The sequence below is a fragment of the Hymenobacter yonginensis genome (assembly GCF_027625995.1).
In the GTDB taxonomy this organism is placed as follows: Bacteria; Bacteroidota; Bacteroidia; order Cytophagales; family Hymenobacteraceae; genus Hymenobacter; species Hymenobacter yonginensis.
Window position 1 is genome coordinate 3,710,562 of sequence record NZ_CP115396.1, and the last position, 57,671, is coordinate 3,768,232.

A 57,671-nucleotide genomic window follows, 5' to 3' on the forward strand; every position below is an offset into this window, starting at 1 on the left:
GCACGAAGTCACCTACCTGCACAACTACCTGGCGCTGCACCGGCTGCGGTTCGAGGACCGGTTTTTCGTGGAGATGGACGTGCAGGGCCCGCTCGACGGGCAGCGCATTGCGGCGTTGCTGCTGATTCCGTTCGTGGAAAACGCCCTCAAGCACGGCGTCACGAGCCGGCCCGAGTGCCCGGTGCGCATCAGTCTGCGCCTGCCCACGCCCCGGCAGCTGCAGTTTGAGGTCTGCAACCACATCAATCAGCACCAGAAAGACCACACGACGGGCATCGGGCTGGCCAATATCCGGCGGCGGCTGGAGCTGCTCTACCCCGGCCGCCACCGGCTGCAGGTGCACTCCGACGGGACCGTGCACCGCACGCTGCTGGAGCTGGAGTTGGGGTGAAGTCCTGACGACGGTGCCCGCAGAGGGTGCAGAGGGCGCAGAGTTGTTCTGGCGGCTATATTGCGGCGTCCACTTCCTGCTGCCCGCCGCTATGCTCCGCTGTATTGCCGTTGATGACGAAGCCTACGCCAGCCGGCTGCTGGCCGCCTACATCCAGAAGATTCCGGGGTTGGAGCTGGCCGGCACCACCACCAATCCCATTGAGGCGCTGCAGTGGGTGCAGGAAGGCCGCGCCGACCTCGTGTTTCTCGACATTCAGATGCCCGAGCTGACGGGCCTGCAGTTTCTGAAGCTCTGCGGCAACCGGTGCAAAGTCATCCTCACCACCGCCTACCCCGAGTACGCGCTGGAAGGCTACGAGCACGACGTGGTGGATTACCTGCTCAAGCCCATTGCCTTCGACCGGTTTCTGCGGGCCGTGCAGAAAGCCCAGGCTCTGCTGGCCCCCGCCCCGCCCGTTGCGCCCCCGCCGCTGCCCGCGGCTGCGGCACCAGCGGCTTCGGTTCCGATGGCCAATGGCTACCTGTTCGTGAAGGGCGAAAGCAAGAACAAGTTCCTGCGCGTCAGCCACGCCGATATTCTCTACGCCGAGGCGCTGGGCAACTACGTGACGCTCTTCGTGGCGGGCCAGCGCCTCATCACCTACCAGACGCTGAAAGAGCTGGCCGCGCAGCTGCCGCAGCCCCCATTTCTGCGGGTGCACAAGTCGTTTCTGGTGTCCGTGGACAAGATCAGCATGATAGACGGCAACACCGTCTACATCGGCGAGCAGGCCATTCCGGTGGGCGAAACCTACCGCGACAGTCTGTACCGGCTGGTGCGGGAGCGGGACTGAGGCTGGCCGCTACGGCCCGCAGTTGCCGGGCTCAGGAACTCCGTGTATCTTCCTCGCCACCTCTGACTTCTGCTGCTTATGCCCCGTCTTCTACTGCTGCTTGGTTTTCTGCTGCTGCTGCCGCAACAGCCGCAGGCGTGGGGGTTTTTCGGGCACCGGCTGCTCAACCGGCTGGCTGTGTTTACGCTGCCGCCCGAGATGATGGGCTTCTACAAAACCAACATCGAGTACCTGACCACCAATGCCACCCGGCCCGACTCGCGGCGCTCGGTGGTGCCCGGCGAGGCCGCCCGCCACTTCCTCGACGTGGACGTGTACGGCGACTCGGCCCTTACCCGCCTGCCCCGCTCCTACGCCGACGCCGTGGCCAAGTACGGCGAGGATTCGCTGATGCGCCACGGCATTGTGCCCTGGCAGGTGGTGCGCATGAAGGGCCAGCTCACCGAAGCCTTCCGCCAGCGCGACGCCGACCGGATTCTGAGCCTTTCGGCCGACATGGGCCACTACATTGCCGATGCCTGCGTGCCGCTGCACACCACCCACAACTACAATGGCCAGCTCACGGGGCAGCGCGGCATTCACGGGCTGTGGGAATCCCGGCTGCCCGAAATCCTGGCCGCCAATTACGACTTCTTCACCGGCCCGGCTCCGTACCTGGAGCGGCCCTCCGAAACCATCTGGACGGCCGTGGCCCGCTCCAACGCCGCCGTCGACTCGGTGCTCCGCTTTGAGCGCGACCTGACGGCCAAAATGCCCGACGACAAAAAGTACGGCTTCGAGGAGCGCGGCAACGCCGGGGCCGTGCGCGTGTACTCGCGCGAGTTCAGCCGCGAGTATCACCAGCGCCTCGCCGGCCAGGTGGAGCGCCAGATGCGCCTGGCCCAGCGCCTCATCGGAGCATTCTGGTACACCTGCTGGGTGGATGCCGGCCAGCCCGACCTCGACGCCCTGCCCAAACAGCCCTCCGAGAAAGAGCAGCTGCGCCTGGCCCGCGAGGCCAAAGACCTGCAGCAGGCGCCCCAGGCCGCCGTGCCGGGCCACGAGGACTAAACGGCCGGCTGAAGCACAGCCAGCAGAGCCACTTCTGTCGTATGCAGGCTATTTTCCTTCTAGCCTCGTCCCATGAAAGCGCTGTCTACCGTTGTGCTGCTCACCATCTCCAACCTGTTTATGACCTTCGCCTGGTACGGGCATCTGGAGTTCAAGAAGATTTCGTGGCTGCAGGGCCTGGGGCTGGTGGGCGTGATTCTGGTGAGCTGGGGACTGGCCTTTTTCGAGTACGTGTTTCAGGTGCCGGCCAACCGCATCGGGTTTGAGGAAAACGGCGGGCCGTTCAACCTGTTTCAGCTGAAAGTGATTCAGGAGTTCATTTCGCTGTCAGTGTTCACGCTGTGCGCCGTGTACGTGTTCAAGACCGATAAGCTGGGCTGGAACCACTTCGTCGGGTTTGGGCTGCTGATTGCGGCCGTGTACGTCATCTTTAAGAAATGGTGAGTTGCGGCGCGGAGTTGGGGATTGGAACGGGAATCTTTAGCTTTCCGCCATCTATCACTCTACTCCCTTTTTCCTACATGGAACAATCCTACACTTCGCCTTCGGGCATGTCGCCGCTGCCTCCCGGCCCACCCCCGAAAAACTGGCTTGTTGAATCGATTCTGGTGACGATTTTCTGCTGCTTGCCCTTCGGCATCGTGGCCATCATTAATGCCGCCAACGTGAATTCGCGCTTGGCCCTCGGCGACTACAACGGCGCGCTGGAGGCCTCGCAGAAAGCCGGCAAATGGGTGAAATACTCGCTGATCGGCTGGGCCGTATTTGCCGTGCTGTATGTGGTGTTTGTGGTGGTGATGGGTGTAGGCGCCGGCATGCTGGGTGCCCTCAACAACCAATAGTCGCGCTTTGCCCACTACTATTGCTAAGCGGAGGGCCGCTGGCGCCGTGGTCCTGCTGGCAGGGCTGGCGCTGGCGGCCCTCTACTTTCGCCTGAACCCGGCGCACTATCCGTTTCCGCGCTGCCCCGTAAACTGGCTCACGGGCCTGCATTGCCCCGGCTGCGGCACCCAGCGCGCCCTGCACGCGCTGCTGCATGGCCGGCTGACTGAGGCCGTCGGCTTCAACCTGCTGGCGGCCACGCTGGCGCCACTGGTGGCCCTGGGGCTGCTACACGAAGCCCGCCTGCAACTGAGCGGCCAGCCCCGCCGCCGCACGCTGCTTTACCGGCCGTGGCTGGCCTGGGGCATCGTGGGCCTGACGGTGATGTTTACGGTGCTGCGCAACCTGCCCGGCCCGCTGGGAACGTGGCTGGCGCCCTGAGCGGTGCCAAATCGGGCCTGAAAGCCACCTGAAGAAAAATTAACGTGGCCTTCAGCCCGGCCTCAGGTGCGGCGGACACCTTTGTATCGTTGGCTGGGAACAAGCCCGGCAACGCTACCCACTTTCCCATGTTTTTCTCACCCAAATCAATGAGCACCCTGGCGCTGGCCGCCCTGCTGGCTAGCCCGGCCTTTGCCCAGCAAACCACCACCAAAACCAAGACCAAAGGCAAAGCCAGCCGCACCGCCGCGGCCACGCCCGCGCCACCCGTAGCCGGCCCCGAGGGCACGCCGCCCCCGCCTCCCGGTGGCCCCCACGGCAAAGGTCCGCATGGCAAAGGCCCCCACGGCAAAGGCGGCCCCGAGGCCACCCGGCCGCTGCGGCAGGTGCAGACGCTGACCGGCACGCTCACGCGCTACACCACCAACCCCGAAGGGTTCTATGATGGCTTCGTGCTGCCACTCAATGGCACCGAAACCACCGTGCATTTCCCGCTGCACATGGCCAAGGCCCTGATGGCCGCCGCCAAGCCCGGCCAGAGCATCACGTTCGGGGCCGTGAGCGGGCATCCGCGGCCTGACCGGCCAGCTGGCACTGCCGGCACCGCCACTACGGCAACCGCCGCTACCACGGCAGCAGCCAAATCGGCGCCGCTGGAGCTGGTGAGCGTGCAGAGCGGCGGCAGCACGCTGCTGGTGCAGCCCCCCGCCCGCCCTGCCACCACCGAGGCCGCACCGGCCACCACCAGCGTATCAGGCCGCATCCTGGAGCGCCGCACCGACGACCGGGGCCAGCTGCGCGGGCTGGTGCTGGCCGATAACACCCTGCTGCTGGTGCCGCCGCACGTAGGCGAGCAGCTCGGCGACAAGCTGAAAGTAGGCGAAACCGTGCAGGCCACTGGCGCCGTGCTGCCCCTGCGCGACGGCATGGTAGCTGCCACCGATGTTCGCCGCTTTCATGCCCAGACCCTCACGGTGGGCGGTGTGCAGTTTCTGATGCGCTAGCCGCCCTTTGCGGCCACACGCTTCGGCACCACAACAGGCACGGTCCGGCTGATCCCAGCCGGACCGTGCTGGTTTGCGGCCGCCCTTTCCCCACTGTTTTTCGTAGCTTCCCTGGTATGCGTATTCTGTTGATTGAAGATGAGGTGCGGCTGGCCAGCTTTGTGCAGCAGGGCCTGCGCCAGGCCGGCCACGTCGCCGACGTGGCGCACAGCGGCCCCGAGGGGCTGGAGCGCGCCGCTACCACCGCCTACGACGTCATTCTGCTGGACATGATGCTGCCCGGCCAGAACGGGCTGGACGTGCTGCGCAATCTGCGCGAGTTCGGCCTGGAAGCCGTGCCGGTCATCATCCTCAGCGCGTTGTCTGATACCACGCACGTTATCCGGGGGCTCGATGCCGGGGCCGTGGACTACCTGCGCAAGCCGTTTGAGCTGGAGGAGCTACTGGCCCGGCTGCGCGCCGTAGACCGGCAGCGGGCCACGCCCGGCGCCGCCCCGCTCCGCCTCGCCGACCTGGAAGTGGACCCGCTACACCGCGCCGTGCGCCGCGCCGGCCAGCCCCTGAGCCTCACCAACCGCGAGTTTGCCCTGCTGGAGCTGCTGTTGCGTAACGCGGGCCGCGTGGTCACGAAAACGCGCATCGCCGAGAAGGTATGGGAAGTGGACTTCGACATGGGGTCCAACGTCATTGAGGTGCACATCTCGCAGCTTCGGCGCAAGCTGGATAAGGCCTTTCCGGAGCTCCCGCCTTTGCTTGAAACCGTGGTCGGCCACGGCTACCGCCTCACAGATTCTGTTGCCTGATGCGCTGGCGGCCCCGCTTTTCGTCGCTGCGGACGCACCTGCTGCTGGCTTTCACGGCGGTGGTGCTGCTCACTACCCTGCTGGGCGTGGGCTGGCAGTACCGCCGCCTGCGCGCCCTGCTCACGGCCGCCGACGACACCCGCCTGACCACCCGCGCCGAGCTGCTGCTGGCCCGCACCGACGTCAGCGGCCGCTTTCCGCTCATCGCCCTGCCCGACCAAGCCCACGACTACATCCGGATAGTATACGGGGTGCCGGGGCAGCGGCCGCAGGAGCTGTTTCGGTCGGCGCGCTGGCCGCGGGGGCCGGTGCGCGGCTGGCGGCAGGTGCGGGTGAGCCGCAGCCCCGGGTTGTTTCCGGATGACCGCCTGACCTTGTGGCTCGCCCACCCGGCCACTTCTCTGGCTGCCGACCTGGCGCAGGTGCGGCAAGGGCTAGCGGTGGCCGCCGTGGGCAGCCTGCTGCTGGCCTGGCTGCTGGCGCCGCTGCTGAGCCGGGCGGCCTTGCGGCCGCTGCGCCGCATGAGCCGGCAGGCCCGCCGCATGCACCACACCCCCGACCTCACCGACCTGCCCGTGCCCGCCACCGGCGACGAGGTGCAGGAGCTGGCCGAAACCCTCAACCAACTGCTGGCCCGCTTGCGCGAAAGCGCCCGCCTCCAAGACAATTTCCTGGCCGCCGCCGCCCACGAGCTGCGCACCCCGCTGGCCACCCTGCAAACCGGCCTCAGCGTAGCGCGCCACAACCCCGATATGCCCGCGGCCGCCAGCGCCCAGCTGGCCGGACACCAGGAAGAAATCCGGCGGCTGAGCGGGCTGGTGGATGACTTTCTGCTGGTGAGCCGCCTGCGGGCCGGCGCTCTGCCGCTGCATCTGGCCCCCGTCGCCCTCGACGACCTGGTGCTGCGGGCCGTGGACCAAGTGCTGCCCCGCTACCAGGCCGCCGGCCGCCCCCTGCACCTGCACCTCGACGACACTGTGGCCGACTACACCGTGCCAGCCGATGCCGGCAAGCTGCTGAGCGTGCTGCTCAACCTGCTCGAAAACGCCCTGCGCCACGCTCCGCCGGCCGCCGCCGTGCAGGTAACACTGGGGCCGGCGCCTGCCGGCTCAGGCTGGCAGGTCAGCATCCGCAACCCCGTAGCCCGCAGCCTCGGCGACCTGTCGCGGCTGACGGCCGCGTACTACCAGGCCGATGTGCTGAGCGAGGGCGCCGGGCTGGGTTTGTGGCTCAGCAGCCGCATTCTGGAGCTGCATGGCAGCGCCCTGCAACTCACAGAGCACGAAGGGGTTTTCAGCGCTGAATTCACACTCGCCGACAACAAATAATAGGCATTACTAATTTTCTATTCAGCAGCTTTGTGCGTAACTCCGCCGAAGCAGCAACCTGCCTGCTCACTTTGCGTACGAAACGCGCCGCCGAGGCGGGGATCTTAGTCTTCTTTTTATGCGCAAAACCTACCGTTTTCTACATGTTTTACTGCTCTGCCTGTTGGCAGGCACCACGGCTCAGGCTCAGAAAGTGGGCCTTGTACTTTCAGGCGGGGGGGCCAAGGGCCTCGCGCACGTGGGAGTGCTGAAAGTGCTGGAGAAAAACCGGATTCCCATCGACTACATCGTGGGCACGAGCATGGGCGCCATTGTGGGGGCCATGTACGCTGCCGGCTACTCGCCGGCCGAAATTGAGGAAATCGTGCTCAAGCCGGAGTTCCAGAACTGGGTTTCGGGCGAGCCGCTGGCCGGCAAGGTCTACAACTACTACGACGGCGACTACGACCCCGCCGCCCTGCATCTGCGTCTGGCGCTCGACTCGACGCTAAAGGCCCGCGTGACGCCTAAGCTCGTAGACGACGTGACGCTCAACTACGTGCTGGCCACCATGCTGGCCCCGGCCGGCGCCATTTCCGGCTACGATTTCAACAAGCTGATGGTGCCCTACCGCAGCGTGGCGTCTGAGGTATTCACCCGCGAGCGGGTGGTGCAGCGCAGCGGCTCCCTCTCCGATGCCGTCCGCAACTCCATGGCCTTCCCGCTGGCCTTCCGCCCCATCCGGCAGCAGGACGGCCGCTACCTCTTCGATGGCGCCGTGGTGGATAACTTCCCGACCGGCGTGATGCGCGAGGAATTCAAGCCCGACGTGATGATTGGGGTGAATGTGGGCGACGTGGCCTTCAACAAATACCCGCACAGCAAAGACGACGCCCTGCTGACCAGCACGTTGCTGTTCCTGGGCTCCAACGTGGCCGATACGGCTTCGGTTGGCAAAAACGGCATCTTCATCCAGCCCAACCTGGAAGGCATCACGGCCGCCGACTTCAACAAAGTGAAGCAGCTGCTGAGCCTGGGCCAGCAGGCCACCGAAAAGAAGCTGGACCTGCTGCTGACCCGCATTACGCGCCGCGAAGACACACTGGCGCTGCAGCAGCGCCGCCGCGACTTCCAGGAACGCGCCCCTAAGCCCGATTTCAAGCAGATCAGCGTGCAGGGCGTGCCGAAGCAGCAGCAGGAGTTTGTGCGGCGCTTCTTCCAGCGCACCGGCTCCACTTACTCGCCGGGTGATGTGGAGGAAGGCTACTACCGCCTCGTCAACAACGACTTCTTCAACAACGTGTACCCGCGGGTGCGCTACGACAGCAAGCTACAGGGCTACGAGCTGAACCTGGACGCCCGCCAGAACTCCAACCTCACCACCGACCTGGGGGTGCTGCTCTCGTCGCGGTCCATGAGCAACTTCTACTTGGGCGGGGCCTACCGCTACCTCAACCGCTACCTCTACACCATCAAGGCCAACGCCACCATCGGGCGCTTCTACAACGGGGCGCAGGGCTCGTTTCGGGTGAGCGTGCCCGGCCGGGCACCGCTCTACTTCGAGCCTACCGTTACGTTCAACAACTTCAACTACCAGGACACGGGTGGCCTGCTGGGCAGCACGGCCCAAAATACGCAGCTGCAGCAGCGCGACCTGAAAACCTACCTGCAGATCGGCTACAGCCCCAACTACCGCAGCCGCTACATCCTGAGCGGCGGCGTATTCACGAGCCGCGACCGGTTTGCCAATACCAACGAAATCAGCTCCGGCGCCGAGCTCGACCAGAACCGTCTGGATGGCTTTACGACGGCTCTGCGTTTCGAGCGCAACTCCCTGAACCGCCGGCAGTACGCTGTGAGCGGCCGCCGGGCTGAGTTTGCCTTCCGGGGCGTGCTGGCTGAAGAAGAATACACGCCGGGCTCCACGGCTAACGGCCTGCAGGGCCGCACCAAAGACCACCAGTGGGTGCAGGGCCGCCTCTACACCGAGCAGTATTTCACGTTACATAAAGTCGATTCGGTGGGCCAGCGGGTGCACGCCTGGGGCTACACCCTCGATGCCGTGGCTACCACACAGGGCAGCTTTGCCACCTACCGCTCGTCGCTGACGTCGGCACCGGCCTTCCTGCCGCTGCCCGACTCCCGCACCCAGTTCCTGGACCGCTACCGCGGCACCGCCTACGCCGCCGTGGGCCTGAAGTACATCAAGGCCATTGTGGGTTCGCTGGAGTGGCGCACCGAAGCCTACGTGCACACCCTGTTCCGGCCCTGGGAGCGTTCCAGCGTCAATCCACTGCAGCCCGACCGCGGCCCCACCATCAGCCGCCCTTACCTGACGGCCATGACCGGCCTGGTGTACCAGACGCCCGTCGGACCGGCTTCGATACAGGCTATTCACTACGATGACCCTGACCACCAGTTCGGGGTGTTTGCCCACATCGGCTTCGTGCTGTTCCGCGACCGGGCCCTGGACTAGCGGGGCAGTAATACAACGGACATGACACAACAGAACGTCATTCCGCGCTTTGCGTGGAATGACGTTCTGTTTTAGTGCCTACTGTGCCGCGTTATCCTATTAATGTACTTTCTCACCAAACGCCCGCAGTAGCGCCGCTACCTCTTCGGGCGCCTCGTAGGGCAGCAGGTGACCAGCGCCGGACACTATTTCCAGCGGCGTGCCTTCGGGGAGCAGCGGCAGCGTCTCCAGCCCATGCACCGACGGCGACATGACGGCGTCCTGGTCGCCGGCCAGAATGGTGCAGGGTACGCGGACTTCGCACATGCGGCCGGCCAGGTTTTCGCGGCTGCCGTGGAGCAGCCAGGCTTCCCAGGCGGCTTTGGAGGTGCGCAGATTGTCAGCGAGAATGTGCTCCTCGGCGGCAGCCGTCAGCGGCCGGGCAGTGATGTGGCGCAGTGTTTTCTTGGCCTCCGTGCGTTTGCCCCAGGCCTGCAGGCTGGCTTTGCGGTCGGCATCGGTCATGGGCTCGGGCGTGGGCGGCGAGGGGCTGAGCAGCGCCACGCCCCGCAACCCGGCGGGCTGCCGGGCCGCCAACGCCAGCGCAATTTTGCCGCCCATGCTGTGCCCCACCAGCACATAGCGTTGCAGGCCTTGAGCTGCCACGAACGTCGCCACCTCGTCGGCATACGCGTCTACAGTGTAGCCGCCGGCCGGCGCTAGCGCCGCCCCGAAGCCCCCCAAATCGGGGGCTAGCACGGCATATTCGGGGGTAAGGCGCTCGGCAACGTCCTGAAAGGCGCCGCCGGAGCCGGCCCAGTAATGCAGGTATACAAAGGTGAGTGGAGTGGCTTTTGGCATACAAGAGAGTCGAGAGAACAACAGGCAGCGGCAGCAGCCGCTTTTCGTTTGTATATACTCCCGGATAGCTCCTGCGTTGTTTGGCCGCAACATTTGCCGCAACTGTTTTGCCCAGGCCACAGCTCCGGCCAGCAGATGCCCACAAAAAAATACCCGGCACCAACCGGGCCGGGTATTTTTCTCAGCAGGAAACTACCGCGCTACAGCGGCGGCGGCGCCTGATAGTAGGTTACTTGGTGAGTACCAGCTGACGGATGGTGTACTCCGAGCCGGACTGCACGCGCAGCACATACATGCCGGTAGCCAGGCCCGACAGGTCGAGCTTGTTCTCGGCATTGTCGCGAACGGCGGCAGTGTGCACCACCTGGCCGAGGGCGTTGGTAATCTGCACCTGCATGGCGCCTTTGGCTTTGGCGTCGCGGATGTCAAGCGTTACCTGGCCCTGGCTGGGGTTCGGGAACATAGAGATAGAGCGAGCCAGCGCCGGGCTGTTGGTGGAGAGGACCGTACCAAGTGTAACATCAATTGCGAGGCGCGAATTCAGAGTCGACGTATTAATGTCGGTCCAAGTGGTAGCTGCCGCTGTTTTGAACAGGAACGTTCCGGCTCGCAATGGATTTTCCACCTGGTAAGCAATACCGAGGTTACCAGCAGTGGTATTTTCAATAGCCACGAAGAAGTTATTGCTGACATTGACCCCTGGCAGCGTCAATACATCGTTACCACCCGCCGCTGGACGTGTGCGAACTGGAGACGTGTAAAGTAGCGTTCCGGGCAGGTTAGTGGCATCAGCGTCATAGATACGTACTTGGTAGCTGCCTGAACCGGTACCGAAGAAGTTGGTCGTAACAGCACGTACGGAAGACGGGCTTTGCTTCTGGTACCGAACGGCAATAATGGTATTGACTGCTACCACGCCAGCGCCTCCCGCGAAAGTGGTGCCGGAAACATAGCTCAACTGATTTGTGGACACAGTCTGGCTCAAGGTTTGAGTGTTATTGCTGGCATCCCCATCGGCAGGCAGCGTAACAGTCAGTGTGTTGGTTCCGGAGGCTGCTGTCACCGGATAAGGAGCAAATGTCACGACCGTCGACGCACCTGCTGCTAGCGAAGGGATGATTTTGGCATCAGTGAAGGTTGTGGCACCCGTCACATTCAGTGTAACAGGTACGTTGGTTAGCGCGGCAGTACCATTGTTGCGAATTGCCACTTGCGCTGTCACCGGCGAACCATACGTATTTGACACTGAGCCCAAAGAGTAGATAGCCTGTACGGCGGCATCGTTAGCCGGAATCGAAACGGCGCAGATGCCGAACTGACCGGTAGGCGTGGTGCCGAAGCTCCACACGCGGGCGTAGATGGTAGAGCCAGGCGTCAGGCCGCTGGCCGTGGTAGTAGAAAAAAAGTTGGTAGCCGTGGCGTCGTCGCTGCAGGCTACTTCCGTGAGCGTGCCGCAGGCACCCGTGTACAGCACCAGGCCCGTGTCGTTTACCGATGAGCCGGTAACGGCGCTGGTAGTTACCGTAACGGCGCCGGAAGCCGGCACCACGATGCTATACCACACGTCGTTGCTAACCGGAGTACCGGCTACGAAGCAGCCTGTGCCCGTGGTAGAGCTGGGCGCCGGCACACCCGTGGAGGCCGTAGCACCCAGGTTGGTGGTAGTGGTGGGCGTGCAGCTAGTACCCACGGTCAGAGCCGTGGCCGTAGCACAGTTATCGTTAGCAGGTGCCACAAGAGAGGTGCTGAACGTGGTAGTGGCCACCGGCGAGGTGGTGCTACCGGCGCAGTTACCGGTAATGGTTACGGTGTACGTCGTGCCGGACGTCAGGCCCGTCAGGTTGATGGGCGAGGCCGTGGGCGCGGGCGTAAAGGTAGTGGCCGTGCCGCCAGTGGGCGTGTACGTTACAGTATAGCTGGTGCTGCTGGCACCAGGCGTGAAAGCAATCTGGGCCGAGGTAGGCGTGATGTTGCTAACCGTAACGCCCGTAACGGGTGGGCAGGCCAGCGGCGTGAGGCCCGTGAGTTGGATGTTGGGGCGTAGCAGGCTGAGCGTGCCCGTGGTAGTGGGCGGGTTAGTATCCGTAGACCACGTCTGCGTGCGGTTGTTGCCGGTGCCGGTAGATGAGTAGCGGAAGGCTTTGCCAGTGCTGGTTTCGTTGCCGCCGCCGGTAGCATTGGTTTCCACTATTACCTCCAGATTGGAGGTGCCATTGTAGGCAAATGGCGCCGTGAGCGGCACGCTCACCCAGGTATCCGCTGTGAACGACGCGGCCGGGATGGTAGCATCATAGACCAGCGTAGCGCCGGTTTCCTCGGCCGCTACGGTAGTTGCCGCGGCAAAAGTGGTGTTGGAAACGGTTTTGAGGTAGATTTTGGTGGGCGCATCACCGGGCGTCGACACCGAGCTTACATAGAAGCCAATGCGCGTGAGGTTTCCGCTGGTCCCGATTTCAGCGGCCGTGTAGATCATGGCGCTACGCTCGTAGCCAAACCAGGTACCCATAGGCCGCCGGGAAGAACCGCCGTTTGGGTTGCCGGCAGGCACTTCAATCTGCGCCCAGGCAGCGGGCGCCAGTAAGAGGGCAGTAGCCAGCGCTACCAGCCGCGGCCGCAGCTTTCCGGAAAGCCAGCCTGTTGAGGAGTAATGAGTTGTCGTCATGCAGAAAAAAGGGTAAAGGTGGAAGAAAGAAAAAAACAGCAGTATCCAGCGAACAAGGCATTGTGCCTCAATGACGATTTAAGTTACCCTCTTTTCCTTCACTAGCAATTTTTTTCCCTTATTATCATATAGAAAGTTTTTAGCCGGCCGTTTCTGGTGGTTGGCCTACGGGTCTTGCAGCTTCATCTGGATAAGGCATTCATCTATAGTACAGTCTGCGGCTGGCCTGGCAGTCGCTCCCGCCGCACACTCCTTTAAACGCAAAGAGCCGGCCTCCCATAGGAAGACCGGCTCTTGGTATAGAGGCAGGCTTGTTCGCCTTATGCTTAGCGCTTGATGATACGCTGCGTCTGGGGCTTGCCGGCAGGCGTTACTACACGCAGCAGATACGTGCCATTGGGCACACCCGACAGGTCGCGCAGCTCCAAGTCGTTGGTGCCACTGGTCAACTCAGCGCTGCGCTCCAGTACCACCCGGCCCGTCAGGTCCAGGATCTGCAGCTGGCCCTTGCCCGAGGCAGCCGACTGCACCGTCAGGCGCATTTCGTTCTGGAAGGGGTTGGGGTAGGCTTCCATACGAGCGTCGGCGGTGGCCGAGCCGGAGAAGCTCAGCACTTTCGGACCGTAGTAGTGGTCTTTGCCATCTTGGTCAACCTGGCGCAGGCGGTAGTAGCGCACGCCGCCTTTGTTAGCTTCGGTATCGAGGTAGCGGTAGCGCAGCAGGCGGTTGCTGTTGGCATCCTGGCTCGGAATGAAGGCCAGCGTGCGGAACGTGCGGCCATCAATGGATACTTGTACTTCGTAGCCGCGGTTGTTCTGCTCGCTCACCGTTTCCCAGGTGATTTCAGCGTTGGTGCCGATGCGTTTGGCGGCAAACGAAACCAACGTTACAGGCAGAGGCTCTGTAAACTCGCTCAACGTGAATGTACCAAACGAACGCACATTAAACTTTGTCAATTCATTGGTATTCGTGTCTAACGCATCGCGGCCTATCTGGCCAAATATGTCGCCCGACGAGCCAGAGAGGAACAGTGCAAATTTAGATTCATCCAGCGACTGGTTATTGAATCTCAAGTTTCTGGTTTCGTTATCCAGGTAGCGGAATACTATGTTGGCAGTCAAACCACCATTATTAGTCTGCTGGTCCCCTGGACGCACTCCAAAGAAACGGCGAATGCTAGGCTTACTATTTGCACCATTGTTAATAGAGGCATAATTCTGCCCCGTGTTGCGCGTCACGGTCACGATACCAGGATCGTTACCAGTGAAAGTCATCGTCAGACCAATGTTACCAAAATCCTGTGGCTGACCAACAGGTGCAGCTTGGGAAATCTGCACAAATCCTCGCAGATAGTTGACTTCAGACTCGCCAATTATACGCCCAGCAGGAATGTTGTTCAATCCGTTACCAGTAGATGGCGCCAGTTCTACAAAATTGACGTCGGTTCTACCAATGTCTGTTGCCAGAATCCCGTTTACAAACCGCAACGTACCACCCGCCACGATCTTGAAGTTATTTATGAGTGTCTTAATACCGCCACCATCAATCTCCATATTGACAAATCCTGAGCGAGAGCCGGTAATACTTTGGTCGCTTCCAGTGAAGCTGATCGTAGTATTTTCGCGTTGGATGAAACTGTCCTGAGAGTTGTTAAAGTTACCAAACACTTCCAGACGTCCTACTATCAAACGTGCGAGTGACCGTTCGCCCTGATTGGTGCCCAGCATGTTTAGGTTACGCGTGCGAGCAGGACCAGATGCTCCTCTTGGACCTGTGGCAGTATTATCGTAACCTGGAACCTGAGTTTCAATTGTCGACTGGGAACCATCCGGATTTGCAACGGTGGTAATAACGGTACTATTCGGCTTGATAGCGTCCGAGTAGATATTAGGATATTGTACAGTAGAGCCGGAACCAAAGTCCGGAATCGTAGCATCCTTGCCTGATGTAGGTACGCCCTGAGTCCAGTTAGCCGGATCGAACCAGTTGTCGTTTACGCCGCCGGTCCAAGTGGTGGACGTTGGCGGCTCTGTGGGGCGGACGCCCTGTACTACGAATCTAGCAATGTAGAAGGTGCCAGGAGGATCAGAAAGCGTGAAGGGAGAAGGAAAACCAAATTGGTTAGTACTTGAGCCATTCACTTCATATTGAACGAACACGAAATACTCACCTGCAATCAGTCCTGTTAGAAGATTACGATTAGCCGTATTAGTGGTGAATGTTCGCACGGTTGGGTTTCCGACGACCGTGGTGGCCAACGGCAAGTTAATAGAAACCGGTGCGTCGATGTCAGTGAACGAACCGTCTGTCTCGCGACGAGCCAGACGGTACCTCAGAGTACTACCGTTCGCTGTGATGACATCTGGTGCAGCTTCTTCCGTAACAATTGTACCACCGTTGAGGACCAATTGGGTGTTGAAATTGCTTATATCATAGGTTCCAAGTTGCGCCCCATTAAAAGGGGGTAATGTTCCTGGATTTTTGCCACCAAATGTTTCATTGCCGTTGCCAGCACCCCGGTCGACGATAACGCTGGTGCTCCTAATGTTGCTGTTCGCTTGAGCCTGCACCGTGCGTGCAGAGCCGAGGCTCACAAGCAGCGCCAGCAGCGGCAGCAAACCCTGCCAGGCTCGGCCAAAAAGCCGGAAATTGTGCGTAAGAGTTTGAGGTTTCATTCTAAAAAAGGGAGGAATTTTGAGCAAATCGAACCTTTCCGTTTCGAATTGAGACAGGGTTCGAGCGGCGTATACGGAGTTGTAGGAATAAGGCTGACATTTTGTATAAAAAAAATAATACCCCTGTAAAATATCCATAAAAACACCCCACTCGTGCGCTCATAAGGGCACAAGAGGGCCCGCTGCGGCATGCAGCAGTACAATAAATTATTCCTAACCTGCTTTTATCTCCTGCTTTAGTGCACCACGCTGTAGGGTGGCGCCGCCAGGGCTTTCTTAAAATGGGGCAGCTCTACGCCCAGCACGTCGTGCACACTCACCCGGATTTTGTTGGCCAGCTGCGTGATGGGTAAATCGTTGCTGTCGGTGCCGAAAGGCTGCTCGATTTCCTCGCCTATCATCTCCAGCCCCAGCATCACGTAGGCGCCCACCATCGTAATCGGAATCATCAGGTAGCCGCAGGTATCCACCAGCACAATAGGCATGATGCCGATGAAGAGGGTGATAAACATTTTGATGAAGAAACTATACGAAAACGGGATGGGCGTCGTCTTGATCCGCTCGCAGGAGCCGTTCACTTCCATCATGCCCAGCAGGTGCGGCTTGATGGTCATCAAATGAATGGGGTCGATGATCTGGGCCTGCCGGAGCTGCTCGATGCTCTCCTGCAGCACGGCCACCAAGCAGGTGGTCACGCTCTCCGCCGACTGTAGCCGGTCCATGATGTCGGGGGTGGCTTCCAGCTGCTCGAACTGCACGCCGTTGCGCAGAGCGCCTTTCAGGGCCAGGGGAAAGTTGGAAATCAGGGCGGCGTAGTAGAGGCGGCTACGGATGGCGTGGCGCGGCAAAATGGCGTTCAGCTCCATGGCCAGCCCCCGGCAATGCGACACCAGCTGCCCCCACAGCCGACGCCCTTCGTAGTAGCGGTCGTATGCCGTGTTGGTACGGAACACCAGCAGCAAACTGAGCATAATCCCTAGAAACGAGAAGTACTCGCGCCCGATCTGAATGCTCAGGAAATGGTACTTAAGCACGACCAGCGCAATAATCAGATTATAGACGCCGACCAGCGCCACCCGGCGTAGCAGCAACAGAATGACGCTGGACGTGTGGAAATGCCACAGGGCTTTCCACCAGTCGCCGGTTTTGTAGACAATCATGAGAAAATGAAGTTTTTGGCTTCCAACGCAGCACCTACGGCGGAGTGCCGCAAGGGTTCCTCGGCGGTTGCCGCAACGCGCCCGATGCGGCAGGCAGCGGCGGCAACAGTCGGAATTTGTCTGGTAAGTGCGTTCAGTTAATGCCCCACATCGGCGGCGCACTCCAGCCACTGACGGTGGCGCGTTTCGCGCAAATTACCACTTTACCGGCTGCCTGTACGGGCTGTGGCTGGGGCAGGCACAGGAAAGCCGCGCCGGATTCCCGGCGCGGCTTCTGCACGGTGGGGGCTGGTAGGCTAAAGCGGCTTTTTGCGCGAAGCCTGGAACTTCTTGATCTGCGGATCAATGATTTTCCGGTCGCCGACTACCACGATGGTCATGGCCTCGGGGCGTACGTACTTGCGGGCCGTTTCACTGACCTGCTGGGGTGTCACGGCGTTGATGTTCTTCACCTGCTCGGTCAGGTAGGAGTCGGGCAGGCCGTGCAGATCGAGGGTGTTGAGCTGGCCGATGATGCCAGCCGGCGTGGAGTTGCGCAGCACAAACAGGCCCGACTCGTAGTTCTGGATGCCTTTCAGCTCCTCGGCGGTGGGGGGCGTTTTCTGCAGACGCTCAATCTCGTACACGATTTCCTTGAGCGAGTTGCCGGTTTCCTGGGTGGTCACGTCGGCGTTCTGGCTCCAGTTGCCGGTGCGGTAGTGGGTTTCGAGGAAGCTGTAGGGCGAGTAGGTGTAGCCCTTGTCTTCGCGAATGTTGCGCGTGATGCGCGAGCCGAACGAGCCGCCCAGCAGTGAGTTCATCACCCGCACGCGCATGTAGTCGGGGTGCGAGGGGTCCACGACGGGCAGGCCAATGACGATGGTGGACTGCGGCGCGCCCGGCCGGTCCAGGGTCGTGACGTCGGGGCGGGTCTGGGACTTGGCCACTTCGATGCGCGGGGCCGGGCCCTGGGGCATAGGCGACCAAGCGCGGGTAATAGCCTCGCGCACAGCCCCGTTGTCGAACTTACCGGCCACGTACACGCTGGTGCGCTGGGCGCCGTACTGGGTCTGGTAGAAGGCCTTCACCTGCGCCATCGTCAGGGCGTCGATTTCGGCATCGGTGGGAATGGGGCGGCCGTAGGGGTGGCTGCCGTAGAGGGCCTGGGTGAACTTCTGCCGGGCCTGGGTGCCGGGCTGGGCGCGGGCCAGGTTCATCTGGCGCTTGAAATCGGCCTTGATACGGGCCAGCTCGCTCTCGGGCAGAGCCGGATGCTGCACCACGTCGGCCAGCAGCGCCGCCAACTCAGGCGCGAATTCGCTGAGACAAGAGGCGTACACCTGCGTCTGGTCCTGGCCCACCGAAATATTGAGCGAGCCGCCCAGTCGGGCCACCTTGTCGGCCAGCTGGGCGCCGGGCAGCGTGGCGGTGCCTTCGCTCATCAGCTTGCCCAGTAGGTCGGCCACGCCAACTTCCGTGGCAGCTTCGTGCACGTTGCCGGCCTGAATGGCCACCATCATGGTGGTTTTGGGCACCTGGCCGTAGGACACCAGCTTAGCCTTGAGGCCGTTAGGCAGCGTGAATTCTTCCTTTGCCGGCAGCGCAAAGTCGCGGGGCGTGCCGCCGGCGGGCGGGGTTTCGCGGGGCGGGGCCGCCGGGGCGGGCGTGGTTTTCGGTTTGGTTTGGGCCAGGGTGGGCGGGGCGGCGGCGGTAGCCAGGGCCACGCAGAGCAGCCCGAAGTGAAGTGGTTTCATGGCGGGGTCTGTGGGGTTAGCTTTTGGCCAGCGGGTTCACAATCAAGAGCGTGCGGTTGGTGGGCCGCAGGTATTCCTGCAGGGTGCGCTGCATGAGGGCGGGCGTCACCTTGCGGAACTCGGCCTCCAGCCGGTTGATGCGGCCGGGGTCGTTGTCGAACAGCGCAAACGAGGCCAGCATGTCGGCGCGGCCGAAGTTGTCGGAGCCCGAAAGCTGGTCGTAGAGGCTGGAACGCAGCTTCACTACGGCCAAGTCCAGCGTGGCCTGGTCGATGCCACCCTGGCCCAGGCGGTTGATTTCCTGGTCGAGCACACGCACCACCGAGTCGGCACTCACCGACTGGTCGTAGATCAGGTCGCCCATCCAGAGCATGGGGCCGGAGTAGTTGAAGGCGTTGCCGAGGTAGTTGATGCCGCCGTTCACGTTGTCGGAGTAGCCGCGCTTCTGCACCAGGGCCTGATAGAGGCGGCTGTCCTTGCCCTGCAACAGAATCTGGTCGAGCAGAATGAGGGCGTAATATTCCGGCGTGTTGCGGTCGGGCATGTGGTAGGCGAAGGCCAGGGCCGGCTTGGTGGCCAGCTTGTCGTCTTTGGTGAAGCGCTGCTCCTTTTCCTGGCGAGGCTCCGAAATGTCGGGTTTGGGCGGCTGCGGGGCGCTGGGGATGTTGGCGAAGTACTTCTGCACCCAGGCTTTGGCCTCGGCGGGCTCAAAGTCGCCGACCACGGCCAGGGCCGCGTTGCCGGGGGCGTAGTAGGTTTTGAAGAACTGCTGCGCATCGGCCAGGGTGGCCGCGTCGAGGTCTTTCAGGTCGCCGTAGAAATTGTGGGCGTTGTTCCAGTTCTGGTTGGCTTTCTGGGGCATATCCAGCCACGGAAAGCCGCCGTAGGGCGCGTTCAGCACGTTCACACGCACCTCGTTTTTCACCACGCCCTGCTGGTTGGTGACGTTGGCTTGCGTGATGGCCAGCCCGCGCATGCGGTCGGCTTCGGCCCAGAGCATGGTTTCGAGCTTGTGGCTGGGCACCACCTCGAAGTAGTTGGTGAAGTCGAAGCGGGTGGAGCCGTTGAGGATGCCGCCGTTTTTCTGAATCAGCTGAATGAACTCCATCTTGCCCAGGTTCTGGGAGCCCTGAAACATCAGGTGCTCAAACAGGTGGGCGTAGCCGGTCCGGTCGCGGGGCTCGTTGCGGAAACCCACGTTGTAGTAGGCTGCCACCGTGGCCGTGGGGGCGGTGTGGTCGGGCGAGAGCACCACCTTCAGGCCGTTGGGCAGGGTGTAGTACTCCACCGGAATCTGGAAGTCGGCGGCGGCCGGGGCTGGAGCTGGAGCAGCCGGCGCGGCCGCAACCGGCGCCGGGGCCGTCAGGACCGCCGTGGCTTTCGGGCTGCAGGCCGGTAGCAGCAGCAGCCCGGAGAGCCCCAGCAGATACCGGCAGCGGGAAGTAGCGTTTTTCATAAGGCAGAAAGGAATAAGTGGGCTGAGTGGCGGAAAACGCCGACAACCTACACAATCCTGCGAAAAAACAGCCACGTCCGAGCTGCCAGTCTGATACCGGCGGGGCACTGGTCTGGGTCAGGTCCAATCTTCTGGGATAAAGCCTGTTAAATAAGGAGCGGGGCAGCCCGCGGCGCGGCCAAAAAGCCGTACCGCAGACTGCCCCGCCAAAACCGCGACAGGCAAGCCGCCCCTACATTCAGACTTCCACTTTGAGGTTGGCAGGCCGATCTGACACCGTGAACAGCTCGCCGTGGGGCACAATCGGAATCTGGCCGTATTCCTCCAGCAGCATCCGGTAGGCCGCCGCCACGGGGCGAGGCTTGCGGTCGAGGTCGTAGAGGCCGCAGGCATTCACCTGGCCCACTTTGCGCTCCAGGCCCTTGTCCCAGTCTACCTGGTCGATGAGGGAATACCAGGTGAAGCCTAGCACCGGCACCCCGTCCTTGCGCATGCGCAGAATGTTTACCCACTGCTTCCAAAGCCAGGTGGGGCCGTCCTTGGCTTCGAAGATGTTGGTTTCGGTGTGCATCACCGGCTTCTTGTAGCGCTGGTAGTAGTCGTGGGTGATGGTGTACCAGCCCAGCACGTCCATGCTGGTGCAGATTTCGCCATTGGGCAGGATAATCCGCTCGTTGCGGCCGTAGTAGTCGTTGCCCATTACCTGGTATCCCGGAGGCTCGCCGGCCATAAACCAGTCGTACTCCCGGCGCGTCATGCCGTTGTCATAGAGGTAGTTGAGCACCTCCGCGTCGGGGTGGTGGGCGTAGAGCAGGTCGAGGGACAGAAACCGGAGCTTGTTGCCCAACTGAATTTCGGGGGTGCGGGTGGCGCGCAGCTCGTGCGTGAACTCCGCCGACTCGCTCTGCACAATCACGCAGTCGGGGCGGTACTTGGCAATCTGCTGGTTGCCCATGATGCTGGCCGCCACCAGGTGCTTGATGGCCGTCACGAAGCCCTGGTCGGTTTTGAGCTGCTCGTTCCAGATGCCGTCCTTCCCGGAGAACTTGGCCGTCACGTAAATCTCGTTTACGGGCGTGTAGTAGCGCACCCAGGGGTAGCGCTGCGCCACGGCCCCGCAGTAGTCGGCGAAGTGCACGGGCAGCTCCGGATTCTGGAAATTGCCCAGCCAGTCGGGCACGCCAAAGTGCAGCAGATCCAGAATGGGCGTAATGCCCAGGCGCTGCATCTCGGCCATGGCGGCATCGGCAAACTCCCAGTCGTACTCACCCGGGCCCTTGTGGATGCGGTAATACGGCAGACCGTAGCGCAGCACCTTCAGGCCCAGGTCGTGCACCAGCGCCAGGTCTTCCTTGAAGCGGTTGTAATGGTCGCACTCGGCCAGCAGGTCGCGGCGGGTCTGGCCGTGGTCGATGGTGGGATACGAGCACTCGATGCCGGTGGCGAACATGAAGTTGCCGGCCTCGCCCGTAGGCAGGCCCGAGCCATCGTGGCCGCCCGCGCCGCCGTACTGGTCGCCGTCGTAGTGGCCGTTGCCGTACTTTTCTTTGATGTGTGTGAGAAAGGACTTCATTGTGTGGTGCTTAGTGCCTAGTGCTTGGTGCTTAGGCATTTTCCCTGAATTGACTAGAACGGCCTAAGCACCAAGCACTAGGCACTAAGCACTACCGAAGGTTGGCTAGAAACTTATCGGCGGTACGCAGGCTGAGGGCCATGATGGTGAGGGCGGGGTTGACGCTGAGGGCGCTGGGGAACACCGAGTTGTCGCAGATGTAGAGGTTGGGCACGTCGAAGGCCTTGCCGTCGGGGTTCACCACCGCATCGTCGCCGCTCAGGCCCATGCGCGCCGTCCCGATGACGTGGGCGTACCGCTCGAAGGCCCAGATGTCAGTAGCGCCGGCCGCTTCCCAGATCTGGCGCATGATTTTCTCGGCGTGGCGGTTCATGCGCTGCTCGTTTTCCTGGGCCGTGAAGTGCAGGCGCGGCTTGGGCAGGCCGCGGGCATCCTTCTCGTCGCTGAGCTCCATAAAGTTGGCCTCGTGCGGCAGGCAGTCGCCCAGGATGTTGATGCCGGCAATGTGGTTGTAGTTGCGCATGTAGTCGCGCAGGGGCTGGCCCCAGAGCTTACGCTGGCGCACCATCTGGGTGGCAAACGTCACGGGCATCACCCCGATGCTTTGCAGCAGGTAGCCACCGGCAAAGTCGGCGTCTTTGGGGCGGTGGGTGTCCTCGGAAATCAGGCCGCCGGGAATGCCTTTGTAGGGCCGGATGTCCTCGGGGAACGTGCCCCACACCTGCATACCGGGGTGAGCCATGAAGTTTTTGCCCACGTGGCCGCTGTTGAGAGCCAGCTCGTTGAGCATCAGCAAACGAGGCGTTTCCACCGCCCCGGCGCACAAAAACAGGTGGCGGCAGCGCTGGCGCACGGTGCGGCCGTGCTGCTCGTACACCACGCCCGTTACGCGGCCCGAGGCGTCGCGCTCAATCTCCGTCACGTAGGCATCGGCCCGGATTTCGGCCCCGTAGCTCTCGGCCAACGGCAGGAACGTCACGTCCATGCTGGCCTTGGCGCCGCGGTTGCAGCCGGCCTGGCAGAAGCCGCGGTTGGTGCAGGCCTCACGCCAGCCAATGCCCTCTTGGTAATAGCGCGCCGAGAGGGCCGCGTTGGCCGCCGGTGAGGTTTGAATACCGAGCTGACGGCAGGCGCGCTCCATCAGCTGGGCCGCGCCGTTGAGCGGCAGCGGAGCCAGCGGGTAGCCCTTGCGGCGCGTAGGGTCCCAGGGATAGGGTGTGGGCCCCGATATGCCCAGGAAATGCTCAATTTCCTCGTAGTAGGGCTCCAGCTCCTCGATACCGAAGGGCCAGTCGACGCCCTGGCCGAAGTCGGTGTGCAGCTTCAGGTCGCCGCGGTGGGCGCGGGGGGTGTAGGCGGTGTAGTGCAGCGTGGAGCCGCCCACGCCGGTGCCGGAGTTGTTCTTGCCAAACGCCACCGGGTTCTGACCGGCCGAAAGACGCTCGTCGTTCCAGAACAGGAAGTTCTGGGCCTTTTCATCGGTGGCGTAGTCCTTGGTCGGGTCGCGGCGGGGGCCGGCTTCCAGGGCCACCACTTTCAGGCCGGCCATGGCCAAGCGGGCCAGCAGCGGCGCACCGCCCGCCCCGGTGCCAATCACCACGCAGTCCACCTCGTCGGTGGGGTCGGGCAGCGGAGCGGGAGCTTCTTCGCCGGTGGGCTCAGTGGCTGGGGTGGCTTCGTTATCGGCCAGAATGCTTTTCAGCAGCGGGTCCTGTATTTCGGGCTGAACCGGGTTCAGCACGCCTTCTTCGAGTACTTCTTCGTCGGGCATGTTGTAGAGTAACTGAGTAATTGAGTAGCTGAGTAATGGATGTAGTGAGTAATTGAGTACAGGCCGATGGGGTGTTTGAGTAGTGTTGAAAGCTGATGCAGCGGAACGACTACTCAATTTCTCGGTTGATCTGTGCTCAGTTACTCAACTACTCAGTTACTCTCTCCGGCTCCCGGTCTTCCCGTTCGTTGAGGCCGATACGCTGCCAGCCGGGCACGTCGGCCATGCCTACGTAGCCGATTTCTTCCTGGGCCAGCGGGTGGGCGTAGTAGCTCTCCGTCAGCTCGGCCAGCATCTCCTCGAAGAAGCGGTGCTGAGGCAGCTGCTGCCAGTTTTCGCCCGGAGCCTCGCCGGCTGCCAGCTGACCGATTATCTGGTCCTGCTGCGCCGGCGTCAGCTCAACAAACGCTTGGTTAAAGGCCTGCTGCGCCGCCTGGTTGATGCCGCCCAAACCCAAGCGGTACGCTTCCCGGTCGGGGGGCATGGCGTCGTAGCGCCAGCCGTCGGCAGTGCCGGCCAGCAGGCGCTTATCCACGTTGGGGGCTAGCTCGATGGGCGTTTCCCGGTCGGGCTGGGGGAATACGCGGGCGGCTACGGCTTGCAGCAGCGCGTACGTATCGGCGTCAAAAAACTGGGGCTGGTAGTCGGCCGGGGCGTTGAGGCGGGCTTCCAGGGCGGCGCGAGTAGCGGGCGTTACCTGGTCGGTAGCCAGCAGCGCCCGGACGGTGCCTTCGGGGTAGGTATTCAAGCGTTTTATTGCTAGTAAATGACGAAGCTTTGGGGAGTGCACCTGCGGCGCTTTACCTCAACAGTACTCATCATTACTGTCTGGCAGGGTATTTAGTTATGATGCCTATCGGTATTTTTTGAAATCTCTGCTACGGGCTAAAAATGCCATAAGCTTCGTCCTGACTATCCATCAGCAATACGCTGGTTGATAGTCAGGACGAAGCTTATGAGTGGGCGGCTGGGCTTACTGCTGCAGATAAGGTTGCAGGAGCTGAAACGCCTGGTTGGCGCGCCGCTCGTCGCCGATTTGCTGGGCTGCCAGGTAGAGTTGCTGGATGGTGGCGAGCTGCTGGCTTAGCTCCCGGTCGAAGAGGGCATGGGCGGGGTTGCTGTAGTAAGTGAGGGCGCGTTGGGCTCTGTCGAGCAGCAGGTCGAAGAGCTGGTTGGCGCGGGTTTGCTCCCCGCCTGCCACCAGCGCCGGCAGTAGCTGCGGCGTGTAGAAGTCATACGGAATGGCGCGGTCGGGCATGACATCCAGGCACTTGTCGGCCAGCTTTTTGGCGGTGGCGGGGTCGCCGGCGGCCAGGTAGGCATTGGCCAGGCGGGCGAACTTTGCGCGGTAGTTGGCCGGGAACATCTGGCCGTTTTCGTCGTGGAAAACAGTGGGGTTGTTGAGGCCGCGGTAGGCGAATTGCTGCATCAGCTTCTGGTAGAGCAGATCTTTGGCTAAGTAGCCAGCTTCCTCGCGCGGGTCGTCGTTGGGGTTCTTCAGCGGCAGCACGCGCCAGGCCAGACCTTCCAGCTGGAAGTAAGCATCCAACCCCATGTGGTCTTCGGGACGGGCCACGCTGGTAGCGAAGTACACCGGCCGCTTCCATTGATTGGCCGCCAGAATGTCGAGCACCACCAGATGGCGCTTTTCCATAGCGCCCTTGCCGATGTCGAACTCCATCTGGGACACCAGCTGCCCGCGGCGGCCGGGCGGAATAATGCCCAGCTTCTTTACCGCTGCCGTATCAACAGGTAGATAAAATTTTGGCGATGGAAAGGAAAGCAATGTGGGGCCACCGTCGCCGTAGCTGACTTTCAACAGGTCGCTGTCCGCCTTCACCAATTGCATGAAGTCGGGCAGGCTGACGCTGCTGACGTTGGGGTTTTCCACGTAGGGCAGGTAGTCGTTGGTGCCTTGCCGGTACCGGTCGGCAGGCAGGGAAATAGGCAGCGGCTGCGACTTGTAGGCGCGGTTCATCATCTGCCGGATGTACCAGTCGGTGTTGAGGTAGCTGAGCACCGCCACCCGCACATCGGTGCGGATGCCTTCCACTTCCTGCGCGTACCAGAGCGGAAAGGTGTCGTTGTCGCCGTTGGTGAACAGGATGGCGTTGGGCGCGCAGGAGTTGAGCAGGTTACGGGCCGCATCGACGGAAGTGAACCGATCGGATCGGTCGTGGTCGTCCCAGCCCTCGGCCAGCATAAGGCCCGGCACTACCAGACCCAGCAGCAACGCCACGGCGGCTCGGGCAGTATCGGCGTTCAGTACCCGCTTCAGCGCCTCGGCCAGCGCCAGCACGCCCAGCCCGATCCAGATGGCGAAGGCATAGGTGGCCCCCGTGAAGGTGTAGTCACGCTCCCGCGGCTCCAGGGGTGGCTGGTTAAGGTAGACGATGATAGCCAGACCGGTGAACAGAAACAACAGCCCCACTACCAGCGCATTGCGGGAGTCACGGCGCACCTGATACACCATGCCCAGCACCCCGAGCAGCAGCGGCAAGGCCAGAAAGTTGTTGCGGGCTTTGCTGTCGGCCACCCGTTCGGGCAGGGCCTCGTGGCTGGCGAAGGGCCACAGCACGCCGGCGTGCTGCACGTCGCTTTCGCGGCCGACGTAGTTCCACAGGAAGTAGCGCCAGAACATATGGCCCATCTGATAGCGTAGCAGAAACGCGAGATTCTGGCCCATTGTCGGCTTCACCCCTTCCTGAATATCAACCCACTGCCGATAGGCGGCGGCGCGCTGGGAGGCGGTGGAAGTGCCGTCGGAATACATACGGGGCAGCAGCATCTTGTCTTCGTCACGGTAAATCAGCTCCTGTCGCCGCTCGGCCACCACGTACTGCTGGCCTTCGCGCACGTAGCGGGGGCCGGCATCTTCCTGAGCAATGGGCTGGGCAAACAGGTGCGGCCCGTAGAGCAAGGGCCGGGAGCCGTACTGCTCGCGCTTGAGGTAGCTCACGAAACTGAGCACGTCGCGCGGCCCGTTCTGGTTGATGGTGGGCTGATATCCACTGCGAATCGGCACAATCAGGTAGCAAGAGTACCCAATCAGGATGAAGGTGAAACCCAGCAGGACCGTGTTCAGCAGCCGGGACTGGCGCTGGTGCGACACCCGGAACCCCAGCCCCAGCAGCCCCAGCAGCAGCAGCACAAACCCCACCACGCCCGAGTTGAAGGGCAGCCCCAGTGAGTTCACAAAAAACACCTCGAAGCTCCCCGCCAACGACGGCAGCCCCGGAATGACCCCAACCAGCACCACCCCCACGATTACACTGCTAATCAGCAAGGTTACTACGCTGCCCCGCAGGGTAGGCGCGGGCTGCCGCCGGTGGTAGTACAGCAGGCCCAGCGCCGGAATAGCCACCAGGTTCAGCAAATGCACCCCAATGCTTAGGCCGATAACGTAGGCAATGAGCACCAGCCACTTATCAGAATCCGGCTCGTCGGCGCGGTTTTCCCACTTCAGCATCAGCCACACCACCGTAGCCGTGCACAGGGCCGACATGGCGTACACCTCGGCTTCCTCGGCGTTGAACCAGAACGAGTCGGAGAAAGCAAAGGCCAGCGCCCCCACCACGCCCGCCGCCTGCATCAGCAGCGCCTGCCCGCGGGTGGGTACGGGCCGCGCGGGGCCTGCTGGCGTGGGGCGGGGCAGCACCAGCTTCTTGGCCAGCAGCGTGATGCTCCAGAACAGAAACAGCACCGCAAACGCGCTGCTCAGCGCCGACAGCATATTGATAAGCACCGCCACTTTGCTGGAGTCGCCGAAGCTGAGCAGGGAAAACAGCCGGCCGAGCAGCAGAAACAGCGGCGCGCCAGGCGGGTGCGGCACCAGCAGCTTGTAGGAACAGGCAATGAACTCGCCACAGTCCCAGAACGAGGCCGTGGGTTCCAGGGTGAGCAGGTAGACCAGGGTAGCCATGGCGAATACCAGCCAGCCCACCACATTATTCAAACGCGCATACGAACCCATACAGACAGCTTTAAACCACGCCGGACGTAGGCAGCAGAAGAGCAAAATGCTGCGCCACAAAGGACCATCGGCGGAGTGTAAACGACTGTTATTTTGTGTTAATGATTGTTAAGCGCTTGGTCAGGCTGGGGCAGCCCCGTACTTTTCAATGTGGTTGTCGTTCCGGCGGTGGACCTCACTCCCTAGCCCCCTCTCCAAAAGAGAGGGGGGACTAGTTTTCTAATTTTCCAGAGCTAGAAACCGGTCATACATCTAGAGCTAGTCTCCCCTCTCTTTTGGAGAGGGGGCTAGGGGGTGAGGTTGACGCGAAGGCTGACCTTCTCATTACTCCGTACTCCTCTGTTCCCGCGTATGAAAAGCCGCCTGCGTATTATCTTCTGGCTGATGAGCCTGTGCATGCTGGGCATCAACGGGTTCCAGGCGTATTGGCTGTACACCACCTACCAGCTGACAGCCACCCAGTTTACGCGCACGGCGCACGAGGCACTGCTGGCAGTGGTGCAGCGGCAGCAGCTGGCCGAGGTGCGGCAGCTGCTTGAGCCTACGGCGGCCGGCCAGCCCTACGGCCAGGTGGCCCTGCCCATGCAGCACCTCGATACGGCCGGCCGCGCCCAGCTGCGGCAGTTGCTGCGGGCCGGCGGCCGGGAGCGGACTACGGCCCTGGCCACGTACCGGCAGGACGACAGTGTGGCCCAGGCGTTTCTGCAGTTTCTGCTGCGCAACACCAGGCACCAGCCCACGCTCAACCTCGCGCGCCTCGCCACCGCCTATCAGGCCGAGCTGCGTCAGCGCGGGGTCGAAGCCGCCTTCCTCTTCGATACCGTTGCCACGGCCGCCGCCCGGCGCCAACTGCCTGTGCCGGCCGGCTATGCCGTGCAGACTCCGGCAGTGGTATTGCCAGCCTTGCCCAGCGTAGCAATCCGGGCCAGCTTTCAGCCGCCCTGGCCTTATGCTCTGCACCGCATGGGCGGGCTGCTGGCGGGCTCATTGGGGCTGCTGTTGGTCACCACGGCTTGCTTTGCGTTGATACTGTCCACGATTCTGCGGCAGAAAAAGCTGTCGGAAATCCGCGAGGACTTCATCAACAACATGACCCACGAGCTGAAAACGCCCATTGCCACGGTGTCGGCGGCGGTGGAGGCGCTGCAGCACTTTGGGGCTTTGCAGGACCCGCAGAAAACCCAGACCTACCTCGCCATTTCGCAACAGGAGCTCCAGCGCCTTTCGGGCCTCGTAGACCACGTGCTGCACATGGCCGTGGCCGAGCGGCAGCCGCTGCGTCTGGAACCCGAAACCGTACGCCCCGCTGAGCTGATAGCCGAGCTGGTGCAGCAGCATCAGCTCACCACCACCAAAGCCGTGCAGTTCACTGTAGATGTTGATTCGGCCGCCATCCGCTGCGACCGGCTGCACCTGCGCAACGTCATCAGCAACCTCATCGACAACGCCATCAAATATTCTCGCGAGCAGGTCACGATTACCATTCAGGGCCAGCCCGAAACCACCGGCTGGCGCCTCACCGTGGCCGATGACGGCATTGGCATTCCGGCCAGCTACCAGCCCGCCGTATTCGACCGGTTTTTTCGGGTGCCGACCGGCAACCTGCATCCGGTTAAGGGCTTTGGGCTAGGGCTGTACTACGTGCGGCAGGTGATTGAGCGGCACGGCGGCCGGTTGCAGTTGCGCAGTGAGCCGGGCAGCGGCAGCGCGTTTTCGTTCTGGCTGCCCGCTCTATAAGGTTTCGCGCAATGGTAACCGTTCTGTTAGTGGAAGATGAAGCCGCTCTGGCTCTCATTATCAAGGATAGCCTGGAGATGCGCGGCTTCACGGTGCAGCACGCCGCCGATGGCACCCAGGGTCTGCGCCTGTTCCGGCAGCAGACGCCCGACATCGTGGTGGCTGATATTATGATGCCGCAGCTCGATGGGTTTGCACTGGGCCGGCAGATCCGGCAGGAAAACGCCACCATCCCGCTCATCTTCCTCACGGCCCTCTCCCAGCCCGCCGACGTGGTGCGCGGCTTCGAGCTGGGTGCCAACGACTATCTCCGCAAGCCCTTCAGCATGGACGAGCTGATCGTGCGCATGCAAGCCCTGCTCAACCGCACCGCGGCTGCTCCTACTGCCGCCGAACCGCTACGCATCGGGCGCTACGTTTTTGCCTATACCCAGCAGCGCCTGCGCCTCACCGACACCGAAATCGAATTGACCAACCGCGAAGCCGAGCTGCTCAAACGCCTCTACGACCACCGCAACCAGGTTCTGGCCCGCTCCACCGTGCTGCTGGAGCTCTGGGGTGAGGACCACTTCTTCAACGGCCGCAGCCTCGACGTATTCGTAACCCGCCTGCGCCGCTACCTCCGCGACGACCCGCAAGTGCAGATCCTGAACGTGCGCGGCATCGGCTACAAGCTGATTTGCTGAAAGCACCAACAGCCGATAAAACAGAACGTCATGCTGAGCTTGCTGCAGTATCTCGCGTGCTGACATTGGGGTAGTAATCCGGCATCAGCACGCGAGATACTGCGGCAAGCTCAGCATGACGCTCTTTACAATCTATTGAGCTGCTTACTGGTCGCTGCTCATTTTGCCGCCCGTGACGTGCACGAGGCTGCCAGTCATGAACGAGCCGTCCTGGGAGGCCAGCAGCACGTAGGCGGGGGCCAGCTCCTCGGGCTGGCCGGGGCGGGCCAGGGCCACTTCGTAGCCGAACTTCTCGATTTCCTCGCGCGGCATGGTGCCGGGGATGTTGGGCGTCCAGACCGGGCCGGGCACCACGCAGTTCACCCGAATACCTCGCTCGCCGAGGTGCGTGGCCAGGCTTTTGGTGAGGGCGTGAATGGCCGACTTGGTGCAGGCGTAGTCAATCAGAATCGGGATGCCGGTGAGGCCCACGATGCTGCCGGTGTTGATGATGCAGTCGTCCTTTTTGAGGTGCGGAATGGCAGCCTGTGCCATCCAGATGTAGCCCAGGATGTTGGTGTCGAAGGTGCGGCGGATCTGCTCCTCCGGAATATCCTCGAACTTCTCCTGCGCCATCTGGAAGGCGGCATTGTTGACCAGGATGTTGAGGCCACCCAGCTCGGCGCGGGTGCGGCGCACGGCCTGCTTGCACTGCTCCGGGTCGCGCACGTCCAGCTGCAGCAGAATACACTGGCGGCCCTGGGCCTCCACTAGCCGCTTGGTTTCCTCGGCGTCCACCACGTTTTCGTTGAAGAGCACGGCCACGTGGGCACCTTCCATGGCAAAGGCCACGGCCACGGCCCGCCCGATACCGGAGTCGGAGCCGGTGATGAGGGCCACCTTATCCTGGAGCTTGCCGGCGGCGCGGTAGGTGCTGAAGTCCATGGCGGGCTGCAGCTTCATATCGGCCTGTTTGGCGGGGTAGGGCAGCGTCTGGGCGTGCTGCTTCATGTCTTTGGCCGTGGGGCGCTTCACAGGCTTGGGCGCGGCCGCGGCGTCCTTGGCCGCTTGCTTAGCGGCGGGCGTAGCGGCGGTTTTGGCCGGGGCCTTGGGCTTGGATGGGGCGTTCTTCGGATCCGGAACAGACGGGGTAGCGGGTTTCTTGGCGGCCATACGGAAGGAGCTAACGGGAGGAAATACTAAAGGAGCTTGTGCTTACGCGAAACCTGCCCCGGCGTTGGCGGGAAGCCAAATTGCTGTACATACTTCTATCAGCCCCATTTATAGAATATAAGCCAGAATAACTGGTAGCTTTAGCGGACCAGCTTCGGTACGGCCCCACATCCGGCCGGGGCTAACCTGCTCTATTATACCATCCACACCTATTGCCGGGGCCGCTGCCGTTCAGTGGAGATTCATGCCGAAAAAGATTGTCATTCTGGGAGGAGGCGTTGCGGGCATGAGTGCCGCGCACGAACTAATAGAACGGGGCTTTGCCGTGGAGATTTACGAACGGCAGCCGCACTACGTGGGCGGCAAAGCCCGCAGCGTAGACGTGCCCGACAGTGCCACGCCCGGCCACCAGCCGCTGCCCGGCGAGCATGGCTTCCGGTTTTTTCCCGGTTTCTACCGCCACATCACCGACACCATGAAGCGCATCCCCTACGGCCAGAACCGGCAGGGCGTGTTCGACAACCTAGTGCCCACCCAGCGCGTGATGATGGCGCGCACCGGCAAGCCGCCCGTGGCGGCGCCCGTCAACTTCCCCAAAACCCGCGCCGACTGGCAGGCCCTGCTCGACGGCCTGCTGCACGCCGACACCGGCCTGACCGACTCCGACAAAAAGCTGTTTGCCGACCGGGTGTGGCAGCTGCTCACCAGCTCCTACGAGCGGCGCCAGCAGAGCTACGAGCGGGTGGCGTGGTGGCAGTACATGAGCACCGACCAGCAGTGCGGCACCCGCCAGCCCTGCCCCTACGAGCTGTACTGCGTGGGCGGCCTCACCCACTCGCTGGTGGCGGCCCAGCCCCAGCTGATGAGCACCAAAACCGGCGGCGACATTCTGCTGCAGCTGCTGCTGCTGATGGCCAACCCCGGCGCCCACACCGACCGGGTGCTGAACGGCCCCACCAACGACGTGTGGCTGAACCCGTGGCTGCAGTACCTGAAAAGCAAGGGCGTGGTGTATCATCACAACCAACTCACCACGGCCCTGCACTGCGACCCCGCCACGCGCCTGATCAGCGGGGCCACGGTGCTGGACCTGGAAACGCAGCAGACCCGCACCGTGCAGGCCGACTACTACCTGGCGGCCGTGCCGCTGGAGCGCATGGCCAAGCTCATCAGCCCCGATATGGTGAAGCTGGACCCCACGCTGGGCTTCGTGGAGCACCTGAGCAACCCGCACCTGCACACGCTGAACTGGATGAACGGCGTGCAGTTCTACCTGCGCGAAGACGTGCAGCTCACTAAAGGGCACGTCATCTGCATTGATTCGCCGTGGGCCATTACCGTCATTTCGCAGCCGCAGTTCTGGCCCGATTTCCCGATGAGCGGCTACGGCGACGGGCAGGCCAAGGGGCTGCTGTCGGTGGACGTGTCGAACTGGTTTGCCAAGGGCGTGCTCGATTGGCCCCTCGACGACGGCACCACCGGCCGCAAGCAGGCCTGCGACTGTACCTTGGATGAAATAGTGAAGGAAGTGTGGGCTCAGCTGGAGCAGAGCCTGAACACGCCCGGCCTGCCGCCCCTGCTCGGCCCCGATATACTCCTGCGCGCCTACGTGGATGCCGACATCCGGCCGGAGCTGCTGAGTGCGCCGGTGCAGGCCCTGGACGTGCCCACCCGCTCGGGCCACAACGACGAGCCGCTGCTGGTGAACACGGCCAACTCGTGGAGCCTCCGCCCAGAAGCCAGCACCGGCATTGCCAACCTGTTTCTGGCCGCCGACTACGTGCGCACCAACACCGACCTGGCCACCATGGAAGGCGCCAACGAGGCCGCCCGCCGGGCCGTGAACGGCATCATTGCCGCCAGCGGCGCCAAAGTGCCCACCTGCCGCATCTGGGAACTGCACGAGCCCGGCGTGCTGGCCGTGCTCCGCTGGCTGGACCGCCGCCGCTTCGCCCAGGGCCTGCCCTGGACCAACGAAGTGCCCTGGCTGGGCAAACTGCTGCACCGCCTCAACTACCTGTTCCACCAGTTTCGCCGCTTCAAATGAGCCCCACCTCTACCCTCCTTCCCGCCCCTGCACCGTCCCGCGCCGCGCAGTACCGCCTGCCCGTGATGCTGGGCTTGATGGCGCTGGGCATTCTGGCCCTCATCCACGACAGCCTCACGGGCCTGGGCTGGACCACAGCGGCCCGCTGGGGCTACTCGCTCACGGCCGCCTATGCCCTCTACGCCCTCTGGGCCCGCGACGTGGTGGTGGCCCGGCTGCTGGGCTTTGCTTTGGCGGCCGGCCTGGCCGAGCTGCCCGCCGATGCCTACCTGGTGCACACTACCGGCACGTTGGTGTACCCGCAGCCGGAGCCCATGCTGTGGGCGTCGCCGGTGTACATGCCGTTCAGCTGGGCCGTGGTGCTCACCCAGATTGGGTTTGTGGCCTGGCTGCTGCTGCCGCGGCTGGGGCCATGGCGCACCGGCCTGCTGCTGGTGCCCGTCAGCGGGGTGCTCATTCCGTTGTATGAGAAATGGGCCATCAATGCCGGCTGGTGGCAGTACCGGGGCGCGCCCAGCTGGCACGGGGTGCCCTACTATATTTTCCTGGCCGAGGCGCTGCTGATGCTGCCGGTGCCGTGGCTGCTGCTGCGCGCGGTGGGCAAGGGCGGCCGCTGGCTGCCGCTGGCCGGCCTGGCCGAAGGCGTAGTGATGCTGCTAGCCTGCTTGCTGGCCTTCTGGCTGCTGGGGTAGGCCTGGCGCACAGCCCACGGGCTTTCTGTATCTTCCCAGCCTCCAGTTCTTCCTGTTTCTATACGTGCGGGCCGCCGGCCCCCTCTTCATGGATCGAATTACCTCCTACTTTATGCCGGCGGGCTTCGTCGGCACTGCCGACCAGACCCGGCAGGCGCGCATCATCACCAACACGGTGCTGCTGACCAGCCTGTTCTCGTTCAACTTTCTGCTGCTGTGCTGGTGGGCCGGGTTCTGGCCGGGCATGTACCTGATGATCTTCAACGTGGTGGCCTTTCTGGTGCTGCCGTTCGGGTTTCGGCAGGGACTGTTTTCCTACGTCACGTTCGGCTACATCTACCTGGTGGCGGGCTACCTGGGCGTGTTTCTGAACAGCGTGTACCAGGGCGGCTACTTTGCGGCCACCACCAGCTGGCTGGTGCTGTGCCCGGTGTCGGCCACGTTTCTGCTGGGTAGGCGGGCGGGCATCATCTTCTTTGTGGTGTCGTTGCTGAGCGTGGTGGGGCTGTGGGAGCTGGAGCGGCGCGGCATCCATCTGCCCAGCACGGTGCCGCCCGAGCACCGCCTGTTCTGGAGCCTCGACATCCTGGGCGGGCTGATGCTGATTCTGCTGGTGGTGTCGGTGGTGTTCGACCAGATCAACCAGAACACCCTGCGCCAGCTCACCGAAAACAACGACCTGCTTTCCTTGCGCACCAGCCAGCTGGAACAGTCGCTGAACGAGCTGCGCGCCACCCAGGCTATGCTGGTCCACAGCGAGAAGATGGCCAGCCTCGGGGAGCTGACGGCGGGCATTGCCCACGAGATTCAGAACCCGATGAACTTCGTCAACAACTTCTCGGAGGTGAGCTGCGAGCTGCTGCAGGAGCTGCCCCCAGCCATGTTTACGGCGCTGCCCGCCGCGCAGCAGGCCCTGGTACAGGGCACGCTCGAAACGCTGGGCCGCAACCTGGCCCGCATCACGCGCCACGGCCAGCGCGTGGATGGCATCGTGCGCAGCATGCTGCAGCACGCCCACACCGGTCCCCGCGAGCGGCAGCTCACCGACCTCAACCAGCTGGCCACCGAGTACCTCAACTTGGCCTACTCCAGCCTGCGCGCCAAAGACCCGGCCTTCCACGCCGCCCTGCACACCGACCTGGCCCCCGACCTGGGCCTGGCCAACGTGGTAGCACCCGACATCGGCCGGGTGCTGCTGAACCTGTTCAACAACGGCCTCTACGCCCTGCAGGAGCAGCGCCGCAAGCAGCCGGCCGGCTACCTGCCCGCCCTCACGGTGAGCACCCGCCGGGTGGGGGCAGAAGTGGAAATCCGGGTGCGCGACAACGGCTGCGGCATGCCCGAAGAAGTGCGCCAGAAGGTGTTCCAGCCCTTTTTCACGACCAAGCCGGCCGGCACCGGCACCGGCCTCGGCCTCTCCCTCTCCCACGATATCGTAGTAAGCGGCCACGGCGGCCGTTTCCTCGTAGATTCCCAGCCCGGCCAGGGCACCGAGTTCCACCTCTGGCTGCCGGTGTAGGGATTAGGGCCTAGGGCGTAGGAAGTTTGATTTAAAGCTCAAACAAGCAACACCCACTACTTCCTGATTACCAAGCACTAGGCCCCGGCCCCTAATCCCTAACAACTAAGCACCAAGCACTACCAACTAAGCACTAAGTATATGGCTACTAAGATTCTGGTTGTTGATGATGAGGAAGACGTGGCCGATTTGCTGGGCCAGCGTTTTCGGCATAAGATTAAGGATGGCACCTACGACTTCCGCTTCGCGGAAAGCGGGCAGCAGGCCCTGACCCTGATGCAGAACGAGCCCGACTTCGACGTGCTGCTGCTCGACATCAACATGCCCGACATCAACGGCCTGACCCTGCTCAGCCGCCTGCCCGAACTGATGCCCCTGAGCCGGGCCGTCATCGTGTCGGCCTACGGCGACATGGACAACATCCGGACGGCCATGAACCGCGGGGCCTTCGACTTCGTGTGCAAGCCCATCAACTTCTTGGACCTGGATGCCACCATCGAGAAAACCGCCCAGCACGTGCAGCAGCTGCGCGAGGCGGCCCAGGTGAAGATGATGGCCGAGCTCAAAACCCACTTCTTCGACAACATCACCCACGAGTTTCGCACGCCGCTCACCCTGATTCTGGCCCCGGTGGCAGGCCTGCTGCAGCTCCCCGACCTGCCCGAAAGCCTGCGCCCCGACCTGCTGACCGTGGAGCGCAACGCCCGCCAGCTGCTTTACCTCATCAACCAGCTGCTGGAGCTGGCCCGCCTGGAGGCCGGGCAGCTGCGGGTGGCCGTGCAGCCTGGCCCCCTCAGCGACTACCTGCAGGAGCTGGTGGCCGGCTTTCAGGCCCTGGCCCGGCAGCGTGGTATCACGCTCACTTACGACGCCCAGCTGCCCGGCACCTGGCTCTACGACGCCGAAAAGGTGGCCCACATTGCCTACAACCTGCTGGCCAACGCCCTCAAGTTTATGCCGCCGCTTGCGGGCGAGCCCGCGCCCGATGCCCGCCGCCAGGTGACGGTGCACCTCAGCGGCAGCCCCGAACTGGTACGCCTGGCCGTGGCCGACACCGGCGTGGGCATTTCGGCCGCCAACCTGCCGCGCATCTTCGACCGGTTTTACCAGGCTGCCCCCGGCGCCACGCAGCTGCCGGTCGGCTCCGGCATCGGGCTGGCGCTGGTGCGCGAGCTGACCACGCTTATGGGCGGGCAGGTGAGCGTGCAAAGCAGTACCACGCCGCCCACGGGCACCACCTTTGTGGTAGAGCTGCCGCTGCAGCCGGCCCTGGCCAGCGAGCCGGCCACCCTGGGCACCGCCGCGCCCGACTGGCTGCCGGTGCCCATCCCCGTGCCCCCGGCCCCCGACCTGCCCTCCGGCCACGCCCCCGATTCGCCGCTGATTATGCTGATTGAGGACAACGAGGAGCTGCGCACCTACCTGGCCCGGCAGCTGGCCCCCATGTACCGGGTGCTGGCCGCCGCTAACGGCGCCGAGGGCTGGCAGCTGATTCAGCAGGAACTGCCCGACGTGGTGGTGTCGGACGTGATGATGCCCGAGCTGGACGGCTACGAGCTGACCTACCGCATCAAGAACACGCCCGCCACCGACCACGTGGCCGTGGTGCTGCTCACGGCCCAGGGCACCCACAGCCAGCGCCTCACCGGCCTGCGCCAGGGCGCCGACGAGTACCTGACCAAACCGTTTCATCTGGAAGAGCTGGTGCTGCGGCTGCACAACATTCTGGTGCGGCAGCAGCGCCTTCGCACCCTCTACGGCCAGCAGCTGAGCCGGCCCGAACTCTCGCAGCCCACCGAAACCGTGCAGAACGGCTGGCTCCGCAGCCTGTATGAAGTGCTGGAAAAGCACCTTGACGACCCGGAGCTGAACGTGGAGCGCCTGGCCGACCAGCTGGCCATGAGCCGCAAAACGCTGCTGCGCAAAGTACAGGCCCTCACCCACCTGGCTCCCAGCGAGCTGATCCAGCAGTACCGCCTGCGTAAAGCCGCCGACCTGCTCCGCGCCGGCCATTCCGTGGCCGATACGGCGTATGCCGTAGGCTTCAACACCCCGGCCTACTTCGGGCAGTGCTTCAAAGACCTTTACCAGCTCACACCCAGCGAATTCAGTGCCGCCCCCACGCCCCAGCCCTGACACCGGCCGGGCGCCTGCGGCCGTTGCGCCTGCCCTGCTGAAGCATCTTCTTAATAAAGCAGCCCCGCGGCTACTCCTTACCGGAGCGGCCGCGGGGCTGCTTTTTGGGACGTCCCCGGATTGAGCGTTTTTGTCTCATATGTGAGCGTAGCCCCCTGCCCAAACCGGCATCTTTGTCTTGTTCTCTGCCGCGCGCTTCCTCTCCATCTCAGTTGCACATCATGATGACTTCTGAACACCACTTGCTCTCCGTCTACCAAATGGCCTGGCAAACTGCCCCCCGTCGTGTTCGTCGTAAGCCCACTCTCCCCCCTGCCCCGCTCCCTATCCCTACCGACCGCAACGACACTACACCCCAGCCGCTCCGGCCCGTTATCAACTTCGATAAACCCACTTTCCCCGACTCGCCCCGCATCGTAGGGCCGGGCTATTGATTCTTTATCCGACTGCCCTTTGCCCTGCGCAACCCACCCGCTCCACCGCTCTTTCTGTGCTCTGAAAACACTGCTTACCTAACCAATCCCCTTTTTTCCGCTTACCCCGTATCTGTCGGCTTCCCCCTGGCCCTGGCCTGTGTCGGCAGCTACGGCTGCTTATCTACCCACTTATCTACCGCAGCCGACTGCGCCGGACAAAACTCCGGAACAGTCGGCTGCATTGCGTAGGGCCCGGCCGCAGCGCAGGCCCGTTCCCGCGCCTGCGTCGGCCAGTCTCCAATTACGCCTACGCCACAGCCCCGCCAACTTCCTGGCAAGCAAACGCCTGGCAGCCTATTTCGGGCATTCTTCGCGCGTGAGCTGCTCGTTGAGGTGGACGGCGGCTTGGGCACCCTGAGCGGCCGCCAGAATGGCCTGTTGCGTACCCGGCGTGGTGTCGCCGGCGGCATAGATGCCCGGCTGCGAGGTCTGGGTGTTTTTGTCAACCCACACGGCGCCCTTGCTGGTGAGGCGGCAGCCGGCCAACTCAGCGAGGTTGGTGCGCTGGTGCTGGTGGGCATGCAGAAACACGGCTCGACGGGCCAGGGGCTCCCCGGTTTCGAACACCACCCGCACGCTATCCTTGGGGCCAGCCTCCAGCCGCGTAATCGGCTCTTCCCGCACCTGGATGCCCTGCTGCCGCAGGCGGCGGCGGGCATTGGTGGTCAGGTTGCCGGGACCATCGGTGCATACCACCACGTCGCGGCTCCAGCGGCTTACCAGCAGCGCCAGCCCGGTGGCGGTTTTGCCCTGTCCATACACGGCCAGCGGCTGGTCACGCACTTCCCAGCCGTGGCAATAAGGGCAGTGCAGCACGCCGGTACCCCACAGCTCGCGCATGCCATCCAGCGGCGGCAGCTCGTCCTCCACGCCGGTAGCCAGCAGGATTTTACGCGCCGTAAATGTGCGGCTGCGGCCGGTTTCGCCTTCAGCGGTCAATTCGAACTGCTTGCCCTGGCGCACAATGGCCGTTACCCGCGCCGTTCGCACTTCCACCGTAGCGTAGCGCTCCAGCTCATGCAGGCCCAGCTTGAGGAGTTGGGCGGGCTTGGTGCCGTCGCGGGTGAAGAAGCCCTGTACGGCCGGCGAAGGTGCGTTGCGCGGGGCGCCCCCGTCGCAGACCAGCACGCGGCGCAGGCAACGGCCCAGCACCAGCGCGGCACTCAGCCCCGCACTTCCTGCCCCAATTATCACCACGTCGAAATCCGGTATAGGACCGGCGGCGGGACGATGGCGGCGGGGCCGGGCAGCAGGGGCCGGCGTGGCGGAGGTGGCAGCAGGGGAAGTAGAAGTCATGAGCAGGAATGCAAGGCGTGAGATTCCTAATACCGCAATTCGGCTATATGGTTGGCAGGCGGCCAGTCTACCGGGCGGCTCGCGGGGTCGTAGGCTGATTATCGGCCGAAAAAACCCCGAGTCATCTTCCTCCAGCCAGCCTAGATACCCCTCCGCCCCTGACGGATTCGAGGAAGCCATACGTAGGATTGCGGCAAACAAAAAGCCCTCCTCTATTGCTAGAGGAGGGCTTGCTGAGCAGTGGCCGAAGCCATTTACTGCTTACTGTTTGCTGAAGCGCTGCGTCAAGTTGAGACCGTTGCCCCGTACCTGCACCAAGTACATGCCCGCCAGCAGTTGCTGCACATTCAGAGGCTGGTTTTGCCCGCCCTGCACAGTCTGCCTACGAACCACCCGGCCCGTCGCATCCAGTACAGTCACTTCGTACATGCCGATCGGCAGCGTCGTCAGGTCCAGCATGGTGGTGCGGTCCTGGGTGGTAGCCGGGTTCGGATACACGCCTACTGCTGCCACACCAGCCGTCAGGCCGGCCGCGAAGCGTACCGTGCGCACCGGACTGTAGTTGGTCGTGCCATCCGTGTCTACCTGCTGCAGACGGTAGTATACCACACCTACCCGCTTGTTGCCCACATTAACATCGGTGAAGCTGTAGTTGGTCGTCTGGCTGGTGGTACCGCGGCCCTGCACCTGCCCGATCCGCTCGAAGCGGCTGCCATCGAAGCTGCGCTCCACGTCGAAGTGATCATTGTTCTTCTCTGAAGCCGTGCTCCAGATCAGGTTAGCATCAGCGTTGTCGGCCGCCACCTCGAAGGCTTTCAGTTCGACGGGCAGAGGAGCATTCTGCGAAATCAGGATATTGCTGGAGAACTCCGAAGTAGTGGTGCCACCTGTAGTAGCCGTGGCCGTAAGCCGAGCCCCACCGGTCGTGAGCGCCGTCACCTGCGCAGGGGAGAAGGTGCTAAGTGAAATAACATAAGAGAAACGAGTAGCGCCGGTTTCAGCGCCGTTGTTAAGGCCGTTGATCGTACCGCTATAGCTACCAAATCTAGCATCAACATCGTTGATAGCCGCATTAGTCCCATTGGCGGCCGCCGTCATGCTGGCGCCTTCCGTAGTGGAGAACAGGTATGTTTTACCCTGGCCAAAGCCATCTACGGTCTTGTCCGACAAGAAGAACTCTATCACGCTGCCCGCTGGCGCAAAACCCGTAATCTGTAGGTTGCCGTTGGTGGTATTAGTGATAACGGCCTGCGTGAGCACCGGAAAGTTCAACAGGCCATTAGCGCCGCTGGCAGCCGTTTTGCCGTTGGCATTGATGGATACATCATCGCCGGTTGCAGCATTCGTAGCGGAAAGGTCAATACCCAAGTTACCGTTGCCGGATGTGCTGTTCTTCGTAAATAGGCTGCTACTGGTTCCACTTGCAGCCACTATTCCGTCGCCAGCGTTGCCCGTGATAGTGTTCTGGCCGAACGTGTTATTGTTGCCCGCCGTGATACTAATACCCGCGTCGCTGCTGGTCGCTCCAGCACCGTTAGACCCAACCGTGTTGCCAGTGATGGTATTCCCGTTGCTACCCCCAGCCAACTCAATACCAAACCCGTTGTTGGCGCTGATATTGTTGTTGGTAATGGTGTTGCCGGAAGCATTGGAGAGCAAAATGCCTGCCCCATCGTAGGCAGTGGTAGTGCCGGAGGCGGCCGTAGAACGGCCTGTGCGCATCACACTGCTGCTGATGGTAACGCCCGTGGCGCCTCCTTCCAGTAGAACCGTAGCAATTGTGTTGTTCTGACCCGTAATATCGTTTACCACCGAGCCAATGGTGCCTGCGCCCGTGAAGACGATGGCTGCACCATCAGCTAGAATAGCGCCAGTTGTGTTAAGTGCCCTGCTGCCGGCGGCAGTGCCAGCGTTAGTTACACTGATAGAAGCAATTCGCGTGTTAGCGCCTAACACTAGCAGGCCACCGCGGTTTGCGCCTACGTTTGAGAAATTAAGGATAATCTCAGCTGCCGTTGTGTTAGCAGTAGGAGCCTGTGTGCCTTCACCCGTCAGAATAGTCTGTAGCTTGCCATCAATAGCTGTGTTGCTATCGGTAATGGTTGGCAGCGTAGCAGAGTTAAACGTGAAGGTCTTGGACGTAATGCTGTAGCCCGCAGGTGCAGTCATGGCGTTACGCAGACCTGCCGGCGCTCCGGTTAGGCGGCCATCGTTGAGCATAAAGATGGCGTATTCCATTCCTACTGCCGGATCAATAGCTGTAGTTCCCATGGCTGCTGCACCATTGAAAGCTACCTGATCCAAGTTGGCGTTCGTCAAAGCATTGCTGTTGAGGATAAACTGCCGCAACGAGCCTTGGCCGGAGTTGTTGGTATTGACGATGGTACTGAAGTTGAAGCCAAAATCCACGCTGGCAGCCGCCCCATTGAGCGCCACCGTCGTCACCGACTGGGTGGTATTGGTGAGCTGGAACGTATTCAGCGCGCCGGTGTTATTGCCGCCGTCCGCGAGCTGGGGCGATTCACCTCCCACGCGGTTCACATCGCCGTTCACGAAGGTCTGCACGGGCAGCAGACCGGCCACGGTGCCGGGGCGGGTGCTGCTTACGGTGCCGTTCACTACCCGCACCACATAGTTGGTCCCATTCGCAAGGCCCGTGAAGGAGTACGTACCATCGGCGGCGGTAGTGGTGGTGCTCACGAAGGCATTGGTGCTGGCGTTGTACAGCTCCACGCGGGCGCCGGATACGGCTGGGCCCTGGCTGGCCACGCGCGAGCGGCCGGCCCCACCACCATAGTTGATATCCTCGAACACCGTCCCGGAAATGCTGGGCTGAAACTGCACCGGCGTGGGCGACGGCGTATCGGCGTTGGAAGTCACCGGAAACAGCGAGCCATTTGTGGAGGCATCAGCCGCAAGCAGATCGGGTGGCGGCAACGCAGCCCCGTTCACGATGCTGGCGCCCGGGTTGGGGCCGGCGCTGGTGCTGGAGGCATACGTAAACAGGTTCTGCACTGCGGTAGTCGGCACGGCCCCGGCAGTGGGGTACACCACTCTGACCGTAAAAGTGACCTCGGCCGAGGCAGCATTGCCCAGTGTGTTGGAGCCCGATAGCAGGTTGCGGCTGGTGAGCATATCCTGGCCCGTGGCTACTGCAGTCAGCCCATTGGTAGCTGCAATGGCTTGCAGCGTTACCGAGCTGGCACCTGGAAACGGATTGGTGGTAGCCGCAGCCGTGCCCCCAAAGAACGTCAGCTGCAGGTTGGTCAGATCCAGTGAGCCTGGATTGTCAACGCCAACCTTAAATGATACGTCGAACGTGGTGGTACTGATGTTGCTGATGCCGGTCAGCGCCAGCACATTGTCTACCCGCTGCTCTGGGAAGGCGCATGAAGCACCGTCGCTTTCACCAGTTGGCGTGGCGGCATTGATTACAGTTTTAGAAAAGGCAGCTGTGATGGGCGACATCAGATAAAATTTTCCTGAGTTGGCTGTCCCGACCGTTCCGTTGGCATACGCATAATAGTTACCCAACGCATCGAAGAAGGTGCTACCTACTCCTTCACCAGGAGTCTGTGTGGCGGGGCTGCCGTAGTTAGTAGCAACCCCCGTAGTACGGTCAATGGTATAATACCCATTGGATGAACCGATATCATATAGCAGACCATTTTTAGGGTTAAAAGCCAAATCACCAAATGCTACTGGGTCGAAATTAGCGTTTGCCTGTCGTACCTGTAATGAACCGCCATATGTGAGCGAAGAACCCGTAATCTGTACTTTCTGCAATACTCCGGTCGTCGTCCCACCACTTGGATTTGTACCGCGTTGCAGCCAATAAACACCATTCTCATCGATGGTGCCCGCTGAGTAGTACCACTTAGGCAATGATGCAACCGTACCTACCACCGTAAAGCCAGTCTGACCCAGACGGTAGAAGTTAGCCGCTGTGTTTTGCGCCTGGTCTGTATTACTGACATTGTTGATACGCTGCACCGCATAGTAGTAACCATCACTTTTATTGAAGGCTAAACCATTGAGTGTTACGTTTGGAATGCTATAGAGAATAGTCTCAGAGAAAACAGTTCCCCGTCGAATACGATAGAAATCAGTTGTCGTGCCGTTCAGTCGAATCTGGTAGAAAGACCCGTCGCAGGAGAAGGGTACGGTTGCCTGGGCCTGCACCCGCGAAGGCCCGGCCAAGAGTAGCGCTAGCAACAGCACTAGGAAGGATAAGGGTGTTTTCATGAATTATTAGGTGGAAAGAAATTTGCCGACGGTGTGTAAGAGAGCGGGTAGCGGACATCCACCATAGCGGGCTATAGTGGCTGAAAGAAAGCTTCGACTGATTAAAGCACTTCATGCTTGTAATCCAGTCAATTCCTATTTAGAGAATACTCAAAGATAAATGTCCTAATTTATCCCTACACTTTCTCTAGATGAATTGTAGCTAGGCAACGACAAACAAGGTGAATTAGCTGGGCAAGAAGAAAAAGCAGTTATACGAGTATGATAAAGGCAGAATAATTCCCATAATTGGAATATTTAGACACTGCGTCGCCCGTAAATCATCGACCATGCAAAAGCCCCGCCCCTGCAGTGCAGGGACGGGGCTTTGCAATTATGGCGTCGGCCGGACGCGGCCGGAGCCCCGCTTATTTCTTCACGAAGCGGGTAGTGTACACCTGCGCCTGGCCAACTACCTGCACCAGGTAGCTGCCCTGCGGCAGCGAAGCTACCTCCAGCGCCTGCTCGAGGCCGCCGTTGCCGGCTACAGTCTGCACCATACGGCCAGCCATATCCGTCAGGGTTACCTTGTAGCTGCCGGCGGGCAGTGCCGTCAGGTCGAGGCGCACCTGCTGCTGGTCGGAAGCCGGGTTGGGGTACACCGCTACGGTTGTGCGAGTAGCGATGCTGAACATTACCGTCTGCACTGAGCTGTAGGTGCTGGTGCCATCCGTATCTATTTGACGCAGGCGGTAGTAGGCTACCCGGCCTTTGCTGGCGGCCTGCGCATCGGTAAGAGTGTAGTTAGTGGCCGAGGACTTGGTCCCCTGACCCTTCACTTCTGCTACTACCGCAAAGCTGTTACTGTCGAGGCTGCGCTCTACCACGAAACGGTCATTGTTGAGTTCCTGAGCCGTGGTCCAGGTGAGCTTGGCATCGGCGCCTTCGGCTTTGGCTGAGAAGCTCACCAGCGTCACTGGCAGTGGGCGGGCTCCAATCGGAATCGTCACGTTCTGCGTGTTGGTACCACCGTTGATATCGGTGGTGGTAACGCTGACCGTGTAGTTACCTTCACGGAGCAGCAACCGATTTGAGACGAAGAACTGACCGGTAATGGGGTTGATGTCGATACCTACCGCGTTGAGCGTAGACTTGTCGGCAGCCGAAATAACTGCGTTCGTACCCGTGGTGGGCAGGCCGTTGCTGACGCTGCCATCGGTAGCGACCAAAGCACCCGTAGTGGCGTTGTAGATCAGGCCGCTGCTGTTGTAGCGGGCAGCATTTACATCAATCACATACGCCAGCACGTCATTATTTTGATAACCAATAGCGCCGCCTTTCGTTGGAGTGGTGGCATAGACAGAACTGTTATCGGCTCCCACTGGGATGGTGTAGAGCGCCGTGTTCGACGTGGCCGGGATGCCGGCATTGTCTACCGCTACATAGCTGAAGAATACGTTGCCCACAAAATTAGCGGCGGGCAGGAACTTCAAATTAGCGGCATCGGCGGCCGACAGCACAGTGGTGGTGTTTACCGGCGTACCGTTTAATGAAAGCGTACCCGAAGTAGGCAGGCTCGTGATGCGGTAGGTCAGCACCTGGCCGGCATCGGCGTCGGTAGCGGCCAGCGGCGAAACCAGCAGCGGCGTGTTGGCCGTGTTGCCCTCGGGTGACTGGAGCTTATTGACCACGTTATAGGCCACCGGCGCACGGTTGGTGTTAGTGGTAACCGAAGCAGTATTGTTACCGGCAGCAACGTCTACGTCCGACGTTACGGTGCCGGTCAGTGTTACCGCTGCAACAGGCATCGTGAACGATACGAAGTTGGTTACCGCATTGGCCGTGCCGGGAGCCAGCAGGGCAATAGTCGGGAACGTCACTACAGTATTACCGCCCGTTACAGTCGTAGTAGCTCCAGTTGGAATGACCAAATCTGCCGGCGTACCGGGGATGGTCACGGTCTGCATCACGTTGGTCGAGGGCGATGTGGCGGCCACGTTGGAGGTCGTGACGGCGTAGGTTGCCTTCGAGCCCGGAGCAACCGAAGCCGGCCCGGCAATGCTGGTCGTGGCGTTGGCCTGCGAGGTCACTGTCAGCACCGACACAGCGGTATTGTTGGTCGGCACGGCGTCAGAAGTAGCTGAGGCAATGGTGGCCACGGCATTCACCGGACCCGAGTTCGGGGCGTTGAAACTCACCGAGTAGGTACCGGCTACGGTCGTGTTGGCGGCCACTGAACTTACTGTCGGGAACGTGACAATGCCGGTGGTGGAACTGTAATTGCCGACGGTGCCAGGGTACGTAATATTGGTCAGGCCGGGTACCAGCACGATTTGCGGTATCACGTTGGCGGCCGGGTTGGTGCCGGCGTTGTTGAATGTCGCCGTCAAGGTTACAGCTGTGCCAGGCGTAGTCGTCGAATTCGGCGAGAATGAGGCCACCCGTACATCGGCCGTGGTAACGGTGGGAGCTACTGGTGTCGTAGCGGCGCTGGCGTAGTTGTTATCCAAGTTCGTGTCGAAGCTCGTCGTGCTCACCCGGGCTACGGCTGCGAGTTGGGAAACGTCAGGCATAGTCACGAGCACCTCGTTGGCCAGGCTGGCGCCGTTAGCCAGCGTGCTGGCTGATGGGAACGTCACTAGGCCCGTGGTGTTGTCGTAGCTGCCAGTTCCTATACCGGCGGGGAAAGTAACGTTGGTTGCGCCCAAACCGGCGGGCAGTTGCAGCGTGGGAACTACGCCCGTGGCTACGGCCGCGCCGTTGTTGGTCGTGCTCACTACGTAGAGGACCGGGTTTCCCACTACAGCCGAAGCCGGGGCCGTTACGCTCACCACCACATCGGCGGCCGGTGTTACCACCGTCGTTACGGCGGCCGTGTTGTTAGCCGTGTTCGTTTCGGAAGTGCTGGTGCTTACTGTAGCGACGGGGCTGAAGCTGGTCATACCCGTAGGCGTGGTGAAGGTTATCGTGTTGGAGGCGCTAAAGCCTTGGGCCAGCGGTGCGGCAAAGGTCAGCGTCAGCAGGCCGGTGGCAGCGTTGTAGCTGGTGGCACCGGTTGGCGTCACGCCATTGAACTGCACGTCGGTGAGGCCGGCGGGCAACTGTACGGTCTGCACTACATTGTTAGCATCGGCCGAGCCGTTGCTGCGGGTCGTTACGGTGTAGGCCAGCTGCTGACTAGGCAGAGCCACTACCGGACCGGTAATGGTCGTAGTCACGTCAGCCGTCGGGTTCACGTCGACTTTGGTCTGGGCCAGGTTATCGGCCGGCACCAGGTCTGGGCTGGTAGTGGTGATGGTAGCGTTAGCCAGCACGAAGCCCTGGGCCGGAGCCGGCAGCGTAATCGTGTAGGCCTGCGAACCGGCCGAAGCCAAGGTCGTCAGCGGAGGAAAGGTCACGACGCCGGTGACTTGATTGTAGTCGCCGCCGTTGGAAGGCGTCACGCCGCTCAGTCCGGTGGGCAACGTCACGGTCTGCACCACGGCGTTGGCCGTAGCAGGACCCGCGTTGTTAGCCGTTACGTTGAGCGTGATGGTCGCGCCGGGTGCCACATTGGTGGTTGGCGACGAGATAGTCGTGAATACATTAACGGACGTGCCCACTGCGGCAACCGGCGTAACCGTAGGGCGTACTGCCGCGCCGTTCAACTGGGCCGTATTGTTATTCGTGCCCACTGTCGGCGAGTTAAGGTCGCCGAAGTTGGTGCTGGTTTCTCCAGAGGTCACAATGGCTACCGGGGCCAGCCGGGCGTCGCTTGGCGATACAAAGCTGATGGTATTTACCTGGCTCTGGCCGGGCGCCAGCACACTGATAGCCGGGAACGTAACCGTAGTGGTGTTCGTGCTGCTGTTGAAGGCCGCTGTCCCGCCATTGGAGGCGAAAATACCCATGACATTGCCGCTGAGCGTTACCGTCTGTACCACGTTGGAGGCCGGCGAAACCGAGCGCGGATCCGTGGAAGTAGCAACGTTGCTGGTCGTCACGGTGTAGGTCACCTCGTTGCCAGCCGTCACTGTGGCCGGGCCTGTCAGGGCAGTCGTAACGTCGAAGCGGGGCGTGACGGTGGTGTTTACCACAGCCGTGTTATCAGAGGTGGTGGTTTCCGTACCGCCCATGCCCGAAATGTTGGCCGTTACTCTCAGCGGGCTGCTGCCGGAAGCGGGGAACACAACAGCCGTGCTAACAGAGCCAATAGAAGCGGCTAGGTTGCCAATCGGCAGGCGCAGTACGCCGGTCGTCTGGTTGTATGTGTTGCCGTTGGCAAACGTAATAACGCCGTTGCTGAGCGTGCCGTTGGCACCGCCTACCGTAAAACCGGTGGTCGTCAGGCCAGCGGGCAGCTGCACCGTTTCTACCACGTTGGTAGCGGCTACCGTGCCAGGGTTGCTAGAAGTGACATTGTAGGTTACCGAAGCCCCGGCGTCGGCCGAAGCCGGGCCAGTAAGCGTGGTGGCTAGGTTAAAGGTTGTGCCCTTCACCTCCACCGAAATGAACGCAGTGTTCGATACAGTGCCCGAGGCGTTCTGCACAGTGTACGGGATGGTAGCTATTCCCACGAAACCAGCAGCCGGCGTAAAGGTCACGTCGCCGTTGGCAGCCTTCGTGAACACACCTTGCGAAGCCGGTACGGCGGCACCCAGCGTTACAGTGGTAGCGTTGAAAGTGCCGGTTGGCGTATCATTGGCCGTTACGGCCGTTGCGCCCGTGAAGGTATAAGGCGTGCCGGGGGTAGTGGTGGCGAAGTCGTTGTTGGCAACCGGAGGCGAGGCGCTGGCGCACAGTACCGAGTTGGGCACAATCTGCTTGGCAATGCCAGCCACAGTGCTTTCATACAAGAAGGTAAGCGAATTGCCTCCTGCTTGCTCACCAAAATAAATCAGCAGATCATGCGAACCAGCTGACAGGTTCAATGTAACGGATCTTTCAACTATGCCGTGTGGTCCACCGTTATTAATAGAGACATTGGCAAGTGTAGGGGCTACGGTAGCTCCATCCAGCCACAGGTAGGAAGCGTCGTCAGAGCTCAGGTAGAACGTGTAGGAGCCGGCAATGGCAATGTTGATGCTACCACGGTAACGAGAAGTATACTGCTCAGGATCGGAAGCCGAACCCGTAGCCGGTGGTACCAAATTGCCCCAACTGTTATTAGCGGGAAAGTTGAGTGTAGCATCGTACCGGGCCAGACCAGCCGTCTTGCCATCAAAGAAGTTCAAGTTGTCGTTGAAATAACCGGCAAAATACTCGCCATATAAACCGCTGCTGCGGGTTGGGCCATATGGCACACCAGCACAGCCATTGGAAGGCAGGCTAACTACTGTCGATACCCGGGCGTTGGCTTGGCTGCCGTTGTTGTTGGCTGCCGTTGGGTCGTTGGTACCCGAAGCACTAGCAGCGACACCCGTAATAGTAGTGCTGTAGTTTGGGGCCGGGAATGTAATTGCGTATGTGAGAGCATTGCTTGCCCCACTGGCCAAAGAGGCCGTGGTTGGCAGCGTTACAACCCCAGTATTATTGTTGTAGGAAGCGCCAGCCGGCAGATTAGCTGCCATAAGGAGTAGACCAGCTGGCAACTGCACCGTTGGGGCTACAGTGGCGGCGTCCGAAGGTCCGTTATTCTGTACCCGAGCAGTATAAGTGATGCTGGCACCAGGTGCTACAGCCGTTTGTGAGGTTGCCAGGGTCGTCACTACATCAGCGGAAGGTGTTACACCAATGCTGGCCGGGGCTGAGTTCGAAGCCGTATTGGCACCTTCATCACTGGTTGTACTGATAGAAGCCGTGGCGTTAACCGGCCCCGTAGCCGGGGCTGTGAACGTGATGGTGGAAGCAACCGACTGACCTACGGTCAAGGTCGTGAGGCCGGCGTAGGTAACAATGCCCGTTGCGCTACTGTACACCCCGCCGTTGCTAGCTACTACGTTGTTCAGGCCGGCAGGAAGTTGCACTTGGGCAACCACACCCTGGGCAGTTACGTCTACGCCGTTGTTGACGAAGGTGGCGTTAAACTGGCCCTGCCCCCCCGCATTCACGGGTGAAGCCTGAGCCGTAAGTGTCGTCGTCACATCGGCCTGCGCATCCCACGAAATCTCTTCAATACCAATAGTTTGGAGGCGAAGCTGCGTCTGGCCGTTTGGAATAGGATTTATGGTATTCAGATTACGAAACGCTAACCGTACCGTCCGCACTGGCTGTGGAAATGTCACCGTCACGTTTCCATCCCGACTTGGGTTGCTGCTAATCCCTCCATTCAAGCCTGTCCCACGAATGGCGTCATATGTATTGCCACCAATCGTGATGTTATCATCAAATGTATTGACTGCGCTGGTGGTATTCGTTCCGTTGGCCCCGTAGCCGATATTGGCCCCTACTAGGTCTACATATTGCCCAGACGCATTCAATGCCCGAAACGCCACCTGATCGGTGAAGTTGCTCCCCCCAGTAGTTGGTGTACCTTTATCTAAATCCTGTACTACAAATCGCAAGTTCGTTACGTCTCGATTGAAGGCAAGTGTTACGAACGCCGCGTATGTCGTGTTCTGGTTTATCTCAGTACTGGGTGTGGCTGGGGCTACCCCTTGGTTGTTTTGTCGCCAAATCAGCATTCGCGCATCTAGCTGAATACCCTGCTGATCAGATGTTAACTGAAAAAGCTCCGTAATCGGGTTTGTTGTGCTGGCAGTGGCTGAACTGCTGTAAGACCCATATGTAAAGCTGGTGCCTCCGACGGTTTCAGTCGCCGCCCGCTTGTCAATATCAGCAACATTGGTGGAGTTTGGCTCGCGGTACGTCAACCTACTGATTTGCTGCGCCTGAGACCCTGACTGTCCCAGCAGCCCCCAAGCAAGTAGGAGAATTGCGAATCGTAAGACTGTTTTCATGGTATGGAGTATGATGTTGAAAGATTTTTCAAGCGGTGTAAACAAGCAAAGACCGACGTTTGCACCTTATAGCTCAGCTGTGCCATAAAGCTAGTTTGTGTGCATGCACTATGAAGTCATTTTTCGCTGAATCCGGCATTACTCTCGGTGAATATCCCAACCTCACCGCAAAACATTGCCTCCTAATATTTCTATTATACTCAGCTACCAAAACGACACAAAACCACCTATAAACTGTACGTTTTCTTAATGTTATCCGGATTCAAACTTTCTTTTAATTAGAAAATCATCCTCCTGAATACCCAACAACGCACTGACTAGCTGGGCAGCAAAAAGTAATATGTAAATATCCTTAGGACTTGCAATTATCAAACAAAATTTATTATAATTAAAATACAATATCATTCATAACAAACACTCTCATGCTCCGCAAATTGTGGACCTCATTCGCTTGCCTAGCAGCGGCCCAGCAAATACAGGCTCAAAACAAAAAAGGCGCTTCCCAGCTGGGAAGCGCCTCTTCTGTAAGCTGAAGACTTTACTGTATAATCAGGGTTTGGGTAGATTTTCCGGCTATTCCACGTACCAGTACGATGTACGTGCCTTTCGCTAATTGCCGTACATCCAGCATGTGAGACTTCCCGCCTGTGTACGTAACAGTCTGCATAATGCGGCCTGCCAGATCAATCAAAGCTACCTGGTAGTTTCCTTCAGCCAAGGCAGACAAGTCCAGCATGGCTTGTCCGGCGGCCGGATTAGGATAGATCCTCAGCGCCAATTTATTTGAGGCGAACGACACTACCCGCACAGGGCTGTAGCTGGCCGTGCCGTCCGTGTCTACCTGTTGCAGGCGGTAATACACGGGTTGCGTGGCTTTAGCAGCTACCTCACGATCAACAAAGCTGTAACGACGGGTCTGCGCGGTGGTGCCACTTCCCTGTACTGTTCCAACAGCAACGAAATCTTTGCCATTCAAGGCACGCTCCACAATGAAACGGTCGTTGTTTTGCTCGGAGGCCGTACGCCACTCCAGTACAGCATCCTTGCCAGCAGCCGTAACCTCAAACGCAGCCAGCGCCACCGGCAACACGCTGAAGGTACTGGTCAGGTTCACCCCCGCCTCCGACGTGCCGTAGGCAGGTAAGTAGGCTGTGGCCGTTATAATGTCGCCGTTGTTGATGGTGGCGGCCACGGCGCTGAATGTTTCGTCAAACAGGCCGTTGGCATTCGCCGTGAGCGTGCCCAGGAAAGTCTGCGCCTCGCCGTGCGACACATTGTCGCCGCTGGTGGTGGTGGTGGGGCCGAGTTGGTTGTTGTCGGCGTTGTTGGCACTGTATACTTCCACCGTGGCATTGGCGAAGACCGGGTTGCCGGCCGGGTTGCTGCCGATGTAGCCAACCACGCGCAACTGGTTGGCGCCTACCTTAGAGATACTAGTGATGATCGGATAGTCCATGCCCCCACTGGCTTGGTTGATATCCACTACCCCGTCATTTGGCGTAACGCCGTCGCCCTGCCCATAGCGGGCAGCGCCGGTGGTATTGGGGCTGCCCACGAAGTAGGTGGCCGGCGTCAGGTCGACGGACAGCAGGCCCTGCCCCCCGGTGGTGTTGTTGCCGTTCTGATAAATAGCATTCTGGCTGATTCGGATACCGCGCTGTCCGTGGTTGATGACAATACCCGACGACTGGTTATTGATGATGATGTTGCGGCTGATGACGTCAGGGTTAGTGCCCCGATCGGAGCCATTGCGGGAGAGATAGTGAATACCAGAGCCTTCCAGCCGGTTGGTGGTACCACCCAGGCCGTTTTCCGTAATCGTGTTTTCCTGCACCGTGTTGGTGCTAAGGCGCACGATATCAAACTGGATACCGCTGCTGTTGCTGCGCGCTATCCGGTTGCCGACGATGGTCACGGGGCCGGCCACGCTACCAGCCGCCACCTGGTCGGCAATGGTCAGGTTGTCGCCGCCGGACACCCGCTGGCCGCTCTCAAAGAACTCATTGTTGGTGATGAGGTAGCCCGCGCCGATGCCCGAGTAGCTGAAGCCCGAGCTGCCCGTATACGCCACGAGGTTGTTGCGGAAGATGCCCGCCGGGTTCGTCAGCGCTACCCCGATAGTAAACGTGGCGGTAGCAGGCAGCGCCACCTCGAACGCCGTAATGCCAATCACGTTGCGCTCCAGCAGCACGCCGGTTCCGGCATTCACCACCAGTGTGTTGGTTGCCCCGTGCATGGCCACGCCCCGCAGCGTGAAGTTATCGGCAGAAGACTGGAGCAGGTTTGCCAGCGAAGTTGCTCCTACCAGTTCTACTTCCGGGCCGTTGACCTTGCTTAGCGCCAAGCTCCCCACTCCCACCGTACCGCCGGTACCCAGCTGAATAGGGTTGGAATCATTAAGAGTGCTTTGAGTGGTAGCATCAATGGCTGTGGCTGCCGCATTGGCGCTATTGGCCAACACCAGTGGCGACGTCAGCGTAATCAGGGCGCGGCTATTGGTAGTGGCCGCAGCTCCGCTGGCATTGGTGAGCAGATTAGTAAGGCCCGCGCGCAGACCGGGCCGGGCGGTGCCGTCGGCCAGCATGAAAATGGAGGTTTCCTGCCCAGCCGGGAAATCGGGCCCGGCAGCTAATCCGGTGCTGTTGAACGGACGCTGGTCGAGGCCTGCGTTGGACAGCGCAGCAGCATTGCTGATAAACTGCCGCAACGAGCCCTGCCCGCTTTCATTGGCATTCACGACTACATCGAACGAGAAGCCGAAGTCGGAGCCAGCGGCACCACTGGCTGCCAGCGGAAGTGCCTGAACGGACTGAGCCCCCGTTAGTGTTCCAGCAGCAGCATCAGTAGCCGTCGGCGTCTCACCGCCTACCCGCTCGCCATTGCTGTTCACATAGGTTTGCACCGGCAACAGGCCGGCCGCATAACCGGCGCGGTTGCTGGGCACGGTGCGGTTCACGACCCGAACAGTATACGTACCTGCTCCTACTCCTGAAAACAGATAGGATCCTGCTGCTCCTCCGATGGTGGCCGTAGTAGTAGTGTTTTGGAGCGTCGTACCGTTGTACAGTTCCACGGTAGCACCGTTGACGCCCGCGCTGCCGCTGGCCGCCTGGCTGCGGCCTGATCCGCCGCCGTAGTTGGCATCTTCGTACACAATACCACTGATTGTTCCAGCCGCTGCGACAGGAATGGTATAGGTTGTAGGGGCCGAAACCCTGCTGCCGCCGTCCGTAACGTTGAATGTCAATATCACCCGGCCCACATAGTTCAGAGCCGGGTCGAACGTGAGCAAGTTTAGCTGCCCCACCGGAATATTAACGCTGGGCACTGCTGTGATAGGCGTGCCATTGAAAGCCAGTACGCCTTGCGAGGTAGTCGGCAGGCCACCTGTGATGGTGTAGTATCTCAGGTCATTTTCGCCATCATTGCCTCGCAAAGATGGCGACAGCACCGTGGCCGCGGCTGTATTCACCAGAACTGCATTCACACCATCAACAACTGCTGGCAGAGCATTGGTGACCGTAACAGTGATAGTAGCCGAGTTGGACGTCTGGGCAGGCGTGGCACTATTTTTCACCGTGTAGCTGACGCTGGTGCTACTGGTGCTGCCTGCTATAGTCGTGGGCGGCGTGAACGTAACAATACCACTGGCATTCACGGAGAAGGTGCCGCCGTTGGAACCTGTCGCGGAAGAAAGTACTACCGAAGCCGGGTTAATAATATTATCACCAGCGCCACCGCCAGCGGCTACATCGTTATTGAGCACCGGAATCTGGATAGCCCCAGCTCTATAGGCTACCGTTGCCACATCAGGGTTGGCCGTTGGCGGGCCGGTTACGGTAACCGTGGCCGAGCCTTGCGTACCAGTCGTGGCACCCGTAGCGCTGGCATTGCCCTGAGCAATCAGTTGGGCGCCAACCGGCAGTGGCGAGGCCAGTGTAATACTGAACGTACGGATACGCGTAGTATTCGCATTACGAAAATTCTGAACATTGAAAGTAATAGTGTTACCAGAATAGGTAGCATTATTAGGTAGATTGGAAACTGTTACACCAGCAGCTGCAGATCCACTAAGTGTGACGGATGTACTGACAGCATCAGTATTAGCAGATGCCGTGACCGTGAAAGTGTAGTTGATGGTCTGGCCAGCATCTGCAGACTGGTCGTCTACCGTCAAGGTGCTGGTGAGGGTGGTTTGTGCCTGTGCAGAAGCCACCACCAGTATTCCTGCCAGCATCAAGATCAGTATCCGTAGCACGTTACCGTGGCGCAGGCCGCGCATGGATGACGCTGCTGGATGATTACCAAGCCGGGGAAGCAGATGAAACAAGCGTAAAGAGTTTGTCATAGCGAAGACGTTAGGGTGCAGGACAGAATTCGTGGAAAGGCAAGGCAGGCAATTCTATATGCTTCAAAGCATGTAGAATCGTACAAATCTATCATCAAGGTATCATGCTAGGAGTTCGCATCTACCTGACATTCAAATATTCACCTTAAAACACACAGCCATATCAAGATCCTTACACTTGCTGCCACGCAACAAAAAGGCAAGGCCCACCTAGGTAGACCTTGCCTTTAGCAAAAAAACTTCCCGGAGTCTGTGGGGCAGCTTAGTAGCTACTCACCCGCCCGCTCCGGCTCACCAGCTCTTGCATTTCGCGGTTGAAGCCGTCCTCCTGCGTCAGCTGTTCCAGCGGCAGGTGCAGGCGGTATTTCCAGAAGTGCGTGGGATTGGCCGGCACGTTGATCTGCTCGTCGTCGGGGTTGGCGCGGCGCAGCTCGGGGCTCATGGCCAGCAGGTCCTGCAGCGGGAAGATGGCCCACATGGCCGGCGAGTGCAGGTGCTGCACCGTTATTTCGCGGGCAACCCACGGCTCGCAGTGGTACGGTGCCTGCTCGCCCCAATGGCCCAGGATGGTTTCAAAGAAGCGCTGGGTTTTCACGTGGTCCTCTTCCCACCAGCCGCGCACCGTGCTCATGTCGTGCGAGCCGGGGCTGACGACCGACAGGTATGGCGCGGCGTCGGGGTGGCCGAACTCCACTTTGGGGTCGGAGGGCATGCGCTGGATGTTGAGGCCCAGCATGCCGAGGGCGCGCATCACGCCGGGCACCGAGGCCGGCACCATGCCCAGGTCTTCGCCACAGATGAGCATGTTGGTGGCGTAGCGTACCGGCGGCAGCTTGCGCAGGCCCTGCTCGCGCCAGAAGTTCTCGTGGCGCTGGAAGAAGAAGTCGTTGTAAATCTCCCGCATGCGGTGCTGGTCTTCGCCGTTCAGCTCCTTGAACGACACCGACTTGTCCACCGTAATGCGCGGATGGTAGAAGTCGGCGCGCAGGTCGTCGGGCACGAACAGCACCTCGTTGGCGAGGCTGTAGAGGCCGGACCGCAGCCACTGGTAGTGCTCCGTGTTAGCGGGGTCGGCGGCTATTTTTTCGGTAAACACACTTTCCATCTGGCGCTGGGTGCGCACGTGCTCTTTCAGCCGGATAGCGCCGTAGCCGGCATCTTCCATGAACTCGTCGAACACGGCCTGCGCCTGCCCGTGGAAGAGGTGCTGCAGCATGTGCCAGCGGATGTAGGGCTCGCAGAGGCGGCCGTAGTCGAACCAGCCCAGGCGCTGCTCAATTTCGTGCTGGTGCAGCGGCAGCGCGGGCGAGAAGTGCCCGAGCAGGCCTTCCACCGAGTGGCCGGGAATCTCCCAGATGCGGAAGAAGCCCAGGATATGGTCGATGCGCAGGGCGTCGAAGTAGCGGGCCAGGGTGCCCATGCGCTGCTTCCACCAAGCGTAGCCGTCCTCGGCCATCCGCTCCCAGTTGTAAGTGGGGAAGCGCCAGTTCTGGCCGGTGGTGGAGAAGTCGTCGGGCGGGGCGCCGGCCTGCTGGTGCATGTGGTAGAGCTCGGGCTGGGTCCAGGCGTCCACGGAGTGGCGGTAGATGCCGATGGGCAGGTCGCCTTTGAGCACCACGCCGCGGTGGCGGGCGTAGTCCACGGCTTCGCGTAGCTGCTTGTCCAGGTGGAACTGGATGAAGAAGTGCAGGCCTACCTCGTCGAAGTTGGCGGCATCGGCGCGCACCAGCTCAGCCACTTTGGCTGGCGTACGGTACTCTTCGGGCCACTGCTGGAAGTCGGCGGTGCCGTACTGGTCGCGCAGGGCGCAGAAGGCGGTGTAGGGCTCCAGCCACGACTTCTGCTCCTCGCGGAAGGCATGGAAGGCCGGGTCGGCCAGGAAAGCGGCTTTCTCCTGCTGATAAAGCAGGCGCGCGAACTTCCACTTGGCATTCATCACCGGCTCGTAGTCCACGAAGTCCTTGGCGTTCAGCTCCTGGCGCAGCTGCTCCAACTCCTGCCGCGCGGCAGCGTCCTGGAGGGGCGCAATGGCATCGAGGCTGAGGTATTGCGGGTGCAGAGCAAACACCGAAATGGCCGCGTACGGGTACGAATCGACCCAGGTGTGGGTGGCCACGGTGTCGTTGATGGGCAGGATCTGCACCAGCTTGAGGCCGGTCTGCACGGCCCAGTCGGTGAGCAGCTTCAGGTCGGGGAATTCGCCCACGCCCAGGCCCTGCTGGCTGCGCATGGCAAACACGGGCAGCGCCACGCCGGCCCCGCGCCATGCTGTCGGGTAGCGGAAGTTCTCATCGGCCCGGACGCGCAACGTGCGGCGGTCCTGGGCCGGCGGAATGATCCGGTCTTCGCCGTTTTCCAGCAGCACAATCTGCTTGGCGGCGGGGTCCCAGATACCATACTTATACTGAGTAGGCTTGTCGGGCTGGTCCAGCGCCACTTCGGCGGTCCAGGTCGGGTAGTCGGTGTCGGAGAGGACAACGGCTTTGCGGGCATCCCAGGCGCCGAGGGCGGCATCGGAGCCCAGCACGCACACCTGGTGGCCCGACTCTACGCGGGGCGCGGCCAGCTGGAAGCGCACCACCGAGTCGGCGACGCGGGCGGCTTTGGCGGGCCTGGCCGGGCCGGTATCCGGGCGACGCAACAGCGCCTGCGTGAAAGCGGCCGTGAACAGCTCGTTTTCGGGCTGGGCAGCCGGGCGCCAGTAGTCTTCCAGCACGAGGCGCGAAAACTGGCGGCCGTCGTAGTGCACCTGGCGGTTGGGGCCCCACTCCCAGTGCTTGCCGCCATCCTGGTCGTCGAGCAGGATATATTTGTAGTCGACGGTGCCGGGGGCATCGTCGGGCAGGCTGATTTCCTGGCTCCAGCGGCCGAGTTCGGGATTATACTGCAGCTGCAGAGCGTGGTCGAGGTTCCACTGGCCCAGGCTGGGCTCGGAACCGCACACGACCAGTCGCTGGCCCCACGCGGTGCGGAAGGGCAGGGAGAAACGAAGAATCATGGGGCATCTAGGATGAAGCACGAAAGATACGGGGTCAGGAGGGGAATGCGAACATCCGGCCCACAACTGATGCCCGCATTCCGGCCGCCGGGCAATTGGTTTTACTGCAATCAACCTGCTAATTTCCAACCTCAGAGCCTTTTTACCCGTTGGGTTACACTACACCCTAATTCTGTACGGTTATCAACTCGCTACCTACTTACGCCCGCCGCGCGCTCTATACCCTCCTCGGCCTCGTGGCTTTCGTGCTGCTTCTAGTAATAGGAGTGGTTGTGGCGCTGCAGTTTTCTTCGGTGCAGGACTACGCGGCCGGCAAAGCCGCGGGGTACCTGCAAGGCAAAATCGGCACCGAGGTGCGCATTGCGAAGTTCCGCACCGATTTCAAGCACGCGCTTAGCCTGGAGGGCGTCTACATCGAAGACCAGAAAGGAGACACGCTGCTGTCGGTGGGCCGCCTGGGCGTCGACCTGGATTTGTGGGCTCTCACCAAGTCGGAAATCAACCTCAAGG

At 61.3% G+C, this 57,671-nt stretch carries 33 protein-coding genes and 1 pseudogene (2 of these 34 cut by a window edge); 17 read left to right on the forward strand and 17 right to left on the reverse strand.

Annotated features, from left to right (window positions below; all coding sequences use genetic code 11):
• The 10 genes from O9Z63_RS16095 to O9Z63_RS16140 all read left to right on the forward strand — a co-directional run.
• On the forward strand, nt 1-391 hold the final stretch of the coding sequence (locus O9Z63_RS16095; protein ID WP_270126363.1) for a sensor histidine kinase. The gene continues 626 nt to the left of window position 1, outside the view; only the last 391 of its 1,017 coding nucleotides appear in the window; its start codon lies off the left edge, out of view; the stop codon is at nt 389-391.
• A gap of 91 nt (nt 392-482) precedes the next feature.
• Entirely contained in the window at nt 483-1,226 is a 744-nt protein-coding gene (locus O9Z63_RS16100) for a LytR/AlgR family response regulator transcription factor (protein ID WP_270126364.1), read from the forward strand.
• 78 nt (nt 1,227-1,304) lie between these two features.
• Entirely contained in the window at nt 1,305-2,276 is a 972-nt protein-coding gene (locus tag O9Z63_RS16105) for a zinc dependent phospholipase C family protein (protein ID WP_270126365.1), read from the forward strand.
• A 72-nt stretch (nt 2,277-2,348) separates the two neighbouring features.
• The gene (locus tag O9Z63_RS16110; RefSeq protein ID WP_270126366.1) at nt 2,349-2,720 is read left to right on the forward strand and encodes a DMT family protein; all 372 of its coding nucleotides are present in this window, start codon (nt 2,349-2,351) and stop codon (nt 2,718-2,720) included.
• Between the two features lie 77 nt (nt 2,721-2,797).
• Entirely contained in the window at nt 2,798-3,118 is a 321-nt protein-coding gene (locus O9Z63_RS16115) for a CD225/dispanin family protein (RefSeq protein WP_270126367.1), read from the forward strand.
• A gap of 7 nt (nt 3,119-3,125) precedes the next feature.
• A complete protein-coding gene (locus tag O9Z63_RS16120; RefSeq protein WP_270126368.1) occupies nt 3,126-3,539 on the forward strand; it encodes a DUF2752 domain-containing protein in 414 nt (137 codons plus the stop codon).
• 128 nt (nt 3,540-3,667) lie between these two features.
• Nucleotides 3,668-4,543 carry a hypothetical protein gene (locus tag O9Z63_RS16125; RefSeq protein ID WP_270126369.1) on the forward strand — a complete coding sequence of 292 codons (876 nt, stop codon included), beginning with the start codon at nt 3,668-3,670 and terminating at the stop codon, nt 4,541-4,543.
• Between the two features lie 116 nt (nt 4,544-4,659).
• Entirely contained in the window at nt 4,660-5,346 is a 687-nt protein-coding gene (locus O9Z63_RS16130) for a response regulator transcription factor (RefSeq protein WP_270126370.1), read from the forward strand.
• Nucleotides 5,346-6,674, forward strand: a complete 1,329-nt coding sequence (locus O9Z63_RS16135) for a HAMP domain-containing sensor histidine kinase (RefSeq protein WP_270126371.1) — start codon at nt 5,346-5,348, stop codon at nt 6,672-6,674. The genes O9Z63_RS16130 and O9Z63_RS16135 overlap by 1 nt, the downstream gene beginning before the upstream one ends.
• A 118-nt stretch (nt 6,675-6,792) precedes the next feature.
• Nucleotides 6,793-9,129, forward strand: coding sequence for a patatin-like phospholipase family protein (locus tag O9Z63_RS16140; RefSeq protein WP_270126372.1), 2,337 nt, complete (start codon nt 6,793-6,795; stop codon nt 9,127-9,129).
• Nucleotides 9,130-9,228: 99 nt separating this feature from the next.
• Here O9Z63_RS16140 and O9Z63_RS16145 read toward each other — a convergent pair whose 3' ends face one another.
• From O9Z63_RS16145 to O9Z63_RS16190, 10 genes are all read right to left on the reverse strand, one after another.
• On the reverse strand, nt 9,229-9,969 hold the full coding sequence (locus O9Z63_RS16145) for an alpha/beta fold hydrolase (protein ID WP_270126373.1): 741 nt from the start codon (nt 9,967-9,969) through the stop codon (nt 9,229-9,231).
• A 229-nt stretch (nt 9,970-10,198) separates the two neighbouring features.
• A complete protein-coding gene (locus O9Z63_RS16150) occupies nt 10,199-12,475 on the reverse strand; it encodes a T9SS type A sorting domain-containing protein (protein WP_270126374.1) in 2,277 nt (758 codons plus the stop codon).
• A 482-nt stretch (nt 12,476-12,957) separates the two neighbouring features.
• On the reverse strand, nt 12,958-15,306 hold the full coding sequence (locus O9Z63_RS16155; RefSeq protein ID WP_270126375.1) for a T9SS type A sorting domain-containing protein: 2,349 nt from the start codon (nt 15,304-15,306) through the stop codon (nt 12,958-12,960).
• A 236-nt stretch (nt 15,307-15,542) separates the two neighbouring features.
• A complete protein-coding gene (locus tag O9Z63_RS16160; RefSeq protein ID WP_270126376.1) occupies nt 15,543-16,466 on the reverse strand; it encodes a bestrophin family protein in 924 nt (307 codons plus the stop codon).
• A 296-nt stretch (nt 16,467-16,762) separates the two neighbouring features.
• Nucleotides 16,763-18,199, reverse strand: coding sequence for a M16 family metallopeptidase (locus O9Z63_RS16165; protein WP_270126377.1), 1,437 nt, complete (start codon nt 18,197-18,199; stop codon nt 16,763-16,765).
• A gap of 16 nt (nt 18,200-18,215) precedes the next feature.
• Entirely contained in the window at nt 18,216-19,655 is a 1,440-nt protein-coding gene (locus O9Z63_RS16170) for a M16 family metallopeptidase (RefSeq protein ID WP_270126378.1), read from the reverse strand.
• Nucleotides 19,656-19,893: 238 nt separating this feature from the next.
• On the reverse strand, nt 19,894-21,228 hold the full coding sequence (locus tag O9Z63_RS16175; RefSeq protein ID WP_270126379.1) for a family 1 glycosylhydrolase: 1,335 nt from the start codon (nt 21,226-21,228) through the stop codon (nt 19,894-19,896).
• 91 nt (nt 21,229-21,319) lie between these two features.
• Nucleotides 21,320-22,999, reverse strand: a complete 1,680-nt coding sequence (locus tag O9Z63_RS16180) for a GMC family oxidoreductase (RefSeq protein ID WP_270126380.1) — start codon at nt 22,997-22,999, stop codon at nt 21,320-21,322.
• A gap of 148 nt (nt 23,000-23,147) precedes the next feature.
• Nucleotides 23,148-23,747 (reverse strand): gluconate 2-dehydrogenase subunit 3 family protein, encoded by a 600-nt coding sequence (locus tag O9Z63_RS16185; RefSeq protein ID WP_270126381.1) that lies wholly within the window; start codon nt 23,745-23,747, stop codon nt 23,148-23,150.
• 225 nt (nt 23,748-23,972) lie between these two features.
• Entirely contained in the window at nt 23,973-26,921 is a 2,949-nt protein-coding gene (locus O9Z63_RS16190) for a glycosyltransferase family 117 protein (protein ID WP_270126382.1), read from the reverse strand.
• 402 nt (nt 26,922-27,323) lie between these two features.
• Here O9Z63_RS16190 and O9Z63_RS16195 point away from each other — a divergent pair, with 402 nt between their 5' ends.
• Nucleotides 27,324-28,709 (forward strand): sensor histidine kinase, encoded by a 1,386-nt coding sequence (locus O9Z63_RS16195; RefSeq protein ID WP_270126383.1) that lies wholly within the window; start codon nt 27,324-27,326, stop codon nt 28,707-28,709.
• 11 nt (nt 28,710-28,720) lie between these two features.
• On the forward strand, nt 28,721-29,395 hold the full coding sequence (locus O9Z63_RS16200) for a response regulator transcription factor (RefSeq protein ID WP_270126384.1): 675 nt from the start codon (nt 28,721-28,723) through the stop codon (nt 29,393-29,395).
• 144 nt (nt 29,396-29,539) lie between these two features.
• On the opposite strand, the gene O9Z63_RS16205 is transcribed toward O9Z63_RS16200, so the two are convergent.
• On the reverse strand, nt 29,540-30,547 hold the full coding sequence (locus O9Z63_RS16205; RefSeq protein ID WP_270126385.1) for an SDR family oxidoreductase: 1,008 nt from the start codon (nt 30,545-30,547) through the stop codon (nt 29,540-29,542).
• A gap of 244 nt (nt 30,548-30,791) precedes the next feature.
• Here O9Z63_RS16205 and O9Z63_RS16210 point away from each other — a divergent pair, with 244 nt between their 5' ends.
• The 4 genes from O9Z63_RS16210 (at nt 30,792) to O9Z63_RS16225 (ending at nt 36,941) form a co-directional block, all read left to right on the forward strand.
• Complete coding sequence (locus O9Z63_RS16210) at nt 30,792-32,594, forward strand: hydroxysqualene dehydroxylase (RefSeq protein WP_270126387.1); 1,803 nt, start codon at nt 30,792-30,794, stop codon at nt 32,592-32,594.
• Entirely contained in the window at nt 32,591-33,286 is a 696-nt protein-coding gene (locus tag O9Z63_RS16215; protein ID WP_270126388.1) for a DUF6989 domain-containing protein, read from the forward strand. Before O9Z63_RS16210 ends, O9Z63_RS16215 begins: the two co-directional genes overlap by 4 nt.
• 88 nt (nt 33,287-33,374) lie before the next feature.
• A complete protein-coding gene (locus O9Z63_RS16220; RefSeq protein ID WP_270126389.1) occupies nt 33,375-34,805 on the forward strand; it encodes a sensor histidine kinase in 1,431 nt (476 codons plus the stop codon).
• A 141-nt stretch (nt 34,806-34,946) separates the two neighbouring features.
• Nucleotides 34,947-36,941, forward strand: a complete 1,995-nt coding sequence (locus O9Z63_RS16225) for a response regulator (protein ID WP_270126390.1) — start codon at nt 34,947-34,949, stop codon at nt 36,939-36,941.
• A gap of 770 nt (nt 36,942-37,711) precedes the next feature.
• Here the strand turns inward: O9Z63_RS16225 and O9Z63_RS16230 are convergent.
• The 6 genes and pseudogenes from O9Z63_RS16230 to O9Z63_RS16250 form a co-directional block, all read right to left on the reverse strand.
• A complete protein-coding gene (locus O9Z63_RS16230; RefSeq protein WP_270126391.1) occupies nt 37,712-38,713 on the reverse strand; it encodes an NAD(P)/FAD-dependent oxidoreductase in 1,002 nt (333 codons plus the stop codon).
• A 261-nt stretch (nt 38,714-38,974) separates the two neighbouring features.
• The gene (locus tag O9Z63_RS16235) at nt 38,975-42,958 is read right to left on the reverse strand and encodes a right-handed parallel beta-helix repeat-containing protein (protein WP_270126392.1); all 3,984 of its coding nucleotides are present in this window, start codon (nt 42,956-42,958) and stop codon (nt 38,975-38,977) included.
• 407 nt (nt 42,959-43,365) lie between these two features.
• Nucleotides 43,366-47,772 (reverse strand): T9SS type A sorting domain-containing protein, encoded by a 4,407-nt coding sequence (locus tag O9Z63_RS16240; protein WP_270126393.1) that lies wholly within the window; start codon nt 47,770-47,772, stop codon nt 43,366-43,368.
• 516 nt (nt 47,773-48,288) lie between these two features.
• Nucleotides 48,289-49,815 (reverse strand): annotated as a pseudogene (locus tag O9Z63_RS21200) (hypothetical protein); the annotation flags it as partial.
• 538 nt (nt 49,816-50,353) lie between these two features.
• Nucleotides 50,354-54,163, reverse strand: a complete 3,810-nt coding sequence (locus O9Z63_RS16245; protein ID WP_333490318.1) for a T9SS type A sorting domain-containing protein — start codon at nt 54,161-54,163, stop codon at nt 50,354-50,356.
• Between the two features lie 262 nt (nt 54,164-54,425).
• On the reverse strand, nt 54,426-57,161 hold the full coding sequence (locus tag O9Z63_RS16250; protein WP_270126395.1) for a 4-alpha-glucanotransferase: 2,736 nt from the start codon (nt 57,159-57,161) through the stop codon (nt 54,426-54,428).
• A 245-nt stretch (nt 57,162-57,406) separates the two neighbouring features.
• On the opposite strand from O9Z63_RS16250, the gene O9Z63_RS16255 reads away from it, so the two are divergent.
• Nucleotides 57,407-57,671, forward strand: partial view of a translocation/assembly module TamB domain-containing protein gene (locus O9Z63_RS16255; protein ID WP_270126396.1) — the 5' end (the start) only. It continues 4,889 nt past the right edge of the window; only the first 265 of its 5,154 coding nucleotides appear in the window; the start codon lies at nt 57,407-57,409; the stop codon falls past the right edge of the window.

Bases quoted from the DNA above. Each gene is read 5' to 3' on its own strand.
- O9Z63_RS16105 (WP_270126365.1), top strand. From the start codon at position 1,305: ATGCCCCGTCTTCTACTGCTGCTTGGTTTTCTGCTGCTGCTGCCGCAA.
- O9Z63_RS16215 (WP_270126388.1), top strand. From the start codon at position 32,591: ATGAGCCCCACCTCTACCCTCCTTCCCGCCCCTGCACCGTCCCGCGCC.
- O9Z63_RS16190 (WP_270126382.1), bottom strand. From the start codon at position 26,921: ATGGCTACCCTGGTCTACCTGCTCACCCTGGAACCCACGGCCTCGTTC.
- O9Z63_RS16210 (WP_270126387.1), top strand. From the start codon at position 30,792: ATGCCGAAAAAGATTGTCATTCTGGGAGGAGGCGTTGCGGGCATGAGT.
- O9Z63_RS16125 (WP_270126369.1), top strand. From the start codon at position 3,668: ATGTTTTTCTCACCCAAATCAATGAGCACCCTGGCGCTGGCCGCCCTG.
- O9Z63_RS16200 (WP_270126384.1), top strand. From the start codon at position 28,721: ATGGTAACCGTTCTGTTAGTGGAAGATGAAGCCGCTCTGGCTCTCATT.
- O9Z63_RS16245 (WP_333490318.1), bottom strand. From the start codon at position 54,163: ATGACAAACTCTTTACGCTTGTTTCATCTGCTTCCCCGGCTTGGTAAT.
- O9Z63_RS16130 (WP_270126370.1), top strand. From the start codon at position 4,660: ATGCGTATTCTGTTGATTGAAGATGAGGTGCGGCTGGCCAGCTTTGTG.
- O9Z63_RS16235 (WP_270126392.1), bottom strand. From the start codon at position 42,958: ATGAAAACACCCTTATCCTTCCTAGTGCTGTTGCTAGCGCTACTCTTG.
- O9Z63_RS16250 (WP_270126395.1), bottom strand. From the start codon at position 57,161: ATGATTCTTCGTTTCTCCCTGCCCTTCCGCACCGCGTGGGGCCAGCGA.
- O9Z63_RS16225 (WP_270126390.1), top strand. From the start codon at position 34,947: ATGGCTACTAAGATTCTGGTTGTTGATGATGAGGAAGACGTGGCCGAT.
- O9Z63_RS16160 (WP_270126376.1), bottom strand. From the start codon at position 16,466: ATGATTGTCTACAAAACCGGCGACTGGTGGAAAGCCCTGTGGCATTTC.
- O9Z63_RS16180 (WP_270126380.1), bottom strand. From the start codon at position 22,999: ATGCCCGACGAAGAAGTACTCGAAGAAGGCGTGCTGAACCCGGTTCAG.
- O9Z63_RS16165 (WP_270126377.1), bottom strand. From the start codon at position 18,199: ATGAAACCACTTCACTTCGGGCTGCTCTGCGTGGCCCTGGCTACCGCC.
- O9Z63_RS16145 (WP_270126373.1), bottom strand. From the start codon at position 9,969: ATGCCAAAAGCCACTCCACTCACCTTTGTATACCTGCATTACTGGGCC.
- O9Z63_RS16150 (WP_270126374.1), bottom strand. From the start codon at position 12,475: ATGGGTACCTGGTTTGGCTACGAGCGTAGCGCCATGATCTACACGGCC.
- O9Z63_RS16220 (WP_270126389.1), top strand. From the start codon at position 33,375: ATGGATCGAATTACCTCCTACTTTATGCCGGCGGGCTTCGTCGGCACT.
- O9Z63_RS16175 (WP_270126379.1), bottom strand. From the start codon at position 21,228: ATGAAGTCCTTTCTCACACACATCAAAGAAAAGTACGGCAACGGCCAC.
- O9Z63_RS16110 (WP_270126366.1), top strand. From the start codon at position 2,349: ATGAAAGCGCTGTCTACCGTTGTGCTGCTCACCATCTCCAACCTGTTT.
- O9Z63_RS16135 (WP_270126371.1), top strand. From the start codon at position 5,346: ATGCGCTGGCGGCCCCGCTTTTCGTCGCTGCGGACGCACCTGCTGCTG.
- O9Z63_RS16205 (WP_270126385.1), bottom strand. From the start codon at position 30,547: ATGGCCGCCAAGAAACCCGCTACCCCGTCTGTTCCGGATCCGAAGAAC.
- O9Z63_RS16140 (WP_270126372.1), top strand. From the start codon at position 6,793: ATGCGCAAAACCTACCGTTTTCTACATGTTTTACTGCTCTGCCTGTTG.
- O9Z63_RS16100 (WP_270126364.1), top strand. From the start codon at position 483: ATGCTCCGCTGTATTGCCGTTGATGACGAAGCCTACGCCAGCCGGCTG.
- O9Z63_RS16155 (WP_270126375.1), bottom strand. From the start codon at position 15,306: ATGAAACCTCAAACTCTTACGCACAATTTCCGGCTTTTTGGCCGAGCC.
- O9Z63_RS16115 (WP_270126367.1), top strand. From the start codon at position 2,798: ATGGAACAATCCTACACTTCGCCTTCGGGCATGTCGCCGCTGCCTCCC.
- O9Z63_RS16195 (WP_270126383.1), top strand. From the start codon at position 27,324: ATGAAAAGCCGCCTGCGTATTATCTTCTGGCTGATGAGCCTGTGCATG.
- O9Z63_RS16230 (WP_270126391.1), bottom strand. From the start codon at position 38,713: ATGACTTCTACTTCCCCTGCTGCCACCTCCGCCACGCCGGCCCCTGCT.
- O9Z63_RS16170 (WP_270126378.1), bottom strand. From the start codon at position 19,655: ATGAAAAACGCTACTTCCCGCTGCCGGTATCTGCTGGGGCTCTCCGGG.